This is a genomic window from Solibacillus daqui (assembly GCF_028747805.1).
GTDB classification, from domain to species: Bacteria; Bacillota; Bacilli; order Bacillales_A; family Planococcaceae; genus Solibacillus; species Solibacillus daqui.
Map to the genome: position 1 here is coordinate 3,253,015 of NZ_CP114887.1, position 57,671 is coordinate 3,310,685.

45 protein-coding genes, 1 other RNA gene and 1 pseudogene (2 of these 47 only partly in view) are annotated in these 57,671 nt (G+C 34.7%); 9 read left to right on the forward strand and 38 right to left on the reverse strand.

The window, feature by feature from the left end:
- From O7776_RS15990 to O7776_RS16025, 8 genes are all read right to left on the reverse strand, one after another.
- On the reverse strand, positions 1–1,218 hold the 5' portion of the coding sequence (locus O7776_RS15990) for a DUF262 domain-containing protein (RefSeq protein WP_274307954.1). The gene continues 762 nt to the left of window position 1, outside the view; 1,218 of the gene's 1,980 nt are visible here — the first part of the coding sequence; it begins with the start codon at positions 1,216–1,218; the stop codon falls past the left edge of the window.
- 143 nt (positions 1,219–1,361) lie between these two features.
- Complete coding sequence (locus tag O7776_RS15995; RefSeq protein ID WP_274307955.1) at positions 1,362–1,748, reverse strand: SMI1/KNR4 family protein; 387 nt, start codon at positions 1,746–1,748, stop codon at positions 1,362–1,364.
- Positions 1,748–2,284 carry an HNH/ENDO VII family nuclease gene (locus O7776_RS16000; RefSeq protein ID WP_274307956.1) on the reverse strand — a complete coding sequence of 179 codons (537 nt, stop codon included), beginning with the start codon at positions 2,282–2,284 and terminating at the stop codon, positions 1,748–1,750. Before O7776_RS16000 ends, O7776_RS15995 begins: the two co-directional genes overlap by 1 nt.
- Positions 2,281–5,532, reverse strand: a complete 3,252-nt coding sequence (locus O7776_RS16005; RefSeq protein WP_274307957.1) for an ATP-binding protein — start codon at positions 5,530–5,532, stop codon at positions 2,281–2,283. The genes O7776_RS16000 and O7776_RS16005 overlap by 4 nt, the downstream gene beginning before the upstream one ends.
- A 24-nt stretch (positions 5,533–5,556) precedes the next feature.
- The gene (locus O7776_RS16010) at positions 5,557–6,129 is read right to left on the reverse strand and encodes a hypothetical protein (protein WP_274307958.1); all 573 of its coding nucleotides are present in this window, start codon (positions 6,127–6,129) and stop codon (positions 5,557–5,559) included.
- Positions 6,126–8,423: a dynamin family protein gene (locus tag O7776_RS16015; protein ID WP_274307959.1), complete on the reverse strand. Its 2,298-nt coding sequence runs from the start codon at positions 8,421–8,423 to the stop codon at positions 6,126–6,128. The genes O7776_RS16010 and O7776_RS16015 overlap by 4 nt, the downstream gene beginning before the upstream one ends.
- Positions 8,416–9,579, reverse strand: coding sequence for a dynamin family protein (locus tag O7776_RS16020; protein ID WP_274307960.1), 1,164 nt, complete (start codon positions 9,577–9,579; stop codon positions 8,416–8,418). The genes O7776_RS16015 and O7776_RS16020 overlap by 8 nt, the downstream gene beginning before the upstream one ends.
- Before the next feature lie 19 nt (positions 9,580–9,598).
- Positions 9,599–10,585, reverse strand: a complete 987-nt coding sequence (locus tag O7776_RS16025; RefSeq protein WP_274307961.1) for a helix-turn-helix transcriptional regulator — start codon at positions 10,583–10,585, stop codon at positions 9,599–9,601.
- A 1,458-nt stretch (positions 10,586–12,043) separates the two neighbouring features.
- Between O7776_RS16025 and O7776_RS16030 the strand changes: the two genes are divergently transcribed.
- Positions 12,044–13,513, forward strand: a complete 1,470-nt coding sequence (locus O7776_RS16030) for a hypothetical protein (protein ID WP_274307962.1) — start codon at positions 12,044–12,046, stop codon at positions 13,511–13,513.
- A 711-nt stretch (positions 13,514–14,224) separates the two neighbouring features.
- Here O7776_RS16030 and O7776_RS16035 read toward each other — a convergent pair.
- The 3 genes from O7776_RS16035 to O7776_RS16045 form a co-directional block, all read right to left on the reverse strand.
- Entirely contained in the window at positions 14,225–15,157 is a 933-nt protein-coding gene (locus O7776_RS16035) for a MerR family transcriptional regulator (RefSeq protein ID WP_274307963.1), read from the reverse strand.
- 294 nt (positions 15,158–15,451) lie between these two features.
- Entirely contained in the window at positions 15,452–15,748 is a 297-nt protein-coding gene (locus tag O7776_RS16040) for a hypothetical protein (protein WP_274307964.1), read from the reverse strand.
- Positions 15,749–15,756: 8 nt separating this feature from the next.
- Positions 15,757–16,038 carry a hypothetical protein gene (locus O7776_RS16045; RefSeq protein WP_274307965.1) on the reverse strand — a complete coding sequence of 94 codons (282 nt, stop codon included), beginning with the start codon at positions 16,036–16,038 and terminating at the stop codon, positions 15,757–15,759.
- 124 nt (positions 16,039–16,162) lie between these two features.
- On the opposite strand from O7776_RS16045, the gene O7776_RS16050 reads away from it, so the two are divergent.
- The 3 genes and pseudogenes from O7776_RS16050 (at position 16,163) to O7776_RS16055 (ending at position 16,831) form a co-directional block, all read left to right on the forward strand.
- The gene (locus O7776_RS16050; protein WP_274307966.1) at positions 16,163–16,522 is read left to right on the forward strand and encodes a helix-turn-helix domain-containing protein; all 360 of its coding nucleotides are present in this window, start codon (positions 16,163–16,165) and stop codon (positions 16,520–16,522) included.
- Positions 16,523–16,531: 9 nt separating this feature from the next.
- Positions 16,532–16,645: pseudogene (locus O7776_RS20390) on the forward strand (helix-turn-helix domain-containing protein); the annotation flags it as partial.
- 24 nt (positions 16,646–16,669) lie between these two features.
- The gene (locus tag O7776_RS16055; protein WP_274307967.1) at positions 16,670–16,831 is read left to right on the forward strand and encodes a hypothetical protein; all 162 of its coding nucleotides are present in this window, start codon (positions 16,670–16,672) and stop codon (positions 16,829–16,831) included.
- Between the two features lie 688 nt (positions 16,832–17,519).
- Here the strand turns inward: O7776_RS16055 and O7776_RS16060 are convergent.
- Complete coding sequence (locus tag O7776_RS16060; protein WP_274307969.1) at positions 17,520–19,049, reverse strand: hypothetical protein; 1,530 nt, start codon at positions 19,047–19,049, stop codon at positions 17,520–17,522.
- Positions 19,050–19,640: 591 nt separating this feature from the next.
- The gene (locus O7776_RS16065; RefSeq protein WP_274307971.1) at positions 19,641–20,117 is read right to left on the reverse strand and encodes a hypothetical protein; all 477 of its coding nucleotides are present in this window, start codon (positions 20,115–20,117) and stop codon (positions 19,641–19,643) included.
- A 251-nt stretch (positions 20,118–20,368) separates the two neighbouring features.
- On the opposite strand from O7776_RS16065, the gene O7776_RS16070 reads away from it, so the two are divergent.
- The gene (locus O7776_RS16070; RefSeq protein WP_274307972.1) at positions 20,369–20,764 is read left to right on the forward strand and encodes a hypothetical protein; all 396 of its coding nucleotides are present in this window, start codon (positions 20,369–20,371) and stop codon (positions 20,762–20,764) included.
- A gap of 86 nt (positions 20,765–20,850) precedes the next feature.
- On the opposite strand, the gene O7776_RS16075 is transcribed toward O7776_RS16070, so the two are convergent.
- The 11 genes from O7776_RS16075 to O7776_RS16125 all read right to left on the reverse strand — a co-directional run bounded on the left by O7776_RS16075 (position 20,851) and on the right by O7776_RS16125 (position 39,270).
- Positions 20,851–21,867, reverse strand: coding sequence for a restriction endonuclease (locus tag O7776_RS16075; protein ID WP_274307973.1), 1,017 nt, complete (start codon positions 21,865–21,867; stop codon positions 20,851–20,853).
- A gap of 134 nt (positions 21,868–22,001) precedes the next feature.
- Positions 22,002–23,069: a DUF4145 domain-containing protein gene (locus tag O7776_RS16080; protein ID WP_274307974.1), complete on the reverse strand. Its 1,068-nt coding sequence runs from the start codon at positions 23,067–23,069 to the stop codon at positions 22,002–22,004.
- Positions 23,069–23,845, reverse strand: a complete 777-nt coding sequence (locus tag O7776_RS16085) for an MPN domain-containing protein (RefSeq protein ID WP_274307976.1) — start codon at positions 23,843–23,845, stop codon at positions 23,069–23,071. The genes O7776_RS16080 and O7776_RS16085 overlap by 1 nt, the downstream gene beginning before the upstream one ends.
- A 71-nt stretch (positions 23,846–23,916) precedes the next feature.
- On the reverse strand, positions 23,917–24,132 hold the full coding sequence (locus tag O7776_RS16090; RefSeq protein WP_274307978.1) for a YdbC family protein: 216 nt from the start codon (positions 24,130–24,132) through the stop codon (positions 23,917–23,919).
- A gap of 6 nt (positions 24,133–24,138) precedes the next feature.
- Complete coding sequence (locus O7776_RS16095; protein WP_274307979.1) at positions 24,139–27,312, reverse strand: helicase-related protein; 3,174 nt, start codon at positions 27,310–27,312, stop codon at positions 24,139–24,141.
- Positions 27,313–27,456: 144 nt separating this feature from the next.
- Positions 27,457–27,738, reverse strand: coding sequence for a hypothetical protein (locus O7776_RS16100; RefSeq protein WP_274307980.1), 282 nt, complete (start codon positions 27,736–27,738; stop codon positions 27,457–27,459).
- Between the two features lie 569 nt (positions 27,739–28,307).
- Entirely contained in the window at positions 28,308–30,812 is a 2,505-nt protein-coding gene (pglZ, locus tag O7776_RS16105) for a BREX-1 system phosphatase PglZ type A (protein WP_274307981.1), read from the reverse strand.
- A gap of 188 nt (positions 30,813–31,000) precedes the next feature.
- Entirely contained in the window at positions 31,001–34,480 is a 3,480-nt protein-coding gene (pglX, locus tag O7776_RS16110) for a BREX-1 system adenine-specific DNA-methyltransferase PglX (RefSeq protein ID WP_274307982.1), read from the reverse strand.
- Between the two features lie 48 nt (positions 34,481–34,528).
- On the reverse strand, positions 34,529–38,119 hold the full coding sequence (gene brxC, locus O7776_RS16115) for a BREX system P-loop protein BrxC (protein WP_274307983.1): 3,591 nt from the start codon (positions 38,117–38,119) through the stop codon (positions 34,529–34,531).
- Between the two features lie 10 nt (positions 38,120–38,129).
- On the reverse strand, positions 38,130–38,681 hold the full coding sequence (locus O7776_RS16120) for a BREX protein BrxB domain-containing protein (protein WP_274307984.1): 552 nt from the start codon (positions 38,679–38,681) through the stop codon (positions 38,130–38,132).
- On the reverse strand, positions 38,659–39,270 hold the full coding sequence (locus O7776_RS16125) for a BrxA family protein (RefSeq protein ID WP_274307985.1): 612 nt from the start codon (positions 39,268–39,270) through the stop codon (positions 38,659–38,661). The genes O7776_RS16120 and O7776_RS16125 overlap by 23 nt, the downstream gene beginning before the upstream one ends.
- Before the next feature lie 542 nt (positions 39,271–39,812).
- Here O7776_RS16125 and O7776_RS16130 point away from each other — a divergent pair.
- The 3 genes from O7776_RS16130 (at position 39,813) to O7776_RS16140 (ending at position 42,725) form a co-directional block, all read left to right on the forward strand.
- Positions 39,813–40,001, forward strand: coding sequence for a helix-turn-helix domain-containing protein (locus O7776_RS16130; RefSeq protein ID WP_274307986.1), 189 nt, complete (start codon positions 39,813–39,815; stop codon positions 39,999–40,001).
- A 104-nt stretch (positions 40,002–40,105) separates the two neighbouring features.
- Positions 40,106–41,284 (forward strand): tyrosine-type recombinase/integrase, encoded by a 1,179-nt coding sequence (locus O7776_RS16135; RefSeq protein ID WP_274307987.1) that lies wholly within the window; start codon positions 40,106–40,108, stop codon positions 41,282–41,284.
- Between the two features lie 274 nt (positions 41,285–41,558).
- Positions 41,559–42,725 (forward strand): site-specific integrase, encoded by a 1,167-nt coding sequence (locus O7776_RS16140; RefSeq protein WP_274307988.1) that lies wholly within the window; start codon positions 41,559–41,561, stop codon positions 42,723–42,725.
- A gap of 145 nt (positions 42,726–42,870) precedes the next feature.
- Here O7776_RS16140 and ssrA read toward each other — a convergent pair.
- From ssrA to secG, 6 genes are all read right to left on the reverse strand, one after another.
- Positions 42,871–43,226: a transfer-messenger RNA gene (gene ssrA / locus O7776_RS16145) on the reverse strand.
- Positions 43,227–43,491: 265 nt separating this feature from the next.
- Positions 43,492–43,659, reverse strand: a complete 168-nt coding sequence (locus tag O7776_RS16150; RefSeq protein WP_274307989.1) for a hypothetical protein — start codon at positions 43,657–43,659, stop codon at positions 43,492–43,494.
- Positions 43,660–43,688: 29 nt separating this feature from the next.
- Positions 43,689–44,153, reverse strand: a complete 465-nt coding sequence (smpB, locus tag O7776_RS16155; RefSeq protein WP_274307990.1) for an SsrA-binding protein SmpB — start codon at positions 44,151–44,153, stop codon at positions 43,689–43,691.
- Between the two features lie 60 nt (positions 44,154–44,213).
- Positions 44,214–46,625 (reverse strand): ribonuclease R, encoded by a 2,412-nt coding sequence (gene rnr, locus O7776_RS16160; RefSeq protein ID WP_274307991.1) that lies wholly within the window; start codon positions 46,623–46,625, stop codon positions 44,214–44,216.
- A 40-nt stretch (positions 46,626–46,665) separates the two neighbouring features.
- Entirely contained in the window at positions 46,666–47,412 is a 747-nt protein-coding gene (locus O7776_RS16165) for an alpha/beta hydrolase (RefSeq protein WP_274307992.1), read from the reverse strand.
- 184 nt (positions 47,413–47,596) lie between these two features.
- Complete coding sequence (secG, locus tag O7776_RS16170) at positions 47,597–47,824, reverse strand: preprotein translocase subunit SecG (RefSeq protein ID WP_241370027.1); 228 nt, start codon at positions 47,822–47,824, stop codon at positions 47,597–47,599.
- Between the two features lie 241 nt (positions 47,825–48,065).
- Here secG and O7776_RS16175 point away from each other — a divergent pair, with 241 nt between their 5' ends.
- Positions 48,066–48,995 carry a nuclease-related domain-containing protein gene (locus O7776_RS16175; protein ID WP_274307993.1) on the forward strand — a complete coding sequence of 310 codons (930 nt, stop codon included), beginning with the start codon at positions 48,066–48,068 and terminating at the stop codon, positions 48,993–48,995.
- Between the two features lie 213 nt (positions 48,996–49,208).
- Here the strand turns inward: O7776_RS16175 and eno are convergent, their stop codons facing one another.
- The 8 genes from eno to O7776_RS16215 form a co-directional block, all read right to left on the reverse strand.
- Complete coding sequence (eno, locus tag O7776_RS16180) at positions 49,209–50,504, reverse strand: phosphopyruvate hydratase (protein ID WP_274307994.1); 1,296 nt, start codon at positions 50,502–50,504, stop codon at positions 49,209–49,211.
- 78 nt (positions 50,505–50,582) lie between these two features.
- Positions 50,583–52,124, reverse strand: a complete 1,542-nt coding sequence (gpmI, locus tag O7776_RS16185) for a 2,3-bisphosphoglycerate-independent phosphoglycerate mutase (protein ID WP_274307995.1) — start codon at positions 52,122–52,124, stop codon at positions 50,583–50,585.
- The gene (gene tpiA, locus O7776_RS16190; protein ID WP_274307996.1) at positions 52,117–52,878 is read right to left on the reverse strand and encodes a triose-phosphate isomerase; all 762 of its coding nucleotides are present in this window, start codon (positions 52,876–52,878) and stop codon (positions 52,117–52,119) included. Before tpiA ends, gpmI begins: the two co-directional genes overlap by 8 nt.
- Before the next feature lie 13 nt (positions 52,879–52,891).
- Positions 52,892–54,076: a phosphoglycerate kinase gene (locus O7776_RS16195; RefSeq protein ID WP_274307997.1), complete on the reverse strand. Its 1,185-nt coding sequence runs from the start codon at positions 54,074–54,076 to the stop codon at positions 52,892–52,894.
- A 407-nt stretch (positions 54,077–54,483) separates the two neighbouring features.
- Positions 54,484–55,497 carry a type I glyceraldehyde-3-phosphate dehydrogenase gene (gene gap / locus O7776_RS16200; RefSeq protein ID WP_274307998.1) on the reverse strand — a complete coding sequence of 338 codons (1,014 nt, stop codon included), beginning with the start codon at positions 55,495–55,497 and terminating at the stop codon, positions 54,484–54,486.
- A 99-nt stretch (positions 55,498–55,596) separates the two neighbouring features.
- Complete coding sequence (locus tag O7776_RS16205; protein WP_274307999.1) at positions 55,597–56,625, reverse strand: sugar-binding transcriptional regulator; 1,029 nt, start codon at positions 56,623–56,625, stop codon at positions 55,597–55,599.
- A 166-nt stretch (positions 56,626–56,791) separates the two neighbouring features.
- Positions 56,792–57,025, reverse strand: coding sequence for a glutaredoxin family protein (locus tag O7776_RS16210; protein WP_274308000.1), 234 nt, complete (start codon positions 57,023–57,025; stop codon positions 56,792–56,794).
- Between the two features lie 228 nt (positions 57,026–57,253).
- Positions 57,254–57,671, reverse strand: the 3' portion of a protein-coding gene (locus tag O7776_RS16215) for a TPM domain-containing protein (protein ID WP_274308001.1). 338 nt of this gene lie beyond the right edge of the window; the window shows 418 of its 756 coding nt (coding positions 339–756); its start codon lies off the right edge, out of view; the stop codon is at positions 57,254–57,256.

The window sequence follows — 57,671 nt, forward strand, 5'->3', positions numbered from 1 at the left end:
TTCTGCATCCTTCGGGTAGCCTCTCACTTGTAAAAATGCTTTTAGTTCTTGAATAGAGTCTTCTTCACTATAAGGCTTTAGTTGGTTATATAATGAACCAAACATTTTGTTTAATGGTTTAGATTCAATATTGCACACATATCTTCTAACTATGAAATTATCTATAATGGATAAAATTTCAATAAATTGCTCCAATGAGTACTTCTTAAAATCAAAATCACGATAAATATATAACAAAAATGGAAATGCTGTACGAGCTTCAAACTGATGAATCCTTTTTAAGTAATATCTAATCTTTTCATTAGTTTCTTTTTCTGGGTGTAGTAACTTATCATAATATGTCGCAAATATAGCTAACTCTTTTAAGTAGTCAATTACATTCATTTTGTCCGCTTGCTGCTTTAGCTTTACATAGACATCCTTCTTTTTAACATTTAAATTTACACCTATTAAAAAATGTCTAATAAACTCAGTTAACGAGTCACCAAGATTCGTTTGCATCGGTAACCAGTAACCTGTATACATTTCTTCTTGCTCTGAAGGATCGATGCGCATAAATAAGTAGTTTCTTATTAAATCTGCTTCCGTTAAGGGTTGTCCTTTGGCATTTAAACTTTCAAATACTAAATAAGGATTATCATCAGGTGAAAGTACAATACTTACAATTGATAAATTTTGTAGAATCCCATTTTTTAATTGCTCTATATCAAGAGTTATATCATTCAATTTATTTTTAAAATAGTTATAGCACTTTACAAGACCGCTCTCTGCATCAGCATCTGTTATTTCCCTCTTTATAATTCTTTTAAATATTTCTTTATCAACTTGGGTTGGTAGTAACTTGAAATATTCTTCACCCTTTTTAAAACGGTTCACAAGCATCGTTTCATTAATCTCAGCCGATAATTCGACTATTTCTTCTTCTTCAGCTATATCTCTTACAGCACTCAATAATATAAGCAAAGTAGTTAATCTTTGTTGCCCATCAATAACCAAAAATTGCTGCACTCCGGTTGGATTAGCATTCACAGGAATAGATACAATAGAGCCAATAAAATGATTATCATACTGCTGTTCTTCCTCAACTAGCTCCATTAAATCTTCCCATAATGTCAACCATTGTTTTTGATCCCAACTATATGTACGTTGAAACATCGGAATTATATATTGTTTCGAGCCTTCAATTATTTCTTGTAAATTTGTTTCATTGGCTTTCAATAAAATCACTCCAAGTCTTACAATTATATTTTCTTAAATTTACTTACAAACTAAGCTAAATAAGACCACTTTTATTTTACCACATTTTTACATACAATGATAAAAGCAGCAGATGGAATATGCCACCTCCTGCTTTAAATAGATTAAATTAAACTTAAAATATACTCCGCTGTAGAACTCAATAAATTTTTAAAATCACCATTTTTAAATTCATATACATTGTCATTTTCATCAACAACAATTAAAATCCCATCAATACCCAAATTTTGAATAACGATAAATTGATCTAACTCACCTTTTGCTAATTCACGTTCCTTTAACGTTGATTCTACAACATTTAAATAGCCTTTTAACCCTAAACCAAAAATTTCATCAGAACCAATATCTATACTGCCAAATTCAGATAAAACCTCTCTATATGTTGCTGGAATTTTCATTCCTAATTGTTGTTCAGCAGCATCAATTTCTTCAGCATTAACACCTTTATAAATATCTGCATCGCTTTTTTTTATTTCATCGATAAATGACATTATTCATTCCCTCTTTCTGCAAGGAGTTGCTCAGCACGTGCTTTCCAATGCTGTTCTCTCTCTTTTTTAAATTCATTTCGATCTATTTCAGATTCTACTTTTTTATCATGTAAAACCCCATCTTGAACAGGCCCTCTATGTTCTTGCCAAGTTAATTCAGCTAATGGAGCATCACTTTTTTGACCAATATGGTGTAACTCTAATGCATCACCATCAACAATCGGCGGTCTTCCTTTTTGCATTCGTTCTAAGTTTGTCAGTCCTTTTTCATCTACAGTATCTAAATCAATATCCTTCTTCACTAAACAAGGGCGATCATTGACTTCCTTTTCTTCTAAATTTGCGTTAGTATAAATATCTATTTCCTCCATAGAAACATCATTTAAACTATCTTCTAAAGAACGGTACTCTTTAAACGGTGGCTCTGAATCATCTGTATATAAAGGTTTATCCAGCTTGTCTAACAATTCTTTATCGATTGCGATAATCCCTTTGTCCTCGACAGGTACTTCGATAAGTTTCATTATTTCGTTCATCGTATTTTCCCTCCCCTTACAGCCTCAATCCAAGTCTTATATACCTCAAAGTGTTTAACACTCTCATTTGCAGTGGATTTTAATAAGCATTGTGAAATAGCAAGCTTCATTTCAGAATTCAAACCCGTTGTATTTTGAGAAATATGTTCATTTAACTTCAAATTTATCGATTCGATTTCTGAACTAGAAGTAAGTAAATGTTTTAAATGATTTTTTTCACTTAACAATTCACAAACCACTTCCGCTAAGACGTCGAAATGAGTTTTATCTAATAAATATGTTTGATATTCTTTGTCAGTAATATATAAAGTTAACTGTTTCTTTAGCTTTGTAGATAAAACAAGTCGTTCTACAGATTCCATTAATTCATTTTCTGTTAATAAATTTGCTTTTCTAACTCTACCTTGTAGTAAGTATTCAAGGATTGCTGACTTTTGAGCCTTACCGTCTACTGGAATACGTTCTGTGTCTGAATACTCATACTTATATTCCTTACCGCTGAAGCGATTAATCCCACACAATACTGGTTCCAACCAATCATTTTGATAAACAGCTGCAACCCCTTTAGGTAACTTAATAATCTCTTCTAGCTGTTTATCATTTAATCCAGCTGCTTTACCAACTAATCTTCTGTCCATTTCATCTGGCAATCGCAATATAATCTTTGTGTTCGTATTACGAATAGCTGACATATCTAACATACTAGGAGATTGATCTACAATAATAAATCCTTCTCCATAAGTTCGCATTTCAGCTATTGCATTAGATAGCATTTCTACCGATTTCCCAATTAAATTTGAGCCTTCAGCTGATTGTTCAGTTGAAGTTCTTTTCAAAATGTTATGTGCTTCTTCTAAAACTGTAACATGCTTTATAGGAGTATTTAAATCTTCTACATTTGCCATGCGATGCTCATTTAATCGCATAACTAATATTCCCATTATTAAAGACTTAGTTTCAGAAGATCCCACTCTGCTCAAATCTACTATTACGTTAGAATCGAAAAGTAAATTATTATCAAGTTCTTCATTACAGAAAATTTGTCCATTTATACCGTTAGTTAGAGATTTCACTCTCGTTACTAGTGACCCAATATAATTGCCTTTTGTTTCGCTATCGTAAGCAGTTTGATTGATCACAATTTCTAAACTATTCAACAAGTCTTTAAAGGTTGGATATAATTCCACTTCACCTTCTAAATATGTTGAAGAATCTAAATCCCAACCACATGTTTCATAACAATGTATAATAGCTTCTTTCAAAATGGCTGGCATTGCTGCATACATTGGCCAACACACATTAAAAATTTCAACTAAACGATCTATATGTTCTAAAACATGTGTGTCTTCTGGAAATTTAAACGGATTAATTTTTAGCAACATATTCTTTTTAGGATTTGTTCCAAATACATTAACATTAGGATCTGTTCCAAAAATATGTTTATATTCTCCTTTGGCTGGTTCAATAACTAAAAATTTAACCCCTTGCATTTCTAATTGGCTTAGTAGTTCATAAATTGTATTCGACTTTCCGGAACCTGTTGATCCGGTAATTAACGTATGCATACTTAAACTTTGTAAATCTAGTTTTACTCGGCTTGAAGTAGTCTTTCCGAAATTATATACAGCACCAAGATTAATAAAACGAGTACCTTCTTGTGTATAGCTAACTACTTCAGGTGCAAATTCAACATGCTCAATTACTGGAAACCCACTTACAGATTTTCTTGGTAAACTCATATGAATTGCTAACTCTTTGCCACTTACTAAAGAAGTAGGTAAAATCGGCAACTGTATGCCATTATTTTGATAGTTAAACGTTGGATGCATAAAGTTTTGAATATACTTGTTTATTTCATACGAATTTCGGTCATTATTTGTCCAGCTCGAAATTGTAGACACTTCTAAACCTGTATTTTCACCTTGCATTAAAGATTTATAAGTGGCAGCTGCTATATCTGCTGCATATGGTGTCTCCGAAATAAAATATGCTGCACATTCCCACATTCCTAAACTTTCACACTCTTGTAATCTATCTAATTGCATATCAATTCGATGTAAATAATTTTGCAAAGTTTTATTTTGAGTTGTTAATTGAATTGATTCCGTATTTCCTCTACTAAAACCTGTGGCATCAGACTGACTTTCATTTGTTGTTGAGGTTTTTCCTACTGAAGAACCTGTAGTACTTGCAGTACTAGCATTTTCACTAGTAGATGAACCCTCTGTATCGGACACAGTAGCATGTGTAAAGGCCGCAATCATTCCACCAACAGCCCCTCCGACAGCTCCACCAACAAGCGTTCCTACTCCTGGTACTACACTACCAATAACCGCACCAGCAGCAGCCAAACCTCCGGCAGTCACTTTACCTACACTACTTCCTAAAGTATTTTTTGATAGCGCAGACGAGGTATTATAAGTCTGAGTTTTACCTTCCGTATCGGTTACAGATTCATTAGTTGTATTTGTTACTCCTTCACTAGTACCTGTTGTATATGTTTTAGTTTCACTTATTGAGTCATTTACACCGTACGATACTTGAGAACTAGCCATTGGCGCTAACATAGAAAAAATATTTTCATATTGATTTCGAACATTTATTAATTCTAGACGATTTACAGGATTAGCCAATATTACACCTGTAAATACTTCTCCTTGCATTGTTAAAGCTAATTTTTCTAATCCTTGAATAAAAGACTTATTCATTTTTAATTGTTCATCTTTATAATTTGCCACGCCCGTTACAATAGATACCGCATTAGAATTATTTTGATTAAACAAGTCTTCTATTTTGTCTTTTGTTACATTTTCAGTTTTAATTCCAGGGAAATGTCCATTCATTGCATTTTTTAGCGTATCAAATGAAGTTTTTGTACTGTTATTTTCATTTAATGATCGAATTCCCATATAAAAATTTACTTTAGCACCATTACTGTCAGCCACTATAAACACAGAACTATCCTTTACTGCTACTGCATTTAACACGCTAGCTAATTTAAATGTCGAATCTTCATCTTGCGAATAAACAATTTCATTAATCTTGAACATCCGCACATTTTTAGCGAGATTTTTTTCAATGCTAACATCATCTAAAGGGATAACTTGCATATCCTGTAATTTAGTCATGTAATTTTTTAATACTACATCATCAACAACTTCGAACGCAGTAGAAACCTGCTGTTCGAAGTTTTGATATTTAGGGATTGATAGCTGTTGCTCTTTTTTCTGAAGTTGAAGTTCCATCATAAAAACACTCCAATAGTTTAACTTTTATTTTTTCACAACATAATACGTAATACTGCCAACAACTACAGTTGCAATCACTGCCGTTGCCGCAATTGTTACAATTGACCAACCTTTTAATACACCTAGCAAAATAGAAACTACCCCTACACCCAATGCAGCAATTAAAGTGATGATTTGTTGAGAGTCCATATTCGATTCATAGGATTGACCGGATTGATTATTAACATTCTGATAGTTTGCTCGCGGTTGTTGAATTCGTTGCTGAGAAGTATTACTTTGAGATTGTTGCTGTGTTTTTAATTCAGCTGCATATACATACTGTTGAACTTCTTTGATGTGTTGAATACGCTCTGCCGAGAAATTATCAACTAGGTCATATTTTAATAAACTAGCATAATCTTTATCCCAATTTTCTTTTGATTCAAATTTTGATCCATCATGTGATTCAATAATATTCGGTATAAATTTCAACGTGTACTCTAACATCGATTTAAACTGATTAAAAGTTAAATCCATTGTTAAACTATTTTTTAACATCATCTTAACTTTCTCTTCATCGCCTATTTGAACTGCTTTTTTAAAATCTGCTGAAATCATACTTCGACTACCTCCCCGATATCTATAATTTTATTCACCTTTTCATTAATCCGTTCTAACCATCCTAATCTAGCTTGTGATTCAGCAATTTTTGCTCTGATCAGTGATTCATCTTGAGTAAAAATTTCTAATTCTTTTAATTTATTACGTAAAATTTGATCTACTTTGTCGAATTTTCTATAATAATCTATTTTTATTTGTTTAATATTTTCCTTAGCAGATCCTTCTACTTCCTTAATTAACATACGATTTTGTTTCTCTAAAAACGTTGAAAATTCATCAGATATTATTTGTGCGCTCACTTTTGATTGTTCTTCATAAACATCTCGGTATAAAGTTTTTGGTTTCCAAAACTTTAAGCTTCCAAAGAAACCTGAACGTTCTGGGTTACTATAACTTTCTGTTCCTACTTTAATTTTTTCAGTATACGTAGCTGTGTCTAAAATACGATTTTTTTCAATCCCAAAATCTAATTCGGCAGCAATTAATTGCAATGGCTCAAATACTAAATTTTCCGTTCCTAACCCATCAATTAATTTTGCAATTTTCTCTTTGTACTCTTTTAATAATTGGTCTGCTATATTGCTTAAATTTTCATTGATCATTTTTTCTAAATTAACAGTTAGTTTCGAGTGACTTTCTCGAGAAATTCTAATTAAATTTTCAATGAAACTTTCTGCTTCATTTTTAGAAAATTCTTTTCCAATTGAACCAGTTAAAAATTCATCAATTGAACGTTGATGTTTCAAAACAAGCTTCTTAGATTCAGTTTTAATATCTTTCATAACATCTATTTCTTCAATCTTATTTTTAAACCTCTCTGCTTCTTTACCTGAATTCAGTTTTTCTTCAATCTTACAAATTTGCTCTTTAATTTGAGCATGGCGTTCCGTATTTTCAGCAATAGCAGTTTTAGTTTCCTCAAATGCCTTTGAACTTTCTAATTTCTTTTGGAATGTATCTACAACATTTTTGATTTTGGCTGTTCTAGCATACTTTTCAACATATAGCTTAATTGTTTCTTCTACAGCCGGAATACCACTATGAATTAATGCAGTTTCTAAATTCATAATATCGCCATCATCAACAAGTCTTAACTGTTCATCAATCTTTCTACGAATGCTTGGTGTTAATGTTGCATATTTTTCTAAATGCAATTGCTCGTTACGGTTTAATTTTCTCGCCATCATCAATATTTCGTCTTCTAAGTCTTCATCAACTGATTCTGGATGATTTAAAAGCTCACGTATATCTAAGGAAGATAATGCTGCCGCTGGGAAAATATTAGGGTCATGTATACCACGGTCCGCTAAGTATTTTCGTACCTTCTGCAACGAACTTTCTACATCGTCGTCACCTTTACGGAACTGATCCAACTTATTCACAACGAATAAATAACGATCTTTCGATTGTTTTCCACCAATTTGCATACTATTTGCAACCGCATTTAATAATTGAGAATCATCATTAACACCTAATTGTGTTGCGTTCAAAATATACAATACTAACGCTTTTGAAGATTCATCTAAATTTTTGTATGTCGTTTTCAAGTGGTTTTCATCACGTGAATTGTTTGGTCCTGGTGTATCGATTAATACTAGAGACATTTCTTCCGTACTAGTAAACGGTATATCACCTTCAATGCAAATCGAAGATACTTTTTCTGTTGCATTTAATTTTTCCATATCTTCTAAACCTAAATTGGGAACAGATTTAATTACATTACCAAATTCATCGTAAGCCGTTGCAAAGAAATCTTCGTCATCAGTATCTTTAATTCTTGAAATTGTTGCAGTACAAGCTTCTTGACTTGATGGCATTAATTTACGTTGTAGCAATGAATTAATCAATGTAGATTTACCTGCACTCATTGTTGCAACAACAGTTATTTCAAATTCATCGTTCAAAGCCTTTTTAAAAGCATCTTGTAAGTCTTTTGATTTAAGCTCTTCTATAGGACCATTAATAATCTCATCAAAAACTTCTTCAATTGCAAATTCCATATTTGAAATTTCTTGAACTGGGATATGAGTTAATTCAATTTCAATTCCATTTTTTCGGGCTTTCTTTATAATTTCTTCAACATCTTCTAAATCCATCGAAGTACCCATAAAATCTAATTCAAAGTAATCTTCATTACACTCATCCTGTAAAAATTCAGGTAATTGCTCAACCCATTCTTGTAAGCGTTTTGAGCCTACATTTAATACGCTATTTTCTGGAACTAATTCACCATCAATTTCTATGATGGTTTCTAATTTAAATGGATTATATTTAATAAAAACTTTAGCCATAACTGACATCCCTTCTATTAATTAATAACTCTAAATTATATAAGCCGCATCTAAGTAATTTTTCTTGAATTTCATTATTAGCTACAATAGATGGGAAATTATATTTTGTTAAATCAAAACTTGCTCTTTTAAGCTTTCTAGTTAACAATTCAAGTTCATCTTTTTCTTCATCATTTAATACTTGACCCGAATTATCTAACTTTAATAAATAACCCGTATATGCTGAAATTGGCTGGATTACAGGATTAACAAACCCTAAATTCTCAAGCTGTATTTTTACATTGTCAACACTTTGTTCAACTGAGTCATGATTTTGTCTAAACTGATCTACTTTATTAATCACAAAAATTATTTTTTCAGTTGGAACTTTGTCCTTTATAAAATGTAAATGGTTTATATCATCATTTGTGCCTAAATGATTACCATTCATAATATACAAAAGGACATTGAAATCGCCTTTAAGAATTAATTCTTCTGAAATTACTTTATGTTCAGGATCCGCAGATGAATTAACACCTGGCGTGTCTACTATTTCCCATAAATAGGAATCTTGAATATGGCTCATTTTAGTATGTATTACAATATTATCTGATTTAATATTGTGTAGAACTTGTGAAATATTCTTTTTCAGACGCATCCTAGTGTTGTTATGTAAACAATAAATGTTATCTCCACAACTTAAATCTTCTTTGACACTATACTGTTTCGCTGTACAAGATTCATTTTGAGTTGTCATAATTTTTTTACCTATGAGCGCATTTACTAAAGTAGATTTACCTGCACTCATTGTTGCTGTTACTAATATTTTTTTGAATACATTATTGTTTATCAAGCTTGATACATCTCCAAATTTCATATCTAATCTTTGGGATAGTTCCTTAATTAACTCAAATTCGTTTTTAACAGCAAGTTTACTTATAAATTGAAGAAGCTCTTTATGGTAATTTTTGTATCTATCAAGATATAAATTATTGTCCATAAAATGTTTAGGATTCTTCGGTAAATAAAAGTCATTAGGCATTTGAATATCAAATAGTTTACTTGTTGCTTGATTCCAAATTTCCATATTTATTTTAAAATCTCTACTGTATTTTTTTAGAAAATAAAATTTTATATCTAGCCAGTTTTTTTTGTAATTATATCTACTATTTTGCAAAATCTCACCTCAAAGTTCATTACTCTATAATTAAATTTTGGTAATTAATCGCCATCTTGTTGATGCTATTTTGCAGAGTTATTACCAATTCTTTAGGACTGATTACTTCTATATACTCCCCTTGACTCAACAACCACATCTTAATCCCCTTACCAAATACCTCAGCTTCAAAAACCAAGCCATCGCCCAGCTTTTCTACAACTTTCGCTGTAGGTAATCGGTCAAGAACAGCTTGCGGTGAAGGACCAGTGAATTTAAACTTTACATTTATCAGTTCACCCGTATACATAAACTGCACGCGTTTGCGAAATTCGCCTTCTTGGAAACGTTCATGATACGGCACTTTAAATGAAATAAATGTTTGATCAAATTGCTCAATTCGATCAATCCGATAAATCGTTGGATAATCGAATTCTTTCCCGATAGGATAAGCAGTCAAGTAAAAATAGTACTCCGAAAAAATAATCCCGACTGGTTTTACTTTTCGCTCACTTGCTAGCTCGTCAAATTCGCGTTTATAGTGCATGTTAATGATTTTTTTCGATTGGATTGCCAATGAAAGTTGCCATAATGTGTTTAGCAAATCCTTTTTATGATTCAACTCTACATACAAATGCTTTTCGTTCGACATCATTTGCTTGATGACCGCGCTATCTTCTTTATGAGCTAGATTCATCAACTTCTCAATGATTGAATCCATTTCATGTTTCGGAAATGCACGTGATTCAATCAGCACTTTCAATACAGCGAAAATTTCTTCATTTTCCAACCATGATGGTTGTCCCATTTTCAACACGTAAACCTTTTTCTCTCGGTTGTAATGCAATTTTTCATTTCGTTTTTCGTTTCCAATATAATCACGAATATTTTCAAGATCCCGCTGAATCGACTTTTCACTAATTTTATAACGATCGGCTTCTTCCCTTTTTACAAGGCTTTCACCATTTTTCAAACGATCATACATTGAAAGAATGCGACCAACTTGATTCTGTCTCTCTTGACTCATTGCATCACCTCTACATGAATAATAGTACACTTCCAATTGGACATATCATGACCATTTAAATATGTATTTCCAATAAAAATAAACATCCAACTATGCCTAATTATACCATTATACGTATTTATGAAGTGACTGATTTTTATTTTTCTAGTAAAAAAGGAGCGATAATAAATACCTATACCCAATATTCAAGTAATATTTTGTGAATCATGCGGAAAGTTAATAAAATTGGCGAATTTAGGGGATGCGTTAACGACGGTGAATTGGAGAAAATTAATGGATCTTCGAAGAAAAAATATTGTGGTAAGTGTAAATTAAAAGGTATACCTAATAAATTGCCAGTAAAATAATAGTTGTTTATTGTTTTTCAATTGTTATTAACCCTAAATTTCTTGCCAACATAACCTAAATTCTTCGTTAATACCTACGCGCTTTAAACGAAAACTTGCAATTCCCCCATACACCATCTATAGGAACTATTAATAGTACCTATAACAGAACTTTGTCATATCAACGTTTTGAGTTAATTATTGTCACATTTCGCTAGCTTTCTTCCGCTTATAGTCCCTATATTATAGGAACTATTTAAAAACGTTGATATATCAACGTTTTCAAATACGATTTCGGGTTATTTTATGTAGCAATATTTGGTCTTCACAAAGAACATATGGATTCATTTTCTCAAGAAATTATTGAAGAAGTAATGGTAAATGTTATGAAAAAACTAATCCTACTTACAGGTATCAGAAATGAGGTTAGTAAGTTTACGTCGATGGTAAGGTACCATTTCAAGGGCTAGGCTTATAAAGAAGATGTGGACTACCAAATAATCACTTCAAGTATGGAGAGCAAATAAATTATCAAAAAAGAACGGAATTGGTTCCTAATTGGTTTGATAAACGTAATAAACCTACCCAAACTAATAATCACCACTCCTACATTGATTTCGAACTAGAGAAGAAAAGAATACTGGCAAAGTTAAATGGCGGAGAATACATAAACAAAGAGGCAACTGAGTTTTAATACTCTAGAATACTTAATGCGCGGCTTAATCCCATAGTGATAATGCCGCGCATATAAGATTCACGTGTAAATTGGGCGCGTATGACTGTAGCCCATGCGTTTGCTTGATAGCGGTCAAGAAGCTTAGGTTATCAAATATAATAACGATGTGTTGATAAATATTAATGGTTGGCATTACCTTGTTATTTCAAAAAGCAACTTAACATCCAGGAGGCTGAAATCTAATTACCTTATTTCACCTAGTATATAAACAATTTCTATTATACACTGAATCAAAGGGAGCCATCTTTTCTAGGATTAATTGTGATTGCTTAAATATGCCTGGAAAGCTCTCTTTTACATAGAACTTTCATTTATACAAAATAGTTTACACTTTCTGTTGCGACACCAGAACTATTGCATACACTGCACAGATTTAATTGATAAAAGGAGCTTACTATGAAAAATAAAATCCTCACTTTAATTGAAGCCGAATTAAATATGTTAATAAATGAGTATCAAAAGCAAATTACGATTTTAAAAACGGAGAACTCTCACTTACATAAAGAAATTCAAATGGTTAGAAAAGAAAAATTGAAGACAGTCGAACACGAAATCAACCCATTGGATATTTTATTTTCTATTTGCAAGGATTTAGTTCTTAAAGATCAATTAGAAGCGGTAGATTATATTTTAGAAAGAATGCTAGATTATCCTGATTACTTAATAAATATCTCTACTGATGATTTATCTATTTTCCACGAAACGATTTTAAAATTACTAAATTCAACAGAATCTAATGATAATAAAGAATTTTTATTGGAAACGATTATAGATATTTTAACAATTTTATCTCAATCCAATCATCGGCAACTTACAACAGATTTCCTAAAGCAAAACTTCAGTGAAATTTTCCATCATTCATGTAACCAAAACATACTAAATCTAATTTTAAAAAATTTACGTCTATTTTTGCATTATGATTTATTTACAGAGTTGAAAGAAGTATTTGCGTATCTCCTAAAAGTAGAATGGTCATTTATCGAACATTCATTGAAAAAAAGTGAATTTAACTTTTTGCTATGGTATGCGTTTTTATTAGACGTAGACGAAAAATTTCTCAACCAATGCACTAGTAGTAAGCAGTGGTTTAACGGAGAGAACTTAGAGTTGGATTTATATTTTTATCTGGGTTATGTAAAAACTGAACTAGGAACTACTTCTCTATATGCGCTAATGCGGAAAACATTTCTTGCGGGTACTTCATTAGAAAAATACGAGAAGGAATTAATTTTAGAAAAAGTAGAATCTCTTATAGACAAATCAATTAATACACAAGCAAAAACAATCAGTACAGTTCACAATCTCTATTTAATCAATGACGCCGATGAACACCGTATTATTGAAAAGTTTCAACTAAGAAATAAAAAAGTGTATATCCCACTTTATCGTTCAAAAAATGTGAATATAATTGATAAAAAAATCTCATCAATAGCTTTAGTTAACCATAATTATTCGGATGGATATATTACAGTTAGTGATTATCAAGCAATATTAAAAACACATGCGCCACTCCTGCTCAAAACGAACAAACAATATTTAAATTTTAAGTGGCCTTCTACCGAAATCTCAAGCAACAACTCAAATATTAAAGAAAATACAGTATTAAATGAAAATAGTGACCTCAAACAAATGGGCTATCAAATCACTGGTTTATCACGAGAAGGAAGATGGGATATTCTAACTAAAGCAGTTCCTAAATTAGGATTAAAAAAGGTAACCTATACAATCGCATATAATGTACGACTACGCAAAGGTCAAAAGAATGGATTACAAAAATATGAGCATGCGATTAAAGAGTGGGAACATGATCTTCAAAAATTACGAAATCAGTATTATAACAACAACTTTATTTGGCCAAGAACTTAGTCAAATGCTTATCTCTATGATATTGCGCGGCAAACGAATCAACTCTAGTCTTCAACGTGTACTTTAGAGACACAGTGGCTTTGGAATCGTCCTTTTCCAAGCTGTAATTTACCTAATGTCACATTTGCCAACTGTTAGGTGCATGTGCAACGTGATTGGCTGGTTTAGAATACTGTGATCAACTTTATGGATGAGTATGCAAATTTAAATATTTTTAAACTGATAATCGTCGAAAGGTAATATAAATACATTCAAAATCAATTGTAAAAGAGTTTCTAAAGTGGGTGCAGTAAATCACCTACCATTGGGAAAAGTGCCTTAGCTAATGCTTCGCATTAAATCGTGTAGACAATTTATAAGCTTTTTGTTCGATTATCGGATTGAAATCGATAATAACCTAGTTGTAAATTTGGTTGGTAAGAATTGATTTCCCCGTGAACGAAGCTAATGACAGAAATACCGAATTTACCGATTCTACATCAACTTAAAATTTCAAATGGCCTTAATCGAAAAATATTTAAGCTATATGTGTAAAATGGCCATCTTTCTAAAAAAATTCAGAGAGATGGCCATTCGCCTTGTGTTCAGTAAAAAGGATAGCTTTTTTTATACTTTGGACTTACTGTTAATCCCCATTTATAAACTCATTGTACTTAATTATACATTCTCTATAAGGCGTTTAATTTTATAAATAGCACGGTTACATTTCCATCAACTATCTCTTAAAATATCAACTTTCAATTTATTAACAGACTCTAACTCTAATCGAATCACCTCCCGCTCATCCTCCAACTTTTTCAGCAGCTCTTTCTCTATATTAAATTCCCTTCGTACGGTTAGTAAGCTCGTTTCTATTTTTGAAGAGGATGAATCATCACCATCAGTAATAATACTTGATAATTTAGCAAAAAGAGAACGATTCTTTTCACGTACTGCACCTTCAATTACATACAGTCGATTTTGCAACTCTAGACTCTGGATTCCATGGAATAGCTCATTATCTAATTGTAATAAACGCATTTCTGTTTCAAGGATATCTACCATCGTACTAAAATATTGATTTTTTATTTCGTCTATTCTCAAGTCAATTTCGATAATTTTTCGTTGCTTTTGATTCCATTGTTCAATATTTTCTTCTAAATTATCGACCCTTTTTATCAAGCTTATGTAATTCGAATATTGTTCCTTTTGTATTTTTTCAATTTGATTAAGCTGATTAATATTTTGTTCTACTTGATTTACCTTCTCTTTCAAAATTTCAAATTCCGGAACATTTGAATCTAAACTAGTATCATTAAAAATCCTTTTTATATCATTTACTTTCCTTCCCGCGCTACCTGTAAAAAGAATAATTAAATAAATGCGATAAATTGATATATAATCATAGCGATAGTTACGTCCCTGTTTCATCGGTTGAATATAATCAAATAACACGCTTATATAATAGCGAATACTTGAATCTTTCTTGTTTAAGATTCCCGATACCTCTTCGGATGTATAAACCTTAGTTAGATTCAATTTCTTTATAAATGGAGGGAACAAAGCCTCTTCATTATGATCGTCTTTTAGCAATTCTTTATATAATAAATCACTCGAAATTAATTGCTGTAAATTTTCCATATTTATTTTTTCATCAATATACATCTTACATATTTCCTCCATCAATATTCCATTTTGCAATCACTTCTCATTGCTTGTAATGCAACATTGAGTTTAAGCTACGAACGTACTTTTATTCTTTTTAAATGAAATTGTCAAATTGCAAAACTAAATTTTATATACTCTTGAACTGGTTCAGCAAGTTTATCCTAAACATCATTCTATGTTGCCTGCCGACTGTTGAATTTCCAAAATCCTCACAAGAAAAAGGCAAATACTATTTAGTCCAAATCCACTAAATAGCATTTGCCGTTTTGTAAATATAAAAAAACATCCATCTCAAATCTGTGTCCTCGTAACTTTTGAATTTCCGCGAATTTCATCGTCTTTAAATTTTGCGCTGTCTATTGCTTCATTAATAGTTTTTACTTGTTGTGGAGTAGCTTCTCCCGCTTTATTTAAGTCTGCTGCTACACTTTGTACATAGTAGCCTTTAGCTTCTGTTAACGCCCATAGCTCATCTAAAAACTCTGATGATAATCCCTCATGCGCTAAACTTTTCGTTGCTTGTTTACTTTCCTGACTTTCCACAACACTAAATAACTCTAACGTAATTTTGCCTTTAAATAGTTCCACTTAAACCATCACCTTTTATATGATTTTTTATCTAAATACAACCCATCTAAAAATCCCTCTTCATATATTTTTTGAAGCAATGAATAATGATATTTATAAAAAGTATCTTGCAATGATTCTAATATTTGTTTTCTTTCCTTTTCATTTGCCTCTGCACTCATTGCATTTAATTTCAGCTCAATTTCTGCATTTATTTCAACATCTTGATTTGAAAACTCCTTTTCCCGATAAATATCTTCAATTCTCTGATCGACTAATGATTTAAACGCTACTTCGAAACTTCCGGTCATTTACCCACCCCATTTATACGTTATATGTATTTATACAATTAAAGTATAACTCGGATTCTATTGATTGTAAAATGCAATAATTGTACGATGTATTTATAGTATTTCGAGATGGGGTGAGGACTGTATGAATTATATTCAAGTAGGGAAGCTAATACGTACTCTTCGAAATGAAAAGAATATTAGTATGAATGACCTTGCGCAAAAATTAGTGATTTCTCAAGCGTCTGTATCCAGGATTGAAGGGGGCTTACAAGAAGTTAATTTCACGATGCTCAATAAAATATGTGAGCAATTTGAAATTTCATTAAGCACATTTTTCTTACTGTTAGAACAAAAAATCGATATAAACCTCGATACTGCTCTAAATGAAGCTACTACATCAAAGACAGAAGATTTGGATGAAGAATTATACAAAATCATTCGCGGTTTATCAGAGGATCAGAAAAAGGGCCTATACGTTCTTCTACTTCCATATTTAAAATAGCATATCAATTTGGCTCAACTTGCAAGTAAGATCGATATCTCCCAGCCTTCACTGTCAAAAATAGAAAACGGCACTCATGAGGTGTCCATTACAATCCTCGAAAATATATGTCATGACTGCAAAATAACAATGGTTGATTTCTTCAGAATGCTAAGTGAAGATGTAGACCTTGAATTCGACTTAATTGAAGACGAGTACCAACACAGCAGCAAAGTACTAGAAACGGAATTAATCGAGGTTGTTAAAACACTTACAACCGAACAACAAAAAGTCCTTTATGTCTTGCTAATGCCATACGTAAAGCAATAAAGAGCGCGGAGTTGACCTAGGGTTATCTCTACGCTCTTTTCCTTTTGTGAAATCCCCCCATGCTGCAACGAAAGATTACACATATTTTCATTCTCTCATTCTGTTCAATTGCATCACATTCAATCTATTTATACTAGAGTTCTTAAGCTTTAGAAATTAATATTGAAAAATAATCACAGGGGACGCGGAATCTATATTACAGATTAATAGACAGATCAAATTACAGATCAAACACAAACTATATAACAGACAACATTAGCGAAAATGAAAAACAACTTGAGGCATGTTTAAAAACCTTATGTAACAAGGCGTTGAAAGGTGATGGGTTATCTGATCCGTTTTGTAAGTAGCATTTCCTAATCGTAATATAAATAGTATATATGACTACTTTAATTACATAACATATACATTGTTTTTGATAGTTCGGTTTTTGCACACCATACATGTTTTTATAAGTAAAAAAAAGGTAATATATAACCAAAATATTAGCCTAAAACTAAAGTGTTTTAAGCTAAGGTATATTTTATGATTCAACATAATAATTTAATCGATTTAACGGCACGTCAAATAAGCTGTTTGGATCCTCTTAAAAAAAAAAAGTACAGTAACAGCTTGAGGTAATTTTATAAAAAAGAAATGAAGATTTCAAAAACTTAAATACCATCCTATCCGCGCGTTGATAAGATAACTAGAAACCTAATTCCGGAATTTCATAATCAGGACCGAATTTTTTTCGGCTTTCTTCTATATTTCGTTGGACTTGTAGAAACAGTTTTTGTTCATTACTTACAATTGGTAACGTTGGCACATTTGGAATACTTGTTTTCAGTGGAATAAATGTCAATTTTGCATGTAATTTTTCAATAACTTGTTTTAATAACTCTTTACGAGACAAAATACCCTCTTTCGCCCACTGACGGATTACTCGCTTTTGATAACCAATTGAAACGATATTTTCATCATATCTTGCATGATTGTACATCAACTCAACTTGTTCATGTAACGCGAACCAAGCAGATTCAGTACGATTTTTGTTTGATTCAACAGCAACTAAAGCCTGTAAGTCTACACCACATAATTCTAATTGTTCATCTAACAAAACTTTATGGTTATCTGATGATTTACTATTGAAATAGTGTACTAGCTTTACTAAATTTTCCTTTTCAGCAAAGTAAGAATCTAATTCATTTGTTGGTTCTTGTACTGACGCAGCCTGAACGATTAATTGTTGAACATTTGGCAATAAGTAAAAATCCACCATTGTATTAATTGCTTTCGTTGTTTTTGGATCAGCAAATTGGTCATAGTATAAAATATTTAATTGCTCTTTTTCAAAATAAGTTACAAGTGCTTCACGATAAATTTTTATACCGTTCACACCAAATAACTTAAATAAATCATTTTGAATACCAACAAACTTATGGATTGTATCTTCACGGAAATTTTTTGGTGAAATGTAATTATTAATTGCTAACATTTCAATTTCAAAGTGACTAGAAGTGTTAGGTACTACATTTGCTTTATTTAGTAACGGTAAATGTACACGTAAACCGATACGGTGTGTTCTCTTTTTTGACATACGTTGTTTACGAGTTATTTTATTGTAGTTGCAGTACGCATGAAATATAACTTCAAAATCAGGCGAATTTTTGTCATAGAACTTTCCATCAATTTGTACATCAATTAGACCTTTCCCTACTAACACAGAAAGGATTTCATTTAAATCGTGATAACTTTCGATATAGTTCACACCATTATGATATTTATTACTATATAGTGATTCAACAGAAACATATTGCGCTGGTCCTGTTAATAGTCCAGCTGTTGCAATATATATGAAAAAGCGTTTTTGATTTTTTGTTAAAGATGCAACTTCTGGTGAAGTGAAGATGGCTAAATTACGAATATAGCTTGAATCTGTTTTTTCACCGTCAGACAATACATGGAATCGTGAATAAAGTTGATTATTTACTTCAACTAATAATCCTAATCCTTTTAATTCTTCAATTACTCGGTTATATGTTTTATGTTGAAACAATAATGCAGTACGTATCATATCGGCATCACAAAAAATACGACCGTCTTTTCCGATGAAGGTAATTGTGTAAAACATATAACTTAATGCGCTTTTTGATATATCAATTGTTCCGTTTCCAAATTTAAAAAATAATTTCCGATTTAACTTCGCTGTTTTTGATCTATTATTTAATCTTTCCATTTATTCTACCTCCACAAAAAAAACACCCCAAAAAACGAAATGTAATAAAAAATTACAAATCGAATTTTGGGGTGTTCCCTTTTTATTTATTTATTTATTTATTTATTTATTTATTTATTTATATTTGATGTATTAATTTTACCTTTTAACTAATCCAAATACAAATTTAAATATTTTGATTTCATTTTATTTTTGCACATCATTTTTACTATACCGACATAATTAAACCCCCTACTTACTTAATTACCGTAATTTTAAACAAAATAACTCCAATTGTATGGTAATGGAGTTTTGCAAAAGGTTATTAGTCGTCAGATGCCGATGATTTTTACCCCTTCAATTTCTTTGATATCAATGATTTTTAATTTTAAAATTAAGTCTACGGGCTTATTTTTAATCGCATATACTTCCACTAGTTGAAATTATCAAAAAACCTAAATAACCTCAAAGTGAATTTACTATACTAGAAGCATCTTATTTTCATTAATAACCCAGCTGTATTTCAAAACATCTAACGAAATCGCCCGTACCCTATTTGATTACCAAAGTCTTATATCCTCCATTTTGAGGAGGATCTCATTTCCATTTGATTCACTTTAATCGATAATGTTCTAGTCCTTTTAGTAATAGGCTATTGACGAGAACGTTAAATTTTATCGATTTTTCAACACTAGTTTGCTTAATTACATCATACAATTCTTGCTGTAGATGGAATGATTTCTTCGCTACCAAATCTGCCCAACTAATTTCTCTACAATCCTTATATAACTCATAGTCTGCGTCAATATGCTCTTCGCTTCTACTTGTATTTTTTATTATTTCAATTCCTAAAAATTCCTTATCGGCGTTTATCACTTTAACTTTCTTTTTAACAGGGCGGTTAAGGGATGTAATTTCATTTCCCCCCTTATACATCCAAACACCATTTTCATTTACAACCGCTGCATTTGTTAACTTACTTTCTAAAATTGATATTTTTATATTCAAGTTATCCGCTACTTCCTGTAAATCAGTGCCTTCATTTAATAGCCCCAAAACCTGCGCTAATGTTAAATCTTCATCAAACATCGATTTTACCTCCTTCCACTATTTTTAATAGTATAGCTTCAGTTCTCTTCTATTCTTAGAATGATTTCAAACTTCTTTAAAAACTAATCCGTAAAACTGCAGCTCATATTTTTAACTTTATCTAAAGAAATGCAGCAATGATTCTTCCACTTATAAATCATAAAAAACTCCCTGTAAATTCTGTTCATCTACTAAGAATCACAAGCAAAGGCGGTTATAATATTTGAAATATTTGAAGGAGTGAACTACCAATGAAAGAAATACTCTTTTTTATACGTAATGAAATTAACACAACCTACCAATCTTTCATTTATGAAACGCCCGTTAAGGATTTGCTAATCAGCAATTATGAGTGGCCATCACCGATTGATAATAAAAATGATTATCCCATTGTAACTTTTGTTACCGATCCTTTAATAATGGAGTTTTTATTAAACAAAATCCTCGTTACAGTAAAAGAGAAACACACCATTACACTTGGGAAACAGGAAGTTTACAAGCGCTCTAAATCAATTTTTAAATCAATTGCTCCATTTAACGAAGCATTAAATTATTTAGACACACTAAATTATTTGCGGATTGGTAATGGCGGAAAATCTGGTCGTAAGAAAATCATTGTGTTAAATCCTAAACTACTCGGGTTATAAAGGATTTTAGAGAAATAAAAAAGCAGCGGTTCCTGAATAGATTTTCAAGAAAAGCTGCTTATACATATCGTTATAATATTCCAACCTTACTCTTCAAAATTTAGAACCCAAATTTGCTTCAACGGTATCTCCGAACGAATTTCAATTGAAAGTTGGTCATAATGGTTAAAAATCTCTTTAATTACATCATTAGCATCCCATAGACGTAGTTTGAAAAATTGCTTAGGAATTTCTTTTGTAACAGTTGTTTTAAATCCGCGCCACGAAACTAATAAACCATAATCCGCACCTACATTACTCATCGTGCCAATTAATTGATCCATCGCTGGTCTATCAACTGGTGCATCATGTGATTTTACTTGTACACAAATTTTTGTTCCGCCAAAACCTAATTCGCCTGAGGCTGCTAAAATATCTATACCACCATCTGCCCCTTCTGGACTGCGATATGTTGTATATCCCTTTGCTTTTAAAATTTCTTCAATTAATCGTTCCATTCGATGTCCTTTGAATTTCTTTGTAATATAGTCCGAAATTTGATCCAACATATGTTCTTCAATATTTTCAATAACATCTTCTTCATCATTTATTATTACCGGCTGCGGTTGATTTGAATGTTTCCATCCATTATTGGCCATCGCCTTTAAACGAACTTCGGCATCATTCTTATGAATCTTACAAACGGTCATAAAAGCACCAAATGAATAGAGTAGATCCTGTTCAAAATTATCGCGCGGTATGTCAGTTGCAAACCACTTTACTTTTCTGTAATGGTAGTATGGGCTTCCTAACGTTTCATCAAAAGTATAGTCTCCTATAATCTCTCCAAAATGAATCGTACGGCTTCGTTTGCTTGGGAGTATGACCCAATCCCCTTTTTGCATTTTTGCTATAATCGGAAAAATTTGCGATGCCCAATTGACCGCAGTTTTGGGCTTTGCTAATTCGTAATGATCAATTAAAAAATCTCGTAGATCGCTTTGAGCCTGAAATTCCCTTAGATCGACATTTAAATCATTCCAAGTTAAATACACACGCTCATCCTTTAAAAACTTATCTTCAAACTCACCTGCTGAACCAGCTCTAAATAGCCAAATACTCATAGGACACCCCACATTGTTTTGAATAATATATTTTTCTTTTTGATTTTAATTGATTATCTTAACCACTTTAATAAAGCCAAACCAGTTTTAGTCTTAGAATTATATTTCCACATTTTGTAAAACTTTCATAAATGTTAAATTTCAACCTTTACAAACTCCATTCCCTTCACCTTTAACTGATTAAATAAATTCGCTAATGCCGTCTCGCCAACATTGCGGTACTTGCCTAATAGCACTAGCTCTTTTGGGAAATCCTTAACATGTAAGAAACCTTGCTCTTGTAACGAGTTAAGTAAGCTTGTTTGGCCAGGAAAGTTGTCCTTCGTTAACGCAACATTTCCTAATGCCTCTGTTAAAATAACAAAATCTGATTTGTAAAATAACAAGACTTCCCCGCGATATTGCTCCATCAATATTTTACGTTTTTGTTCTTCTTCAACGAATAACCGTAATTCTTCAAAGAAGCATTCATCATTAGTCTCTTTAAAGCGCTTTACATGCTGGTAAATACCTTCTAATTGATATGGCAGTTCACTCATAATGCGTGCTTGCTGTTCGCCATTCAAACGAATTAAAAATGTTGTGGATTTTGGGAAACGCTGTGGCAATAAAAATGCATCACGTAAAAAATCCGGTATCTCAACAAATTGATCTTTATAGTAAATTCTACGACTAACCTTTTGCTCGGTTACAACATTTTCTGGCATCGGCTGTTTTTGCACAAACGTCTGCATTAATGCTTCAATATGTTCGATTAAATATTCCCTATCAGCCGCGCTTTTCTCAGGAACCGGCTCAATATAATCTGGAACCTCTATATCTGGTGATGCATAAGTTTCTATAAACCATGTCAAAATCAAATGCTGATACTCCCAACAAGTTAATGCTTCTCTAATTAGCATTTTACGCGTACCATCATGACTTGCTGAATTTCCTTGGCGCCGAACGAAGTGAATCGCATTATCCGTTGTTGGTGTAATGATACCTTCATTTTTTAACTTCATTTGTATTTCACCGAAACTTAACTCGCTATGCTCAAGCCCTTCCAATTGTGCAACTTGACGAACTAATGTTTCCGCCATTGTTCGCGTTGTTTGCATCGCTGCTCTAGGTGAAACAAAAAGGAGCTTTTCGATATCTTGCGTTAGCTCAGCTAAATTTGGATTAATTCCGAATAAAATTTCTTGTAATTTTTGCGACACTATTTCACACCTACCGACTTAATTTTTTCAATCAAATATGGGATTTTTTCTTTATACTTATCTTTGTTTGCTAATCGTAAAGAATACTCTAGCTTTTTCAAATGATACATTGCTTCCTTAGGTAGTTCTTCTATAATTTGGCCTTGTTCATATAGTAGTAGGCTCATTTCTACTTCAGACGAATATAATTTGATTTCTTCTAAAGCACTTCCAGTCCATTTGTAAGCACGTACTGCAAAATCATAATCTCTATAGTGACCGTGAATAATGTGTCCGTCTTTTCCCATTAATTCTGCTTTAGGTGGTTCATTATCTTTTGCATTTTTTTCTTCAAAAAAACGATATTGCATATCTGTTAAATATTCATACTTTAACGTTGTATTTTTATCTACATCTTTACTTTTCACAATTGCAAATATTACTTCTATATTAGAGTTAATATCCTTTGCTACTCGAAGATCCCCCATACTCGGATCTGCCCACTCATCAAATATTTCATCGTATGGATGACTATGATAATAAGCAACAAAGTCACTTGTTGTCACAAGCTTCCTCGCTTCCTTGACAATATCATTTACTTTCTCATTTGCCTTTACACTTGAAGCTGTTTTATTTAGTACATTCGCAACGGGAAAAGTATACTCACCAACTGCAGTACCATCTTGCTCACCAAATATTAAACCAAAGCATTCTTTTTGCTGCCCGCGCTTTGGATAATGGCTAATACAGTCAAGTAGCATGGTCGTTAATGTATTATTGATTAGTTCTAAGTGCATAAAAAATCCCTCCATATCTTTATTTAAAATGAAAGCGTACCAGTATAAAAACATGATACGCTTCCTTTTTGTTATATTTGATTTAATAAGCCCTTTAACGCTTTAAACTCTTCCTCTGACAACGTAACACCCTTCCCCATCTTTTCACGATTAGGCGCCCATTCACGGATGTCATACTTCGGTGCATTACCGTTCCAGCTAATATGATTTAGTTCTTTCTTCCAACCCTTAGATGATTCTGATAGTACGCCGATATGCTCAACAACTTCGTATTTTATTTCTGCCATTGATCTTTATACCCCCACTAATTGTTCCATTTTTATTTCTTCAATAATTTTTCCTTGCTGTAATACATAAATATAGACTGAACCATTCAATTCTTTATAATCCTCTAGAATAATTTGCTCATCTAATGCTTTTAATGATGGTGTTACTAAAATAAAGCGCGTATTTCCATCCGCTTCTTCACTTGTGAAATCAACCAGTCCGTATGCTTTTTTTTCACGAATATTTAATCGACCATTGTCATTTTCGTATTGCTTCACATTATTTACATAATCAGCCGGTATTATCCGTGCAGCACTACTAATCGGTTGTACATGTAATTGCGTAAGCGATTTAATCGATTGTAATTGGATGCTTCGCTCTCGTTCGATATCCTCTAAACGTTCTTTACTGCGCTCTTCTAAATCTTCAATTTGCGTGTATGTTTGATTAATTAATGCGCTATTTTTATTGTTCGGATTGTCTTCTAAATAGTTCGTTAAACGTTCCTGTAATACTTGCATTTGTTCATCAAATGAGCGACGTAAATACGTGCTTTTTCGATTTAAATAATCATCACGCTTCATTTGAACGGATTGCAGCACTTTTTTCGCTTGAATAATTGACTCTCGTTTAAACGATTTATCTTCGTTAGCTTCACTATTTACAAACTTTAATGGCTGTTGGAATAAGAAATACGGGTCGATTTGAATAAATTTTCCTGTTTCTCTTTTAGCAAGTAACATCAATTCCTGCTCCAATTCACGACTATTCCCATCGACAACACTTATACGACTTAATTCAATAATTAATGGCTCACTTACAGTTGCTTTTACATTACAAACAGGCAATGCAACCTGCTGTAACTCCTGACTTGCTAGTTCCATTGCTAGTTTCTTGACAGGATGATCATTAGGCAGTAGTGTTACATCTTCCGTCTGTTTAGATGCACTTAATGAAAATCTTAACGATTCGTCTGTTCGTAATGCATATTTCTTTCTCTTTATTAATTCACGAATATTTTTAGGGAAACGATCTATTCGAACAGTTTTGCTATCATTTGAAAAATTCAATTTGATTCGAGAAGTTTCAAATTGCTTTACGGCAAATTCACCATATACTCGCGGTGGCATACTACTTATTGAAATTTCTTGATATGCCCTTCTCGCTCCAGGTAAATCAAAGCTAGAGTCATCTAAACGCTCTTGTTTCGCTATTTCTAATAAGCGTTTATGTTCATCAGAAAACGTTTTTTCCATCGTCGCCACAAGCTCATCTAGATTTTCGCGCCCACTAATCGCACGTTCCATTAAATTCGCCAAATCTATATTATTTTCTTCGAGTACCTCACCGATAAAATCATAAACTTGATCTTGTCCTAAGTCTTCACGCATTTGATCCATTTTCGTTAATAAACGAATTAGTACGTCACCTTCTCTTGTATTACTCGCAACTAGATTGAAAATAAATACTTCATTCTTCTGCCCAATACGGTGAATACGCCCCATACGCTGCTCTAATCGGTTCGGATTCCACGGGATGTCATAGTTAATCATTTGATTACAGAACTGAAGGTTAATAGATTCTCCACCGGCATCTGTTGCCAGCATAATTTGCACATCATTACGGAATTTTTCAACCTGTTCACGACGCTGATCCATTGAGAAATCACCGACAATCTTCGTTATTTCAGGTACGTGATTTAATAGCTTTCGTTCTAGGTAATACAACGTGTCCTTCGACTCTGTAAAAATTAAAATCTTCTCTCCTTTAGAAAGCAATCCATCTTCACCAAATAAAGTACTTTCTAATTCTGCATACTTAACCTCTACATCTTGATAAACTAGTCTTTCTGCTTTCTGAACCAAATCATATAAAATCGAAATTTCAACACGTAATTCCTCAATATCAATGACATCTGTTTCACCTTCAATTAGTGCTTCAACTTCCTCTTGCTCATCAATCGAAAGTTCGTCGTATTCAAAAGGTTCAACTATTTTAACTGTTGATAGTTCCGATTCAAGTAATTCTTCTAATTTTCCTTTTCGCCGTTTTAACGATAAATAAATCGCGTCAATCGATGAACTTAAACGACGCTGCAAAATCATCATCGCAAATGCAACATTCGGTTTATTATTTTGCTTGGCACGATTAAAATGTTCCCGCGCATACGCAGTTACTTCTTCATAAAGCTCTTGTTCCTCATAGCTTAAGTCGAATGCAATTGTTTTCGTTGTACGCTTCGGGAATAACGGAGTGCCATCAAAGTTCTTCATCGTTTCTTTTAAACGACGAATTACAAATGGATTACTCTTTTCGTAAATAGAATCTCCCGTATTTAATCGTGAAAAAATATCATGATCGACTAAGCTCATCAAATGACGGAAGTTCTCTTTATCCCCTTTATGCGGTGTAGCAGTCAACAATAAGCAATGCTCTGTATGGCGAAGTAAACTTTCTCCTAGCTGATAAATCTTTGTTCGACTAATTTTCCGATTCTTCACACCATGCGTATAGGCAGCCATTTTATGCGCCTCATCGACAATAACTAAATCAAAATTAGCCTTCATTATGTACGATTTAATCTCTTCTCTTGCAGCCCAATAAAGTGATGAAATAATTTTGTCATGTAATTCAAAAGGGTTCACTTCGCTCGAACTATTCAACAGACTTCGATTGACAATCATAAACTCATCCCCGAACTTATCCTTTAATTCCTCCTGCCATTGCTTTAATACTAATGGAGGAACTAAAATCAAAACTCGCTCGGTAGCTTGTCTTGCTATTAATTCGCGAATTAACATACCCGACATAATCGTTTTCCCTGCCCCTGGATCATCGGCAAGTAAATAACGTACTTGTGGAGATTGTAGCATTCGACTGTAAACAGCTTCAATTTGATGCGGAAGCGGAATGACCTTTTTATTGCCACGCGCTCGGGATTGTGAGTATTTTTCTTCCGTTTTTAAAATGTAATACTGTAAATAATGTTGTAAGCGCTTGGCATTGAATGTACTTTTTTCTTCTTGAATATTTTCCAATTGGCTAAGCTGAACTTTATCTAAATACTGTTCATAATACTTATTGGTTTTACGTCCAATCGATTCTACTAAATATAAATCTTCATCGATTTCTTCAAAGTGCTTAATTTCTACTATTTCTGGCCAGAATGAACCTTTGATAATTTCTCCAATCTTAAGCATGCTTTCACCTCTCTAAGTAAATCATCATAGTTATCTATAGATATCTTTTGAGATTGTATTAAGTATATTTCAGTAAAACAATATTTTATTTCCTTAAAAAATAATAAGATGACATTAAATCATACTTTGAAATTCATTAATAATTTAGTGTAACGGATTACTTACATCTTTATAATTTCTTGTCTCTAATACTCTAAAATCTAGAGATTCTATACTATTTAAGTGATCTATTTTAGGATAATCATTATTTTTCCCTACACAAACTACCGCAAATTTATCCGTTCCAGATTTCTTAAATCCTAGAGATTCTAAATCCGATTGTTCTATTTCTGCTCCATGATATGAAACAATTAGAGCGTCATAATTTTGATTATTAATAATACTCTCTGGAAATTGTATGTACTCGTAATTTCCAGGAAATAGCATCTGTTTACTTTCGGTCTTGATAACTAAAATCAATCCTAAGTTATTCGCAGTTGTATAAGAAACATCTCTCCGCCACTCAAGACAACATCGAATATCTTGACTCCTACAAATATCACATTCTTTCCAATAACCATTTCCCTTACCTTTTCCTAATTTAAAATATGTATTATCGCTAATGATTTGTCCATTTAAATCATTAGCGATAAAAATTGATGTTACATTTGAATTAACAGTTAAAAATGCGGCCAGTCTTTTTGCACCATTACTAGGGTTATTCGGTAGTTCTGGAACAATCCAAGTTGTCTCAAATTGTTCCTAAGTTAAATTTACATTAATTCTAACTATATCATTTTTTAAATCGTACTTAGCTGCAATAAACAAATTGCTACTCATACTACATCCCCCTCATGATTTTCTTTGTCTAAACTTATTTCTTTCATGTCTACCAAATTATTTAGAAATGTTATATTTTACATTACATTCAATATATCCCAAATATTAAATAACTCTCTAAAAAAAGTCCTTCAGCTAGGATACCTATCTAACAAAAGGACTCATTACTCATTTTTTTAAAACAACACGTTATACATATGAATAGTAAACTCAGCTTCACCATAAGGCGTTACTTTATTTCCTTCGACTGTTGCCATTTTCAGCGTACATTTTTGACCCGATTTATAATATTGCTCGGTAAAATCAAATAACAGTTTCGCTGTACGTTCATGGTTTTGGCCCTGCATATTAAACGTATAATCGACTTCATTTGAAATACGTTCCCCATCTAAATAAAACGCAAAACGAACAGTATGTGCCATAAACTCTGTAGAAATACTTTGCTCCTGGTACATAGGTACTTCAACACGGAAGTTTTTAATAACACGTGATGGCATCGCTACACTAATTTCAACAGATGTCGCTTGTGACGTACGGCGATAATCAATTAACGGTATGATTACCTCTTGTGGTGTTGCCCCACCATGTACAAATTGTAAACCTCCGCCACCAACGAAACGGTTAATACCTTTCGCAATAGCTTTCTCCGCGCCTTGTAATGTCGTAAAGGTTTCTGGCACAGCAATTGCCCCAGCACCAATAACTAAGTTTTCACCAATTATAAAGCGACGATTGCTATCAAATTTCTCGCCGTCAACACTTGCTACTTTCTCGGCATTTTCAACTTTTGAATTTTGATATAAGAACCCGTGATCTGCCGTAATGAAAATACGTTTCGCCTGCCATCTTGAAAGCAAATCTACAAGCTTCCCTAAATCATTCGTCGTTCGTTCAACTGCCGCATATGTTTCACGTTCTGATTTAACTGAATCACCCACAGCGTCAATCACGTCATGATACACATACACTAAACGTTTACCCTTTAACTGCTCATCTGCTGTAGCACGTGACCAAGACGAAATTTCATCAAATCGGAAGGCAATCGCTTCTGGCACATATTTTTGTAAAATCTTAATACGATTCGTTAAACCATTTGTCGGCTCACCATCTGCTAATACTGTTCTGTTTGGGGCAATCGTCAACGTTTCATGTGGTAAAAGTGAGGCCATACCGAGCTGTGTATAAGTTGGCAAATTTGCAACGAGTGGACTAATCGTAGCACTACCATTTGCACGTGCATCTAATCGCTCACGCAGCTCTGCCCCCGCTTCAAAACGTAACGCATCTGAAATAATGACGAATACACGCGTTGATTCCTTTTGCATAATCGGTTCAATATTTTCCCTATAGAAAGCAACCTGTTTTGGGAGCTTCCCTAGTTCCTCTTGTTCTAAAGTATAGTTCGTTTCTTCCGCTACTTTTGATAAATACTTATTTTCATACCAGTTCGTTAACTTTTCAGCTAACTCGTCTAATACTTCTCTATTTTCAAGTTGCATATATCCTACTATAAAACGACGATATGCTTGATCAATTAAATAAAGATTACTTGCATATTGAACATATAACGGAATACGCGTATCATATTGCTTTAACAAAGTTTTATGCATCGTTAAATCTACCACATGTACTAAGACCGTTAAAAGTCCACGAATACGCTCGTTACGATTTGCCCAATGCATGTTTAAACGTTTTTGTAAAATCTCTTTCCAATCCTCTAAATTAGAAGTTTGATGCAGCAGTTCTGTCGTCAGCTTTTTAATTAATAAAACATCTATAATCGGGAACGTTGAAATGTCCGCATAATGCTCTACTGGACGATCATTTAACAATTCAACAATCGAAAACGACCCTTCGATTTCTTGCATATATTGCTCTAACACTTCACGGTCCTTCGTTTGTAACCAATCATCTACAAATAATGCGCTGGCATTAGCACGTGTCGTTTCATACTTTTTCTGCAACGTAGAATCCTCAAACTGCGCATAACGTTGGAAATGGGCATACAAAATATGCTCCATTAAATGTTGTAATGTATATGCCTCAATATGAACACCGAAATACTGCCCTAATAAAACAAAGAGTTGCTCTTTACTAAAACGCTTTGCAATCGATTTATATAACTCATTTGAATCTTCTTGTAAGCCAGCCATCAATAGATTTTGCGCAATTTTGTCCATATCCGCAACTTGCGCCCCAGTTAATACAGCTAACATCGCATATTCAAATTCACGCTCACTTGCTTGTGGCTTCAACACTTTTTTTAGCTTTTCTTTACGCTCAGCACTTTTGAAAAACTCTGGATACTCTTGCATCATTTCACGCAGCAATGTGTCACTCACTTGTAACTGCTCTGCATATAAAGCTGTTGTATCAGCCTTAAATTCTGTCCCGTACAGTTCCATATCAAGTAAATAATTTTTTTCCTTTTCAGGCTTTGCATATTTCGCATATAGTAAAAACGATTCGTCTTTTTTCTCTGTTTCAATTTCTATTTTTAACGAGAAGAAATTATTACGTGTCAATGCCCGTACATGAATCGGCTGATCTGCTAGTTCTTCCTTTAGCGATTCCAACGTATGCTCCCCCTGCTCGTCATACCAAAAAACAACTGTACGGGGCTTGTTCTTTTTATGTAATTCATCTTCTATGCGTTCTTTTAATAATTGTAATACGTTCAATGTGAAGCTCCTTTCTAAAATGAATTATAACGCAACACTTTTATATAAAGCGTGTCTATTATTCAGAATACCAATTTGATTATCATCTTTCCTTAATGCATTAGCAGGGGCTAAGGTGTGTTTATTTTATATAGTAAAACATTCGTCACACTATAAAAATAGTATAACGAATGTTTTAAACTCAGTAACTATTTAATCTTTGCTAAAACACCTTTTCCACCACGATAGAACTTCTCGTAGTTCACCTTCACACCAACATCTAAATCAATTTCGATTTCCTCCGCTGCAATTGCGGCTAAACGCTTATCAAACTCACGAAGCTCATCGATTTTCTTTTCAAACGAAACTTTCTCAGTATTTAACTTCTTCTTATCCGTTGCACTTAAGTTCGGATTCACTAAACGATTTTCTAGGTCGGCAATTTCCTGCTGATACTTCGCTTGAATTTCCTGCAAATGCTCGAAGCGAATTTTTGCCATTGTGTCAGGTTGATAGCGATGCATGTAGATTAATGCACGTAAACCTTTTTGTTTACCCGAGTCTACTAACCAATAAATAGGATATTTTTGTTTAGAAGATATACTTTGATACATTTTATTATGATCTAGAATAAATTCATTATAAATATATTTATAAATAATTTCTTCCGGACTCTCATTATTTGAGGTAATGTTTCCTAAACTTTGCGACAACCATTTTAAATTATCATTTAAATGTGATTCGTTAAACTCTTTTTTCAAGAATATTTTTAACTCATCTACAATATCAAGTTCAAATAATTTGGATTCTGTTAACATAATAATTTCATTAGATTGATTGATATTTCCGTGATTAAATCTACCAATTCTGCCCCCAATAAAATATGATATTAGCGCTTTAGCTTCTCTATTTTGATTTACCTCAATTAAAGTTATTGCTTCTTTATCTTCAAAACTGCTAAATAAATTTTCTAAACCATATAATTCTGAGAAATATTTATTTATAAGTAAAATATTTTTAGACAATATACTTTTTTCTTTTTCATATTCATCTAAAATGTTTTTGTAGGATTCCCCTAAGTCTTCTCCTTTTAATGTTAACAGTCTAGGTAATGAAAAGTCCCATGAAGTTTCTTGAGAATCCCAATTTTTTTTCGCAATCAATACATCTTCTGAAGTTAATTTAGAAATATAATCTATTCCTTCAGTATCTGATAAAATAGGTAACTGTTCAATATCACGGATTTGATAATTTAAAGTTGGATTCATATAATTTAATAACTTCTTTGCTACTACAGAATTTAAAAATCCTAGGAGATATAATCTAATTTTTGGATCCTTAATAAAAATAACTGGTCCTGCATCTCCGAAAAGGATCCCCTCTATACTTTCCCTAAATGCAATGTTAGAAGTTGAAACTCTCGACCAAGTAATACCAGGTACAAAATACAATTCTTTATCTCTTAATCGATAATTGGTTGAAGTTTTTTTTATTTCTTCTCCATCATTTTCTAAATTTACAATGTACTGATTGTTACCGTAGAAAGTTTTTAATTCCCCACCTTTATTTATTGGAAACCATTTATACCCTTGCATATCTATATATGATTTTGAATTATATTTAATCTTTTCTTTTTCAACTTCGTACCATAATCTTAGATGCAAAGGGTCCTTCCCCGTCATAATTCCTGATTTAACTTCAAATAAATCACCAAGAGACTTAGAAAATTTATATAATTCCTTTATATTATCTCCAGCCCAAAAACACATTGTTTTATCGGGGTAAAATTGAAACTCATCTACTTTTTTGATAAAGACATCAACCTTGTTTTTTTGTATTTCATTTAAAAAATATTGTTTCTTTAAATCAGAATTTTTAAGATGGGTTAATTTACAATACTTAGAATTATATTGCGGTAAAAAGCTATTTCTTAAAACAAAGGTTGTAGATTGGACTACTTCACCCGAAATCTCTTCAAATGTTCTTGGTCCTAAATGTAACATAGTATCTACAGTTCTATTTATAGATATAAACTCCCTTAACTCTTTAAATGTATACAAAAACATCCATGAATGCTGGTTAATTACAGATAAGAAGCTATTCTTCTTAAAATAATGATTTACCAACATAAATGCCGAAAACAAATCTGCTTTCCCAATACTATAATTTTCTTTTAAGTAATCACTTAAAAATCTCGTCATTTTACTTGACCCCATATAAGGCGGATTCATCACCACAACATCATATTCATTTCGCATAATCTTCGTTTGATGAATCAATGCCGGCAATACTTGTTTCGCTATCTCATGTTGCTCGCCATAAAATAAATCTTTAACTGGGTTGTTCTGAATTTTTTCAAGTCGCTCTTCAATAAACGAAATATCACGTTCCGTAATATTAATTAATGAACCATATGTTTTCGCATTATGATATTGATCAAAGAAAGCTTTTACGTGGTTGTATTGATCACCTACTTCTTGCTGTGCAATATACGCAATAACATCTTCTGAAATATGATTTGTTTCCTGAATCGATGCTAATTTTAGTTGAATACCTTCACGTTCTACACTACGTAAGAAGCGTTTCGAATACGAAGTGGCTTTCATTACTACCGCAAATGCAGCTAATTGATACGCACGGTCATCAATATCTAAACCATATAAGTTATTTTCTAAAATCAGGCGTGGGATATCACGTTCTGGGTAGCCGCACTTCTCATAAATTTCATAGAATACTTCAAATGCGTACACTAAAATATGTCCACTACCCATTGCTGGATCTAGTAGCTTAATGTCTTCTACTTTTAATTCTTTGTTCACAAACGGTGCAATTTTTTCATGAAAGTCTGCTTCTTCGTGTTTGATGAAATATTCCCAGTTATCGATTAAATCTTCGTCTTCTCGATGTGCTTCTGTCCAATAACGGCCAAGTGAGTTTTGTACCATGTATTGTACAATCCATTTTGGTGTGAATAGCTGTGTTGCAAAAGGGATTTCTTCTTTTTTATACTTCGATTTTTGCGCAAATACACGGTCTTTTTCTTCAGCGATATAATATTGATACAACCAACCAATCACTTCAATTTCAGAGAAGCTTTCTGTTAGTTCTTCACTTTGTACTAATGTTTTAATAACTGATTCTGCATCTAATAAGAAGTCCGGTAATAGTAACTCTGTATAATCCTGAATCTGTTCAAACATAAACGGCAAAATGCGATTTAACGCATTACATTGTGCCACAAATAAAATACGGTATGCCGCCTCTGTATTACCAGCATTAATTAGCTCGCGTATTTCTTCGTATTTGATAGTTAAATCCATCGTGTCATATTCAAATAAAATATCCGGATCCACTCGCCCGACACTACTTGATAACACATTCACTCGCTCTGGTAAGTATTCATGTACTTCCATATAACGAATAGCGATAATTCGGTTAAACCAAGTGTACGCTGCTTCTTCAAGTAATTGCCTATAGCCTTTTTGTTCAAACTGCTTTTGTAATGCTGAAAATGCAGTTTTCATTGATAGTGAGTACGTTTGACCGTTAATCAGTAATTGTCCAAACTGTTCTTCGATATGTAAACCGTTGTTTTCATCAATTCCGTATAGCAGTGCTTTTGTCTTGACTTGTTCGATTAACTTACGACGTGACTGTGTCGCAAAGTTTTTAAGTGCTGTTTTGTTCATAATTTGCTCACCTCTTATTAAATAAAGGAAGGGGAAATCCCCTCCCTTTTATAAATCAAATTTCAACGTGTTATCTTTTAACTCTTTTAAAAGCTGCTGCTTTAGCTCTGCCAATAAGTCATCTAACTCTGATTGCGTTTGGATTTCTGTTTTCACTAACATGCCGCGCAATATTTGTGTTGAAATGACCTTCGTACCTTTTTCGCGTATAACTAGCGGTGGAATAGTGCCAGTTGGTGTTACATCTACTGGATTTACTACTACACGAAGCAATTCATCTTCTTTCTGTTTTGCCGCTTGTTGAATTTGTGCTGTCACATCGCGAAGCTCACTTAATTTCATTTGAATCTTAATTAAACTATCAGCTACTACGAGTTGTTGCTGTGCATTTGTAAATCGAGACATCCTTTCAGCAATTAAGCTACTTACCGCTTCGTTATTTGAATAGTATTCTTGAAGCTCACTTAATTTTTGCTCTAGCTGTTCAATTTGTTTACCTACTGCTTGCTTTTGTTCCACAACTTCTTTCTCAATCGCTTGTTGTAGTTTTTCAATGGTTTCCGGTATTAAAGGAATAACCTTGTATGGTTCTGACTTTACTAAAATATCTGTTAGCTTCTTTTTCAATAACTTTACTTCATCCGACTGTGTATGAGCTAAATCATTTTGGACTTTAGTCAAAAATTGTACAGCCTCATCAAAACGTTCAATTGGCGTCTTAAAATAAAAGCTAATTAGCCCTTCTAATTTTTTTAGAGACCCATCCAGGTCATCCTCAGCTTCAATAAATGTCCTTACTAATCGCTCAGGATCACGAATTTGTAATAAACGTATGATTTCATTTTTTAATGACGTTACTAGTGAATATTCCGGATAAGGATATTGTGAAGAAATAGCTTGCTTGTAACGATTTTCAATATTCTCAAGTGGCTCAATGAAGTTTTTATTCATTACAATTGTTAAAGCATTTGCAAATTCTTGATAAGAGTCACCACAATCCAGTCGCCCGAATAATTTTCTATATATACCAGTGAAGTCTCGACGTACTTTCGGATCAACTTCAATTTCTGGTACCACACGGATTTTATCACGATCTGTTGCACGATTTAATTTTGTATAAAAGTCCGCTGCTATAGCTGGGCTAAATAGTTCATCTGTAATCGTAAATTTCAATTTACTATCATGTAATAATGCTAACAAAATACCGATTGTATCAACTTCCGTCCATCCATATGGAACTAGGCTGTATTTCTCAAGCACTTCTTTTAACGATGGCTTTTGATGTAAATTAATCAGTTCTTCTAAATAGCGAAGCACTTCATTGTAAGCTCGAATATTCCCTGTTGTATTCAATAAATCTTGTTGAATACCTTGTTCATATAGACGTTTCCATTCCGTCGTCACATTCTTCATCGGAATTGGCTCATCGATATATTCTAAATACTTATATGTGTTTTGTACGAGCATTTCAAATGCATCATTTACTTGCTTTTCAAAGCTACCACGGAATATACGCTCCTGCATTTGAATATAAAATATTGCTGATTCGCACGCTTTTGCTAATAGCTCTTTTGCTTTTCTATCATAATCATCGACACTTGCTAATTTCGTATCATAAATACGGTGCTGGGCTTGTGTCGTACTTGGGTTACGCTTTGCAGATACATAACGACGAATTTGCTCTGATAAACGAATGGCTTCTTCCGCCTCTGCCACTAGATCTTCGTTTAAATACACAACCATTTGTCCTTCAACAGATTGCAAAGCCGCTTCTGCTGTTGACATAAAGCCTGTAATAACTTGCATGGTTAACGGATATTTCATATTCGATTTTGAATAGTTATCAAAGCGTTTATTATATTCAAAAATAAAGCCTTTGCTGTTTGTAAATTTTGCTTTATCGTACATTTCAGAGAAAAATGTCTCTGCTAAGTTTGCCTTGATGATACTCACATTAATGTCTACATTTCGTATCTCACTATTAATTTCTTGTTCCTCGTCAGAAAGGAATGAATACGTACCGTCCGCATGCTTTTCAATGAACATCGTTTGCTCTAAACGATTTAACGATTCTTTAATCGCTGTTTCGTTTTGCTCAGCATCGATGCGTGTTAGCAGTAGCGCTGCAATATTATTTGGTGTTGCTTGGATGTGGTCAACGCCTTTGATTAGATAAAGGACCTTTAAAATATCAACATCTGCTGCATATAATCCTTCATTATTAATAGATCGGCTTTCTGCTTTCGTAATCGTTTGCACAATCGTTGACTCTAAGTGCTGACGAATCGTTGGATAAAATTCAGCCATTGTTACTAATGTGCCAAGCTCATCATAATTATGCTTAATCGCTGCATCTTGGAACGATTTCAATAATGAACGTTCCCCACGTGACGCGTATGAAGTTCCTTCACCATGAATACCGATTTTCTCAAGTACAGCTTGTAATAGTTCTACTTGATACGGAACGAACGGATAAATGGCAACAAACTCATCTGTTGATCGATACGCTGAACGATATTGTGTTTTCTCTTTATCAAAAGATAAGCGGTTGCGAATTAATTGCTCATTCGGCTCATACATCGTTTCTAATGTTTTTGTACCCGTTCCTGACTTTTCGAGTAAACGACGCTTTAATACTTCATCAGTATTGGAACTCGATAGATTAATACGTGTTTTGAAGCGGCCTTGGATTTTCGAGAAGCTCGTTGTATCGACTACGTTTGCTACGGATTTAATGCTTTCTTGCGATGTAATGGCTACCCAAGCTTGTCCATTTGCAGCAGCACCGATTTCTTCCACTACATTTTGTAAGTCCAACATTAAATTGTTGTCCATACCGATGTATTGACCTACTTCGTCGATTAGGAAAACTAAACGGTAGTCCGAGCCTTTTGACCCGCAATATTGCGCAATTAATTGCCCTAATTCTTTTGCCGAAATTGAAAATTCTGAGTGTATATTTCTAACTAAAAAATCGGCTGAAACTTTGTCATAACCTAGTTCTTCTAATGCTCTTATCATTTTCCCCATTCTAGAACGATATTTAATTCGAAACTTCTGCCATGGTTCATCATACATTTCTTCAATTTTTAAACAAAAAGATCCATAATTATTATCCATAGCAAGTTGACGTTCAAAGTCTGCGATCCATAATGTCGTAGAATATCCTAAATGTTCATTGAACATGCGTAAAACCACTTCAATAATAGTTTCTTTTTTCACCTGATTTGTTTTTGTAGCTGATTCAGCACCTAAATTAAAAAGTAATGCATCTGAAGGTTTTTCACCTATGTTTTTCATAATACGTAAAAGATCTTCGTCTTCCACTTTATCTTTAAAGAATTCATAGGGTTCTATTCCATTAATTCTTTTTCCATCTAATAGATATGAAAGAATTTTTAAAAAGTGTGATTTACCTGAACCAAAAAATCCTGAAATCCAAATTCCAATATCTTTTGAAGGTGTCTTATATACATCTTGATAATTTCTATAAAACTCTTTAATATTATCTAAAATCTCTGTTGTTACAACATACTCTTTTAATTCTGTATAAATTGTATTCTGATCCATTTGTCCAGCTTGAACAACACCATTAATTGGACGATTAATATCCTCTTTAAATATATCTTTAATTATCATGTTTACACCTCTAAGAAATTCTTGTTATTTGATATTCATCTTCGTGATTAAATCGACTAAACAAACGTAAATCTAATCCAGAAAAATATCCTGGATAAAACAAAATCAATGGAGTTCGATAAGCATTATTTGACAACTTTTTCAAAAGATGACTAGATCGAATAAATGGATGTACAGTTCCTACACCTGTAATAAACACCAAATCCGCTTCACCTACATTTTCAATAAATGTATCAATTAATAAATGTCGGTCCTCTAAAACTGGCTGAATAGCTAATAATAACTCTTCAACCCCTTCTTCATTGGCCATCTCTTTTAAATCTTCTAAATCGTCTTCAAATAACGCAAGTAAGAATTCAAACAAATTAATCTCCTTAATATTTAATGGTGTACGTTTTAGTAAACCTTCTATATATATACGTACAATCAATTCATCTTCTGCTGGATAATCGAATACAAAATGTGGAATTTCACTACCAATTCCTGTTGGCGTAGTAAAACCCTCTTGATGAATACGAGCTTCTAATTGCTCTAATCTTTTATAAATCGTCAATATTTCCACCTACCTCTAACGTAATTATTGATGCTAATAAGCTATCCTTTTTTAAAGCGTATTCTTTTAACTGTGAACTCACATGCAATGGGGCAATTGTATATGCATCTTTATTTAGGTCAATTATACCACTCATCCTGTATAATAATAGAAGTGTGTTGTTGATCTTTTTCTTAGAAACAATACTCCAACTCGCAATTTTGTCAGATTGCTGCTCTTTATCTTCCATATAGAAATTCATATGCGCTAAAGTTAATTGTTTATTCTTATGCTGATATCGATAAACAACTAATTCATAAAAATTTTCATAGGCGAAACGATTGGTTTTTAAAAGTGTATATAAGATTAAAGCTTTTTGATCGTACTTAGTTCCTTTTAAATAGAGGCTTCTTAATTCGTCAGACAGGCTGATTGCTCTTTTAAAAGCCAACTGAAACCTTTTCTGAAGTGCAGACTCACTTTTCACTAAAAATGGATTTTTATTTAATACAATTTCTCGAATCTCATTTCGATTCAATCCTTGTTCTAATAAGGTTAAAACATACTCGATGTCTTGCTGATACCATCTTTCACTTGTTATCCCTGCTGAGTATTCCAATTTATGACCCCCATCTTTGTTCTTACTACAAGTATAACGATTCCAGAGACAATTGAAAAATTGATTAATTTATATTTCAAAAAAGGAAGCCTAACTATTAATTACACATATAATTTATAATACCATTTGAATAGATGTATAAATAAGGATAAACTTGGCATTGAAATGATGATAAACCTATTTCTATATTAATACTATAAATTCACCAAACCGATATCTTAAATTATTAATATTACACTTTACTTTCTTGAAAAAATGTTATAGTATATATTCAAATCAATACTAACAAGGGAAAACCCCATTTTTTTTAAGGCAGTAGCTTATCGCTATACTGTCCTTATTAAAAATGGGGTTTTTTTGTGATTTGGAGGAATTTATAAATAGATATCAATTTTGCAAAAGAAAAGCTAAATGCACTTCGTTACAAAAATGAACCTAATTTCAAACGAGGATACTTTGGATACCTAAATGAACATGTTACTTAATTTTTTGTCGCAAAGGTAGATAAAGCAATTAAATTCCACTTAGAAGGTGAACATATTATGCAAAATAATAATAAAGAATTTCCAAATGAATGGATGGATCTAAAAACAGCAGCCGCATATTTAAACATCTCTTATAAAACTTTAATGACGTTCCGACCAATGGGATTAGAAATCGCGGAAATTGGTAGGTTACGTCGAGTATCTAAAACAGCACTGGATGAGTTTATGCGACAAAATAGCTTTTAAATTTTCGGGCGGAAGTGCTTGGTATATTTAGGTGATAGCTTATCCCCACTGCTCTACTTTCAAACAAATATATTAATAAAAATAAAAAATCGGAGGAATTAATCATGACAATTCAATCAAAATTTAACCCAGCAATTAAATCTTACAACTTAAAAGATGGGAGTACACTTTATCGTTTCACAGCATACCTAGGAGTTGATCAACTTACAGGTAAAGATAAAATTGTAACTCGCAGCAAATTTCCGACACCAAAGCAGGCACAGATTGCATTAGATAAACTTAAGTATGAATTTAATAACGGACAAGTTCCCGAAAATAATCGTAAATCATTTGTTGACGTGCATAAAGAATGGGATGTCCTATACAAGGACTCAGGAATAGTAATGAGTACGTACTCGAAAACTGAGGGCTATTTCAAAAATCATATCCTCCCTTACTTTGGAGATATGAAAGTTGCAAAAATTACGGTAAGACATTGTGAAGATTTCGGTTTACAACTATCAAAAAAGTTGAAGTATTTTCATCACATCATTAATTATGCATCTGATGTAATGGATGCGGCAGTGCGATATAAATATATCAATTCAAATCCTTTTAAAAGTGCAAAAATCCCGAATGAGCAAGTTCAGGAGCAAATTGATAACTATTTAGACATTAAAGATTTCAAAACTTTATTAGACTACTGCAAGAAACTAGATTTAAAATCTTATGCCTTGCTTCGTCTTCTTATGTTTACAGGTATGCGAAAGGGAGAACTTACCCCTTTAACTTGGTCCGACATTGATTTTTCCGAACAGACATTAGATATATACGAAGCGTTCTCCTACTCGAAATACAACAAAGGTAATAATATAGGAGTACCAAAAGGAAAACTCAGTCGGATTATTGTTTTGGATGAAAAAACATTAGATGTGCTAAAAGAATGGCAACAGGAACAAAAGAAACTTTTTGTTCAAATTGGAATTCCTATTAAATCGCCAGATCAACAATTGGTATTTAGCAATTCAGTTAATAACTTTATAAAACAAGATTATTCCAATCAGTTATTGCATAAAGCGATAAAGGTTCTTAATATTAAATTTATTACTGTACATGGCTTACGACATATTCACGCTACCCAATTAACTGAAGCTGAAGCGAGTTCAATCGGAATTCAACAAAGATTAGGACACGTTAGAAAAAAAAATACGACAGAACTTTTTTATATCCATGTTACTAAAAAGGTGAAATTTAATACTCTAAATTCTCTATTAGCTTACCTAGGCGAAAATGATATTTATTAATATAGTGAATTCAAAGACTTAAGTAATCCCCTTATCTTTAAGATAAACAATCCCAATATCCGATCCCAATCCGAAAATAACTCAATGAGTGGAAATTTTGAGAATACATGACGTAGATTAATAAAAAGCACTTAGAATAATCATTAGTGATCTCTAAGTGCTTTTTCTCTTCTCTCATTTGCCCAGCCTTTTAAAATACAATATAATTTTAATCGTAGTATTCAATACTACAACCTCAAAGTCTCCGTAAGCACGAACTTGGAGGTTTTACACAATGACAACGATTAAAATTTACACATTAAAAAACAACGAAAAGCGCTATAAATTCCACGTGTATATTGGTGTCGATCCATTAACAGGTAAAGAGAAAACGACTACTAGAAGTGGATTTAAAACAAAGCGAGAAGCAAAAGTGGCACTTGCACAAATTCAACAAGAAATTCGGAATGGAACTTTTCGAAAACAATCCGCGGAATCATATTTAGATGTCTACAAATTATGGATGGAGCAATATGAAAACACTGTGGAAGATAGTACATTACTAAAAACTGAGCGGATCTTCAAAAATCATATCCTCCCAAGCTTTGGGGATTATAAAATCGCTAAAATTGATGCAGCAATTTGCCAAAAGCATGTGAATCAATGGGCAAAAAAACTGCAACGATTCCGGATGATTAAAAATTATGCGGCTTTAGTTATTAAATACGCCATTAAGCATGGTTTAATCGATAAAAACCCCTTCGACTTAGTTGAAATGCCCGTCATTAAATTAAAAATTAATTTAGATGACGAAGAGGATGAGTATGAAAACTTCTATACGCGGGAGCAATTGATTCAGTTTTTACAATGTGTTGAGCAAGGCAATAATTTGAAACGTTTTGCACTATTCCACCTGCTTGCTTTTTCAGGAATGCGAAAAGGAGAAGCTTTTGCACTTCAATGGAAGGACATCGACTTTGATGCACAAGAGATTCGTATAACTAAAGCTGTAAAGCGCGGAAAATTAGGTTTATACTTAGGCCCGACAAAGAATGGCGAGTCACGGACGATTAAAATAGATGAAAAAACGTTTGACCTATTAAAACAATGGAAAATTGAACAAGCAGAGGTGTATAAATCAAAGGGTTTTAATACGAATACTAAAAAGCAGTTAGTGTTTTCAAATGAACAAAATGTGCTACTAGATCCAAATAAAACAGTTCAATGGCTTTCAACAGTTTTTCAAAAACATAACCTTGAGTATATTACTACACATGGGCTACGCCACACACATTGTTCATTACTGTTTGAAGCTGGAGCAACAATCAAAGAGGTACAATACCGCCTTGGTCATAAAGATGTAAAAACAACATTAGAGGTTTATGCTCACGTGACAAAAAAAGCAAAAGCAGAAACAATCAATAAGTTTACAAACTTCATGACTACACCTGAAAAAGAGTAATTACTAACAAAGGATTAACAAAGGTTAATAAGGTTTTTAATAAGGATTCAATCCAATTCAGTACAACTCAAAGGCATTAAAAAAGTGCCACAAACGTTGATTTAACAACGTTTGTGACACTCAGTGAAATTCAGTACATTTCACAGTATGGAGACGGCGGGAGTCGAACCCGCGTCCAGAAGCTCCAATACGCCGGCTTCTACGCGTGTAGTTTGTCTACTTACAGTTCGCGAGTTCTTATGCCGACAAACAGGCGTCCGAATCGCTAACCTGGAAATCTCTTACCGCTGACTCAGGTGGCACCAGCGATCGTATCCCACTAAAGTTGGGCCCGACGTACTGCACATGGGCGATGCAGAGGCCGAGCGCTCACGAGCTTACGCTGCGAAAGCTAAGTTTTGTTGTTTGCCAGTTATTATATAACTTCCGTTGATGACGAAGACGAGACCTCCGACGCGCGACCAGAGCTTGAACCACCCCTGTCGAATCCGTAACGTCCCCGAAGTATAAGACTCCGAGTGTTTCGGAAAGAGTATTAAATACTCTTAAAACGTATACCGTATGAGTAGGCATACACTGGCTAGTAAAATAAATTATATGACAAAAATAGCGTGTGCGCAAGTAAATACACCGAAATTATGCGTTGCCAAAGTTTGGCCGAGCTACCTTTACAAATGATAAAGGCACGACAAAATTCCCTCTCAAACCATTAGAACAACACATTTCACTTCAAATGCGCGAGATGATGACTTTTCTTAAATTGATTTCATAAAAATACTTCCCACCCCAACAAGAAAAGGGGCTGCTCGAAAAGTAAATACTTTTCGAGCAGTGCTTCGTTCATGTATTTATTATCCGCTGCAGGCGGTGCTTCTGCGGTGGTCGAAATAAAATTTCCACCATCCTCGGCGCAAAGGAGGTGTCCCAGAATCACTTCTCGGACACCCCCCTTTACAACTACTATTATAGTTGGCGTTCCTTGAAAGCACGTTCCATATCACGCTTGGCTTCTTTTTTCTTCATGTCGTTACGTTTATCGTAATCTTTCTTACCTTTTGCAAGACCGATTAATAGCTTTGCGTAGCCGTCTTTAATATAAATTTTTAACGGAACGATTGTGTAACCATCGCGTTTGACTGCGCCGATTAGCTCATTGATTTGCTTCTTATGTAACAGCAATTTGCGCTCGCGTAACGGATCGTGGTTGAAGCGGTTCCCTTGGTCGAACGCTGAAATGTGCATATTGCGAATCCATGCTTCTCCATCGCGAATGCTGACGTACGATTCCTTTAACTGCACATGTGCACCGCGCACCGATTTAATTTCCGTACCCGTTAGTACCATGCCCGCCTCAATTGTTTCTTCAATAAAGTAATCATGGCTCGCCTTTTTGTTTTGTGCCAAAACCTTGCCTGTGCCTTTTGCCATCTAGTATACACCTCTACTTATAGAAGGCGTGCTATAGCAATATCGCCATAGCAAACAGCCTTATTTCTTCTTACCTTTTTTCTTTTTGCCTTTTGCGATACCTTCGTAGAACTTTGGCTTATCGCTTGCTTTGCCATCTTTGCGGCGACCGCGTGGATCACGTTCAGATGTGCCTGTGCGCTTCTCTTTTTCAGGTCGTTTCTTGCTTTCCCCGCGCGATTTACGGTCACGCTTCTCGCCAGTACGCTCCTGATCCTTACGACGTCCACCTTCGCGACGGCCCGCATGAATCACTTTCGACGTTTGACGGCGAGCTGGGCGTGCATTTGAAACCATATCAACAATTTCAAAATCAACTGAAGATTCTTCAATAACTACATTCGCCACGCGAATCTTCACTTCATCGCCAATACGGAATTGACGACCTGTACGCTCACCGATCATCATCAGATGGCGCTCTTCAAAACGATAATAATCATCCGTCATGTTCGAAATATGCACTAAGCCCTCAACCGTGTTGTCCAGCTCAACGAAAATTCCAAAGTTCGTAATTGACGATACAATCCCTTCGAATTCCTCACCAATTTTATCGCTCATGAATTGCGCTTTTTTCAGTGCATCCGTATCACGCTCTGCATCAACCGCGCGTCGCTCACGACTTGACGTATGCTCGGCGATATCGTCCATTACCTGACCCCATTGGAATGTCGTTTCTGAAGACGTATCTTCATTAATTAAATACGTGCGAATGAGACGGTGCACGATTAAGTCTGGATAACGACGAATTGGCGACGTAAAATGCGTGTAAAACTCGGTCGATAAACCAAAGTGACCTAATGAATCTGCATAATATTTTGCTTGCTGCATTGAGCGCAATAACATCGTTGAAATAACTGGTTCTTCTGGCAAGCCTTCAATCGAATTAATCACTTCCTGTAATGCTTTCGGGTGTACCGAGTTACCTGTACCCTTCACCATAATACCGAAATTCGTCACAAACTCGAAGAAACGCTGTAATTTTTCAGGCTTCGGATCTTCGTGGATACGATATAAGAACGGTACTTCCATCCAGTGGAAATGCTCCGCTACTGTTTCGTTCGCAGCTAACATGAACTCTTCGATTAAGCGCTCTGCCACTGTGCGTACACGCAGTACGATATCAGTTGGCCAACCTACTTCATCTACAAGCACTTTTGACTCTTTAAAATCAAAGTCTATCGCTCCACGATTCATACGTTTATTACGTAGAATTTGGGCTAAATCCTTCATATCGTTAAACATCGGCACTAGGTTTTCATAGCGCTCGATTAGCTCTGGATTTTCATCGGCATGCTCTAAAATATGATACACATCTGTATACGTCATACGTTCTGTCGTGTTAATAACACTTTGGAAAATTTCATGCTTTACGACTTGACCTGCTTGGTCGATTAGCATTTCACAAGAAAGCGTTAAACGGTCAACTTGTGGATTTAACGAACAAATTCCGTTCGATAAGCGATGCGGAATCATTGGAATTACACGGTCTGTTAAATACACGGAAGTTGCGCGTTCGTAAGCTTCCAAATCTAACACAGAGCCTTGCGTCACATAATAGCTTACATCCGCAATATGCACGCCTAATTTATAAGTACCGTCGTCATTTTTTATAACAGTTACCGCGTCATCTAAATCTTTGGCATCTGCGCCGTCTATTGTTACAATGACTTCATTACGTAAATCACGACGACCGATTAGATCCGCTTCCGAAATTTCATCCGGTACTTGCGTAGCAGCATCCACTACCTCTGGTGGGAACTCAGGGGGAATGTCATATTTGTAAAGTATCGATAAAATGTCCACGCCTGGGTCATTTTTATGCCCTAAAATTTTTGTAATCATTCCCGTTGCTGATTTCGTTTCATCTGGCCAATGCGTAATTTCTACAACGACTTTATGGCCATCCACTGCACCTAGAGCATCCTCTTTTGCGATGAAAATGTCCATATTTAATTTTTTGTCATCTGTTACAACAAAGCCAAAGCCACGATTTGCTTGATATGTGCCTACAAATGTCGTTTTGCTTCGCTCTACGATTTTAGTAACTGTACCTTCACGGCGATCGCCTGACTGCTCTTTTAAAATACGCACTAAAACGATGTCGCCATTTAATGCACCGTTAATTTCGTATGCTGGAATGAAAATATCATCCATGCCTTGTTCTTCTGGAGCAACGAAGCCAAAACCTTTCGCGTTTCCAATAAAACGACCTCGCAGTAAGTTCATACGCTCTGGTAAGCCGTAACGGTTCGTACGTGAGCGCACAATATAGCCCTGCGCTTCCATTTTTACAAGTGTTTTCACTAATTCGCGGAAATCATCCGCCTCTACTAATTCAAACGCATCTTCAATTTCAGATACGGTCATTGGTTTGTACGCATCGTCTTTCATAAACTCTAAAATGCGTTTTTGTAAATCATTTTGCTGTGCCATATATTTTCCCTCCTTTGAACAGAAAAATAGTATCCCAACATTAGACTATCCAATCTAACGAATTTAAAAACGTGAGAATTTCTTCGTGTAGCTTGTCTTTTTCTTTATCGAGTGTAATAACATGCCCTGACTCGTTATACCAGCTAATATGCTTATCGTTTGATTCTACGGAATTATAAATAATATTCGCCGAATCCGCATTAATTACCTTGTCATTCGTTGCTTGAATCACTAAAATCGGTGCATATAGCATATCGATGGACTGTCTTACATCGGAAATAAGCGTTTGGAGTGCAGGCAATGACGCCATTCCCTGCTTTTCTATTGCTTCGATTTCTAAATTAATTTCCTGTTCACTTTTACCTTGTTGTTTTTTATATTGCTTTGCATAATCGAGTACGCCTTCAAACATGATGTCTGTTGTGCGCATTGTCATCGGCGAGCACATTGTGACAACGCCTTTAACCGGTTGTTCAAGGGCTAGCTTTAATGAAAAAACACCGCCAAGTGAGAGACCAGCAAGAGCGATTTCTTCATAGCCCGCTTCCTTCAATTCATTGTACCCGCGCAGTACATCTTGCCACCACTCATCTGGATGAGAGGCAATCAGTTCTTCTGGCGGTACACCATGTCCTTTATAATGTGGTGCAAGTGACGTGTAACCATGCTTTTCTAAGTAGCGACCAAGCATGCGCACATCGGCACTGCTGCCTGTAAAGCCATGTAATAATAGCACCGCTCGCTTACCTGAACGGAAGAAAAACGGTGAAGACAAAGCTGTTTTCATGCTGTTTGACTCCTGTCTTTTTTTATAATCTACCCATTTTAATATATGAAAAATACGATTCAAACACACCTTCGAATCGCGTAAAACTTTCCATTTCTTCTATTATACTGTGTTTTGAAGTGGACTAAAAGAAAAAGCCTAACCGAAAGCAATGTGCTCGGTTAGGCGACTTAGATTCATTCGATTAGAATTTTGTAATAGCTAATGCTAATACGAAGAATAATACAGAAAGAACAATCGTTACGCGGTGTAATACTAAATCCATCCCGCGAGCTTTCTGCTTACCGAAAAGTTGCTCAGCTCCACCAGAGATGGCACCTGATAAACCTGCGCTCTTACCTGATTGTAGTAATACCACAACAACTAAAGACAGGGCTACGATAATAAGTAATACCATTAATAATGTATGCATTTGCTCCACCTCCTAGTTATGGACGTCACAATACAAATCAGTATAGCAAAATCCGCTCATCTTTACAATATTTCTTTGGCAAAGAACACCAGATTGACTCCTGTGGGTAATTATTTTTAGATGCCGCTTTGCTTTATTTTTATGTCTCTGAAATTAGATCATGGATTATAATTTTTATCAAATTAGGCAACTTGTTAAAACTCTTTCTCTACTGTAAATTGGTCATAAGGAGGTAAATTATATGCAAAAATCTAAACATTATTTTTTTATCGATGCAGTCAATAAACGCTTGAACCATGATGATTTAGAAGTTACCACATTTCAGCAAAAGCTTTATCGATTAGATGCTGGATTAGCGGGTGAGGAGAAATTGAAGCTCGTATTGTCAGACTATCATCTTAAAAGTAAAGCAAACGTTTATTATAATTTTGAGTGCGTAAACGCTAACGGCTTTACTCACCAAATAGATGGTCTGTTCGTTACGGCGCATTTTATTGTGATTTTCGAAGTAAAGCAAATTTCGGGCACATTGTTTTATAAACCTGCGTTACACGAATTTTATCGAATTGCTGAATCCAACCTTCAAGAAAACTTCCCAAACCCCTTCGATCAAGCCTATCGTCATCAATTATTTATCGAGCATTTGTTAAAAACATGGCAAATATCAATTCCCGTCTATTACACAGTTGTGATTGCGAATGTACGTGCAAAACTGGACTCTTCCTTGATTGATTATCCGATTATGCATATTAGTGGCGTTCCCTACTTTCTGGAAAAATTATATGAACAGCATCCCAAGCCTCAAGCAAATTTATCCATTTTGCAAAATCAATTTGCACAGCTCTATAAGCAGCTCCCACCTCGTCGCACAATTGAAAAGCATCGTCTTCGTAAAGGTGTCCTCTGTAAGCAATGCCAATATTCAAATGTAATGAATTATAAAAAGGGTTATTTTGAATGCAGCATATGTCAAACTAAAAATAAAGATGCCATTATTGAATCTTTAGTTCATTATCGTATTTTAATAAGCCCTCGAATTACGAATAAAGAGTTTCGAGAGTTTTTCAACATCCCCTGCATACACACAGCATCAAAAATGTTAGGGAAATTAGGTTTAGAAAAACACGGAACTAATAAAGGAGCCTTTTATATCATTCCCGATAGCTGGTGAATTAATGGAAGTTTCACGTGATTTTCTAATATAAGTGCGATTTATTCTAATATGTATGTCATTTCTTCTAATATATCCGAAAAAAGTTCTAATATATCTAGCGTTTCTTCTAATAAAAACACATTTTCTTCTAATAAAAACACATTTTCTTCTAATATCCTAGCTCTAACAATTAAAAACGCCCGAGGAAATTAATCCCCGAGCGCCGAAAAATTATTTGTTTAAGTTATAGAAAGATTTAATACCTTCAAAACGTGAAGTTGCACCTAATTGGTCCTCAATACGTAATAATTGGTTGTATTTCGCAACACGGTCAGTACGTGAAGGAGCACCTGTTTTAATTTGGCCAGCGTTTGTTGCGATTGCGATATCAGCGATAGTGTTATCTTCAGATTCGCCTGAACGGTGAGAGATAACTGCTGTATAGCCAGCACGTTGAGCCATTTCGATTGCTTCGAAAGTTTCTGTTAATGTACCGATTTGGTTTACTTTAACTAAAATGGCGTTACCAACACCTTGCTCAATCCCTTGAGAAAGTTTTGCTGTGTTTGTAACGAATAAATCATCACCTACTAATTGAACGCGGTTACCGATTTTTTCAGTTAATAATTTGTGACCAGCCCAGTCGTTTTCATCTAAGCCGTCTTCGATTGAGATGATTGGGTATTTAGAAGTTAACTCCTCGTACCAAGCAACCATTTCTTCAGATGTTTTTTCTACACCTTCACCAGCTAATACATATTTGCCAGTTTCTTTGTTGTAAAGCTCAGAAGATGCTACGTCTAAAGCGATACGGATTTCTTCGCCCATTTTGTAGCCCGCTTTTTCAACTGCTTCAATGATAACTGTAATTGCTTCTTCGTTTGAACCTAAGTTTGGTGCGAAACCACCTTCGTCACCCACTGCAGTGTTGTAGCCTTTGTCTTTTAATACCGCTTTTAAGTTATGGAAAATTTCAGTACCCATACGTAATGCTTCTTTAAATGATTTTGCACCAACTGGCATAACCATGAATTCTTGAATGTCTACATTGTTGTCTGCGTGTGCACCACCGTTGATGATGTTCATCATTGGTACTGGTAATTGTTTTGAGTTGAAGCCACCAAGGTATTGGTATAAAGGAATATCTAAATAATCAGCTGCTGCATGTGCTACTGCCATAGATACACCAAGGATTGCGTTTGCACCTAATTTACCTTTGTTTTCTGTGCCGTCAAGCTCGATTAACGCTTGGTCGATTACTACTTGATCTAATACAGAATATTGACCTTCTAATTCTTCAGCGATAATTGTGTTTACGTTTTCTACCGCTTTCTCAACACCTTTACCTAAGTAACGGCTTTTGTCTCCATCACGTAATTCTACGGCTTCATATTCACCAGTTGATGCACCAGATGGCACGATGGCACGACCGAAAGCACCTGATTCTGTGAATACTTCTACTTCTACTGTTGGGTTACCGCGAGAGTCTAAAACTTCACGAGCATATACTTGAGTAATGAATGGCATAAATAAAAATCTCCTCTGTAATTAAATTTAGATGGTAATGTAAAACTTAAGCTACCTATATAATCAACCGCACGAAAACTATTGTTCGTTTGGCATAATTAATGATTTACCTGTCATTTCAGCAGGCTGCGCAATGTTCATTAGCGCAAGCATAGTTGGCGCTAAATCTGCTAAAATACCGTCTTCATGTAACTGAACACCTGGTTTTGTTACGATGACTGGCACTGGGTTTGTTGTGTGGGCAGTCATTGGTTGATCATCTACTGTCACAACCTCATCTGAGTTCCCGTGATCGGCTGTAATAATCGCTTGACCACCTTTTGCTAGTATCGCATCTACCACGCGACCTAAACACACATCTACCGCTTCTATTGCTTTAATAGTTGGCGCTAGCATACCTGAATGTCCTACCATATCTGGATTCGCGAAGTTTAGGATAATGCCGTCAAACTTATCCGCTGCAATCGCAGCAAGTAAGGCATCTGTTACTTCATAGGCACTCATTTCTGGCTTTAAGTCATACGTTGCAACTTTTGGTGAAGCAATTAAAATACGCTCCTCGCCTGCAAAATTTTCCTCACGACCGCCACTCATAAAGAATGTTACGTGCGGATACTTTTCCGTTTCGGCAATACGCAGCTGCGTTTTCCCTGCTTTTGAAATGACTTCACCAACTGTGTTTAGTAAGTTATCATTTTCAAACGCTACATCTGCGACAACATCTTCACTATAATGCGTGAATGACACAAATTTTAAATTTTTCGGATGCTTTTCTGATAATGGCATCGCGTCAAATGCTTCGTTCGTAAGCACCTTTGATAATTGTATCGCACGGTCCGGACGGAAGTTGAAAAAGACTACTGCATCATTCGTATTAATTGTTGCAACTGGTGCACCTTCTTCTGTAAGTACAAACGGAATAACGAACTCATCATTTACTTCACGCTCATATGAAGATTCTACACCCGAATGAGCTGTTGATGCAGTTTGACCGATACCGTCTACTAACGCGTTGTATGTTAATCTAACGCGCTCCCAACGTTTGTCGCGGTCCATCGCATAATAACGACCGTGAATCGATGCAAATTTTCCTATACCGATTTCAGTCATTTGCTTTTCTGTTTCTAAAATGTATTTACGCGCTGTTGTTGGACCAACATCACGACCATCTAAGAATCCATGAACGTATACATCTTTTAAACCATTTGCTTTTGCTAATTTTAATAGCGCAAACAGATGCTCATAATGGCTGTGTACCCCACCATCTGATAGTAAGCCCATTAAGTGTAATTTTGAACCATGCTTTTTCGCATGTTCTACTGCTGCTAAAAACTTTTCGTTACGGAAGAAATCGCCTTCGCGAATCGATTTATGGATACGTGTTAAGCTTTGATACACAATGCGGCCTGCACCAATATTTAAGTGCCCTACTTCAGAGTTCCCCATTTGGCCATCTGGTAGACCAACAGCTTCACCACTCGCAGTTAGTGTTGCGTGTGGGTAATTGCTCCAATAACGATCAAAGTTTGGTTTGTTGGCTTGTGCAACAGCGTTCCCTTTCACTTCTTCACGAAAGGCAAAACCATCTAAAATAATGAGTGCTACGGGTTGTTTAGGCATTTGCTGCCGCCTCCAATAATTTCATAAATGACGCAGGTTGTAAGCTTGCACCGCCAACTAATGCACCATCAATATGTTCTTTTGCTAATAATTCTTCGATATTTTCTGGCTTTACACTACCGCCGTACTGAATGCGTACTTTTTCTGCTGTGTCTTTGCCATATAAGCTTGCTACTACTTCACGAATCGAACCGCAAACTGCATTGGCATCATCTGCTGTTGCTGTTTTGCCTGTTCCGATTGCCCAAATTGGTTCATAAGCAATAACCATATGCTCTACTTCAGCCGCTGAGAAACCTTCTAACGCTTTTGTCATTTGACCCGCGACCTTGCTTTCTGTAGAACCAGCTTCACGCTCTTCTAATGTTTCACCACAGCAAATAATTGGCACGATTCCGTGATTTAAGGCAGCACGGACTTTTTTGTTTACTGCTTCGTCTGTTTCGTTAAAGAGTTCACGACGCTCTGAATGCCCTAAAATAACATAATCTACATTGATGTTTGACAACATTGCTGGACTGATTTCACCTGTAAATGCGCCTTCATCTTCAAAGTGCATATTTTGTGCACCGATTGCTAAAGACGAGTCTTCTGCCGCTACGACTAATGTAGGTAAATAAAGTGCTGGTGCACAAATAACGGCATCTACCTTTTCTGGAGAAGGTATTGCTTGTTGAATTTCTTCAACAAAATCAACCGCCTCATCAAATGTTTTATACATTTTCCAGTTTCCTGCTACGATTGGTTTACGCATTCAAGAATCCCTCCTATTTATCATTTAACGCGACGATACCAGGTAATGCTTTACCTTCCATTAACTCTAATGACGCACCGCCACCTGTTGAGATATGATCCATTTTGTCGGCTACTTCGAATTTTTCTACCGCTGCCGCTGAGTCACCGCCACCGATAATTGTATAGCCTTCTGTTACAGCCATTGCATCTGCAACTGTTTTTGTGCCGTTCGCGAATTTTTCCATTTCGAATACACCCATCGGTCCGTTCCAAATGATTAATTTTGAAGCTTTAATTACTTCTGCATAATTTTCAGCTGTTTTTGGTCCGATATCAAGACCCATCCAATCAGATGGAATTGCATCAATTGCGACTACTTGTGTTTGTGCATCTTTTGAGAATTCATTTGCTACTACTGCATCTACTGGCATGTGTAGCTGAACACCTTTTGCTTTTGCTTGCTCGATGAAGCTTTTTGCTAATTCAATTTTATCTTCTTCTAATAATGATTTACCGATATCATGGCCCATTGCTTTTACGAATGTAAATACTAAGCCACCACCGATAATTAAGTGATCTACTTTATCTAATAAGTTTTCAATTACGCCAATTTTATCTTTAACTTTCGCGCCACCGATAATCGCTGTAAATGGACGCTCTGGATTTGATAATGCTTTACCAAGTACGTCTAATTCTTTTTCCATTAGTAAACCTGATACTGCAGGAACGAACTTCGCGATTCCCTCTGTTGAAGCATGTGCACGGTGAGCTGCGCCGAACGCATCATTAATATAAAGGTCTGCTAATTTAGCAAACTCTTGTGCTAATGCTGCATCATTTTTTTCTTCCCCTTTATGGAAGCGTACATTTTCAAGTAGCACGATGTCGCCGTCTTGCATGTTATTTACTGCTGCTTCAACTGCTTCACCGATTGACTCATCTAACTTTGTAACAGGCTTGTTCATAATTTCTGCTAAGCGTGTACCAACAGCTGTTAAACGCATCTCTTCGTTCACTTCGCCTTTTGGACGGCCAAGATGTGACGCTAAGATCACTTTTGCACCTGCGTTTACTAATTGCTCGATTGTTGGGATTGCTGCACGAATACGTGTTTCGTCAGTAATTTGACCCGCTTCCATCGGCACATTAAAATCCACACGTACAAATACGCGTTTCCCTTTTACATCTACATCGTTCATTGACTTCTTTAAAAACATAAAGAAAATCCTCCTTCAATTATGATTCCAGTAATCGTTATCTGTTACTAATATGTGTTAGTTTTAGAAAAGCACATTTCACGCCAAAATAGCGAGAAATGATGTCTTTTTTTATGTGGATTTCCTTGAAAAATTTGTACTTTCCTATCCACCAATTTAAATAGTATCAAAATTCAGCAGTACTGTCTTGCACTGCCCTTATTAATAAGGTTTTTCCGAAAAAAAAGAGCGGTTCGGGTAATTTTAATTCCCTGCCGCTCTTTACCCTTTAATATTATAAGTCGTTCTGAAATTAAAGGCTATACTTTTTATGACGAATAACTTGTATTATGTCACACTTTTTCTTAGGTTTACAAAAAGTATGTCACATTAAACGAATTTAAGGATTCGTTTTAATTAGACGAAAATTATGCTTTCTCAATTCCACGACCTGCAATGTATAATGCTAAATCCATTAAACGAGTTGAATAACCGATTTCATTGTCATACCAAGAAACCACTTTTACCATACGATTTTCCATAACCATTGTAGATAAGCCATCAATCGTTGAAGAAGCTGGATTACCGTTATAGTCGATCGATACAAGAGGTAATTCGTTATACGCTAAAATACCTTTTAATTCGCCATCTGCTGCTGCTTTTAACGTACCGTTCACTTCTTCTAATGTTACATCTGTGTTTAATTCTGCAACTAAGTCCACACATGATACATTTGGTGTTGGTACACGCATAGAGAAGCCGTCTAATTTCCCTTTTAATTGAGGTAAAACTTTCGAGACTGCTACCGCCGCACCTGTAGTTGTTGGAATCATTGATACCGCACCTGCACGCGCACGACGTGGGTCAGAGTGTGGGAAGTCAAGGATGCGTTGGTCGTTTGTGTATGAGTGAATAGTTGTCATCATTCCACGTTTAATACCGAATTTCTCATCTAATACTTTTGCAAGAGGTGCTAAACAATTTGTTGTACAAGATGCATTAGAAATGACATCCTGAGATGGATCATACTCTGTATGGTTAACGCCCATTACGTAAGTTGGCATGTCGCCTTTTGCTGGCGCTGAAAGAATCGCTTTTTTTGCACCTGCTTGGATATGGCGAGACACTTCTTCCATTGAACGCCATCTACCTGTACATTCTAATACTACATCAACGCCAAGCTCACCCCATGGTAAATTGGCAGGATCTTTTTCAGAAAACACTTGAATTCGTTTACCATTGACAATAAATGCGTTTTCTTCTGCTTGCACATCTGCATCGTATACACCGTGTACTGAGTCATACTTTAAAAGATGCGCTAATTGGCCAGCGTCTGTTAAGTCATTTACTGCAACTACTTCAAATTCCTCATGCTTCATCGCTTCACGGAACACTAATCGTCCGATTCGTCCAAATCCGTTAATTGCTAATTTTAATACCATGTGTAATTCCTCCAATAAATTTTTTATTTAAACAGTATGCCACTCTTTCATGCATTGAACACTCGTTGAATGAAGATATACATACTCTTAATAACATTTTCATTTTGAAAGTATTGCATTTGCGGTTTGTTCATCTGTAATCAAAATCGATTGCGCGGCTGCATTTTTAAAATACGCTTGAATCGCCATCGCTTTATTATGCCCTGCTGCAATCGCAACAACATGACGTGCTTTATTAACTTGCTCAAGCTGAATACCTATCGTACGAATATGATGCACGATGTCTCCTTGCTCGTTGAAATAATATCCAAACGCTTCACTAACTGCTCCCTTTTCATCAAGTGCTTGCTGTTCTAGCTGTGAGCTATTTCGACGTTGGGCCATTTCATGTGCCGCACCAATTCCGTGTACAACAATATTTACCTGTTCATAAAGTGTAATCATTTCTTGAATAATCGGCTCTTGTTTCATTGCTTCATAAGCTTGTGCACTTAAATGCTCTGGTAAGAATAAGGTACGATAGGTTGCGCCAGTTTTTTTCGCGAATTTTGCAACGATTGTATTGGCTTGGAATGTCATTTCATCGCCCATACCACCCCGTGCTGCAAGAAATTCGACTTCACTAAGCACTGTATTTGGCACTAAATATTCTTTTAAAGATGCCACACTACTTCCACCAGTAACAGCGATTTTATCCTTACCTTGCGCAATTTCGAGCATGATTTGTGCAGCTTCCTTGCCTAGCTGTTGTTTCACCGTACTATCTTTCTCAACATCTCCCGAAACTATGACAACACGTCTAATACCAAACTGTTGAGCTAACTGCTGTTCTTTCGCAACAATACCAGAAAGTTCACGATACAATTCAGAAAGCTGTTCTAATACTTCATAACCATTTGACGAACAGGACATGCCTTTTTTCTGAACAGATATGAGATGCTGTTCACTCATTACCGTTATTTCATTACGTACATCTCGCTCGGTCATATGAAGTTGCTCTGCTAATGCACGTCTACCAATTGGACCAAATGTTGCAAGAGTCTGTAAAATTCGAAAGCGCTTTTGAAACAAAGCATTGATTTCAGGCATCAATTTACGCTCAGCTTCAAAAAATGTAACATTGTCCAAAAAATCACCCACTCATACTTATAGGACAAATTTTGCCCCACTAATCATTTTTCGGTCCCACTTAAGACAAAAAAATAATTTATGTTGTTATTATAAAATGAATCATACTTATTTGCAACTAAGATCTCGTCATTTCGAGCAAAATGATGTTAGATGAGCTAAATGACTATTCACTTAGCGCATCTAACAACGTTACATAATCTAATTGTCCGTACTGAATTATTTTTCCATCTTTTTCAACTACGGGAATCATCAGCATATATTTTTCATGAATTTCATCATTGCCTTCTATATCATGTTGTTCAATCGTAAAAGGAATTTCCTCCTGTACGATTTTTAATGTATGTAAGCCTTCGATGCAGAGCTCGCAGTTTGCACGCGAATAAAATTTTACGATCATTATAAACTCTCCTTTTTATACTATTGTATCGGATATCCTTTTAATAAGTATGTGAATTTTATTCGAATAAAAAGCATCTTACCGAAATATTTCAGTAAGACGCTACGCATTTAAATCAATTACGCCCAGGCTAACTATCGTCCAGATATTTTCCGAGACTCCTCTAATAAATCGGTGACATCCGCCGGGGACTTGATTCAGCCGGGGTCTGCCCCCCGCTGAATCAAGTTAAAACTTCCTACCCGCGCCGCCGCCAGATGAACCGCCGCCACCAAAGCCGCCGAAGCCACCTGATGAACCGCCGCCAAATCCTCCTGGGTAGCCGCTATTTCGATAAACACGACGTGCAGTACGTCTGCGCCCACCTGGACCACCGCCACCACCGTATTTCGTAATAATGATATAAACAATAATAATGAAAATAATAAAACCAATTGAAATTCCTTCACTATCATTCGATGAAATAGGCTTTACCAAATCAACACCACTTGCATCTCCACCCATTTCTTCATAAAACTGCGAAAATATATTAGCGAAAGCATCCGTATAATCTCCATTTGCTAAATACGGCATCATATACGTATCAATCATACTCCCAAGTAAACCGTCTGGATAAGTCCCCTCTAGACCATCCCCGACAGTTATC

Excerpts from the sequence above, each read along its gene's own strand:
- O7776_RS15995 (WP_274307955.1), bottom strand. The coding sequence starts at position 1,748 with ATGTCATTTATCGATGAAATAAAAAAAAGCGATGCAGATATTTATAAA.
- O7776_RS16000 (WP_274307956.1), bottom strand. The coding sequence starts at position 2,284 with ATGAACGAAATAATGAAACTTATCGAAGTACCTGTCGAGGACAAAGGG.
- O7776_RS16005 (WP_274307957.1), bottom strand. The coding sequence starts at position 5,532 with ATGATGGAACTTCAACTTCAGAAAAAAGAGCAACAGCTATCAATCCCT.
- O7776_RS16010 (WP_274307958.1), bottom strand. The coding sequence starts at position 6,129 with ATGATTTCAGCAGATTTTAAAAAAGCAGTTCAAATAGGCGATGAAGAG.
- O7776_RS16015 (WP_274307959.1), bottom strand. The coding sequence starts at position 8,423 with ATGGCTAAAGTTTTTATTAAATATAATCCATTTAAATTAGAAACCATC.
- O7776_RS16025 (WP_274307961.1), bottom strand. The coding sequence starts at position 10,585 with ATGAGTCAAGAGAGACAGAATCAAGTTGGTCGCATTCTTTCAATGTAT.
- O7776_RS16030 (WP_274307962.1), top strand. The coding sequence starts at position 12,044 with ATGAAAAATAAAATCCTCACTTTAATTGAAGCCGAATTAAATATGTTA.
- O7776_RS16035 (WP_274307963.1), bottom strand. The coding sequence starts at position 15,157 with ATGTATATTGATGAAAAAATAAATATGGAAAATTTACAGCAATTAATT.
- O7776_RS16045 (WP_274307965.1), bottom strand. The coding sequence starts at position 16,038 with ATGACCGGAAGTTTCGAAGTAGCGTTTAAATCATTAGTCGATCAGAGA.
- O7776_RS16050 (WP_274307966.1), top strand. The coding sequence starts at position 16,163 with ATGAATTATATTCAAGTAGGGAAGCTAATACGTACTCTTCGAAATGAA.
- O7776_RS16055 (WP_274307967.1), top strand. The coding sequence starts at position 16,670 with ATGCTAAGTGAAGATGTAGACCTTGAATTCGACTTAATTGAAGACGAG.
- O7776_RS16060 (WP_274307969.1), bottom strand. The coding sequence starts at position 19,049 with ATGGAAAGATTAAATAATAGATCAAAAACAGCGAAGTTAAATCGGAAA.
- O7776_RS16065 (WP_274307971.1), bottom strand. The coding sequence starts at position 20,117 with ATGTTTGATGAAGATTTAACATTAGCGCAGGTTTTGGGGCTATTAAAT.
- O7776_RS16070 (WP_274307972.1), top strand. The coding sequence starts at position 20,369 with ATGAAAGAAATACTCTTTTTTATACGTAATGAAATTAACACAACCTAC.
- O7776_RS16075 (WP_274307973.1), bottom strand. The coding sequence starts at position 21,867 with ATGAGTATTTGGCTATTTAGAGCTGGTTCAGCAGGTGAGTTTGAAGAT.
- O7776_RS16085 (WP_274307976.1), bottom strand. The coding sequence starts at position 23,845 with ATGCACTTAGAACTAATCAATAATACATTAACGACCATGCTACTTGAC.
- O7776_RS16090 (WP_274307978.1), bottom strand. The coding sequence starts at position 24,132 with ATGGCAGAAATAAAATACGAAGTTGTTGAGCATATCGGCGTACTATCA.
- O7776_RS16095 (WP_274307979.1), bottom strand. The coding sequence starts at position 27,312 with ATGCTTAAGATTGGAGAAATTATCAAAGGTTCATTCTGGCCAGAAATA.
- O7776_RS16100 (WP_274307980.1), bottom strand. The coding sequence starts at position 27,738 with ATGCTATTTCCTGGAAATTACGAGTACATACAATTTCCAGAGAGTATT.
- pglX (WP_274307982.1), bottom strand. The coding sequence starts at position 34,480 with ATGAACAAAACAGCACTTAAAAACTTTGCGACACAGTCACGTCGTAAG.
- brxC (WP_274307983.1), bottom strand. The coding sequence starts at position 38,119 with ATGATAATTAAAGATATATTTAAAGAGGATATTAATCGTCCAATTAAT.
- O7776_RS16130 (WP_274307986.1), top strand. The coding sequence starts at position 39,813 with ATGCAAAATAATAATAAAGAATTTCCAAATGAATGGATGGATCTAAAA.
- O7776_RS16135 (WP_274307987.1), top strand. The coding sequence starts at position 40,106 with ATGACAATTCAATCAAAATTTAACCCAGCAATTAAATCTTACAACTTA.
- O7776_RS16140 (WP_274307988.1), top strand. The coding sequence starts at position 41,559 with ATGACAACGATTAAAATTTACACATTAAAAAACAACGAAAAGCGCTAT.
- smpB (WP_274307990.1), bottom strand. The coding sequence starts at position 44,153 with ATGGCAAAAGGCACAGGCAAGGTTTTGGCACAAAACAAAAAGGCGAGC.
- rnr (WP_274307991.1), bottom strand. The coding sequence starts at position 46,625 with ATGGCACAGCAAAATGATTTACAAAAACGCATTTTAGAGTTTATGAAA.
- O7776_RS16165 (WP_274307992.1), bottom strand. The coding sequence starts at position 47,412 with ATGAAAACAGCTTTGTCTTCACCGTTTTTCTTCCGTTCAGGTAAGCGA.
- secG (WP_241370027.1), bottom strand. The coding sequence starts at position 47,824 with ATGCATACATTATTAATGGTATTACTTATTATCGTAGCCCTGTCTTTA.
- O7776_RS16175 (WP_274307993.1), top strand. The coding sequence starts at position 48,066 with ATGCAAAAATCTAAACATTATTTTTTTATCGATGCAGTCAATAAACGC.
- eno (WP_274307994.1), bottom strand. The coding sequence starts at position 50,504 with ATGCCATTCATTACTCAAGTATATGCTCGTGAAGTTTTAGACTCTCGC.
- gpmI (WP_274307995.1), bottom strand. The coding sequence starts at position 52,124 with ATGCCTAAACAACCCGTAGCACTCATTATTTTAGATGGTTTTGCCTTT.
- tpiA (WP_274307996.1), bottom strand. The coding sequence starts at position 52,878 with ATGCGTAAACCAATCGTAGCAGGAAACTGGAAAATGTATAAAACATTT.
- O7776_RS16195 (WP_274307997.1), bottom strand. The coding sequence starts at position 54,076 with ATGTTTTTAAAGAAGTCAATGAACGATGTAGATGTAAAAGGGAAACGC.
- gap (WP_274307998.1), bottom strand. The coding sequence starts at position 55,497 with ATGGTATTAAAATTAGCAATTAACGGATTTGGACGAATCGGACGATTA.
- O7776_RS16210 (WP_274308000.1), bottom strand. The coding sequence starts at position 57,025 with ATGATCGTAAAATTTTATTCGCGTGCAAACTGCGAGCTCTGCATCGAA.